At 49.0% G+C, this 41,665-nt stretch carries 59 protein-coding genes and 2 pseudogenes; 43 read left to right on the top strand and 18 right to left on the bottom strand.

Features of this window, described 5'->3' with window-relative positions; translation table 11 throughout:
• The 4 genes and pseudogenes from tuf to bfr form a co-directional block, all read left to right on the top strand.
• Positions 1-279: pseudogene (gene tuf, locus FC814_RS16330) on the top strand (elongation factor Tu); the annotation flags it as partial.
• A gap of 300 nt (positions 280-579) precedes the next feature.
• The gene (chiA, locus tag FC814_RS16325; protein WP_137326190.1) at positions 580-3,261 is read left to right on the top strand and encodes a bifunctional chitinase/lysozyme; all 2,682 of its coding nucleotides are present in this window, start codon (positions 580-582) and stop codon (positions 3,259-3,261) included.
• A gap of 169 nt (positions 3,262-3,430) precedes the next feature.
• A complete protein-coding gene (gene bfd / locus FC814_RS16320; RefSeq protein WP_000289085.1) occupies positions 3,431-3,625 on the top strand; it encodes a bacterioferritin-associated ferredoxin in 195 nt (64 codons plus the stop codon).
• A 72-nt stretch (positions 3,626-3,697) separates the two neighbouring features.
• Positions 3,698-4,174 carry a bacterioferritin gene (gene bfr / locus FC814_RS16315; RefSeq protein ID WP_000675504.1) on the top strand — a complete coding sequence of 159 codons (477 nt, stop codon included), beginning with the start codon at positions 3,698-3,700 and terminating at the stop codon, positions 4,172-4,174.
• 28 nt (positions 4,175-4,202) lie between these two features.
• On the opposite strand, the gene FC814_RS16310 is transcribed toward bfr, so the two are convergent.
• The 12 genes and pseudogenes from FC814_RS16310 to gspC form a co-directional block, all read right to left on the bottom strand.
• On the bottom strand, positions 4,203-4,880 hold the full coding sequence (locus FC814_RS16310) for an A24 family peptidase (RefSeq protein WP_000178153.1): 678 nt from the start codon (positions 4,878-4,880) through the stop codon (positions 4,203-4,205).
• On the bottom strand, positions 4,880-5,341 hold the full coding sequence (locus FC814_RS16305) for a type II secretion system protein M (RefSeq protein ID WP_105280490.1): 462 nt from the start codon (positions 5,339-5,341) through the stop codon (positions 4,880-4,882). Before FC814_RS16305 ends, FC814_RS16310 begins: the two co-directional genes overlap by 1 nt.
• Positions 5,338-6,501 (bottom strand): type II secretion system protein GspL, encoded by a 1,164-nt coding sequence (gene gspL / locus FC814_RS16300; RefSeq protein WP_105280489.1) that lies wholly within the window; start codon positions 6,499-6,501, stop codon positions 5,338-5,340. The genes FC814_RS16305 and gspL overlap by 4 nt, the downstream gene beginning before the upstream one ends.
• A gap of 14 nt (positions 6,502-6,515) precedes the next feature.
• Positions 6,516-7,499 carry a type II secretion system minor pseudopilin GspK gene (gspK, locus tag FC814_RS16295; protein WP_001019676.1) on the bottom strand — a complete coding sequence of 328 codons (984 nt, stop codon included), beginning with the start codon at positions 7,497-7,499 and terminating at the stop codon, positions 6,516-6,518.
• A 1-nt stretch (position 7,500) separates the two neighbouring features.
• On the bottom strand, positions 7,501-8,079 hold the full coding sequence (gspJ, locus tag FC814_RS16290) for a type II secretion system minor pseudopilin GspJ (protein ID WP_137326189.1): 579 nt from the start codon (positions 8,077-8,079) through the stop codon (positions 7,501-7,503).
• Positions 8,072-8,449 carry a type II secretion system minor pseudopilin GspI gene (gene gspI, locus FC814_RS16285; protein ID WP_137326188.1) on the bottom strand — a complete coding sequence of 126 codons (378 nt, stop codon included), beginning with the start codon at positions 8,447-8,449 and terminating at the stop codon, positions 8,072-8,074. The genes gspJ and gspI overlap by 8 nt, the downstream gene beginning before the upstream one ends.
• A complete protein-coding gene (gene gspH, locus FC814_RS16280) occupies positions 8,446-8,955 on the bottom strand; it encodes a type II secretion system minor pseudopilin GspH (protein ID WP_137326187.1) in 510 nt (169 codons plus the stop codon). Before gspH ends, gspI begins: the two co-directional genes overlap by 4 nt.
• A 7-nt stretch (positions 8,956-8,962) precedes the next feature.
• Positions 8,963-9,400 (bottom strand): type II secretion system major pseudopilin GspG, encoded by a 438-nt coding sequence (gene gspG / locus FC814_RS16275; protein ID WP_000543367.1) that lies wholly within the window; start codon positions 9,398-9,400, stop codon positions 8,963-8,965.
• A gap of 9 nt (positions 9,401-9,409) precedes the next feature.
• Positions 9,410-10,609 carry a type II secretion system inner membrane protein GspF gene (gspF, locus tag FC814_RS16270; protein WP_137326186.1) on the bottom strand — a complete coding sequence of 400 codons (1,200 nt, stop codon included), beginning with the start codon at positions 10,607-10,609 and terminating at the stop codon, positions 9,410-9,412.
• Positions 10,606-12,087 (bottom strand): type II secretion system ATPase GspE, encoded by a 1,482-nt coding sequence (gspE, locus tag FC814_RS16265; RefSeq protein ID WP_137326185.1) that lies wholly within the window; start codon positions 12,085-12,087, stop codon positions 10,606-10,608. The genes gspF and gspE overlap by 4 nt, the downstream gene beginning before the upstream one ends.
• A gap of 34 nt (positions 12,088-12,121) precedes the next feature.
• Positions 12,122-14,047: pseudogene (gene gspD, locus FC814_RS16260) on the bottom strand (type II secretion system secretin GspD); the annotation flags it as partial.
• On the bottom strand, positions 14,031-14,846 hold the full coding sequence (gene gspC / locus FC814_RS16255; protein WP_137326184.1) for a type II secretion system protein GspC: 816 nt from the start codon (positions 14,844-14,846) through the stop codon (positions 14,031-14,033). The pseudogene gspD and the gene gspC, both read right to left, overlap by 17 nt.
• A 180-nt stretch (positions 14,847-15,026) precedes the next feature.
• Between gspC and FC814_RS16250 the strand changes: the two genes are divergently transcribed.
• From FC814_RS16250 to arfA, 33 genes are all read left to right on the top strand, one after another.
• Positions 15,027-16,496 (top strand): ExeA family protein, encoded by a 1,470-nt coding sequence (locus FC814_RS16250; RefSeq protein ID WP_137326183.1) that lies wholly within the window; start codon positions 15,027-15,029, stop codon positions 16,494-16,496.
• A 1-nt stretch (position 16,497) separates the two neighbouring features.
• A complete protein-coding gene (locus FC814_RS16245; protein WP_105290749.1) occupies positions 16,498-16,917 on the top strand; it encodes a general secretion pathway protein GspB in 420 nt (139 codons plus the stop codon).
• Positions 16,918-17,154: 237 nt separating this feature from the next.
• Positions 17,155-17,466, top strand: a complete 312-nt coding sequence (gene rpsJ / locus FC814_RS16240) for a 30S ribosomal protein S10 (protein ID WP_001181004.1) — start codon at positions 17,155-17,157, stop codon at positions 17,464-17,466.
• Positions 17,467-17,498: 32 nt separating this feature from the next.
• Entirely contained in the window at positions 17,499-18,128 is a 630-nt protein-coding gene (gene rplC / locus FC814_RS16235; protein ID WP_000579833.1) for a 50S ribosomal protein L3, read from the top strand.
• 10 nt (positions 18,129-18,138) lie between these two features.
• Positions 18,139-18,744: a 50S ribosomal protein L4 gene (gene rplD / locus FC814_RS16230; protein ID WP_000424395.1), complete on the top strand. Its 606-nt coding sequence runs from the start codon at positions 18,139-18,141 to the stop codon at positions 18,742-18,744.
• A complete protein-coding gene (rplW, locus tag FC814_RS16225; RefSeq protein WP_000617544.1) occupies positions 18,741-19,043 on the top strand; it encodes a 50S ribosomal protein L23 in 303 nt (100 codons plus the stop codon). The genes rplD and rplW overlap by 4 nt, the downstream gene beginning before the upstream one ends.
• 17 nt (positions 19,044-19,060) lie before the next feature.
• Complete coding sequence (rplB, locus tag FC814_RS16220; protein ID WP_000301864.1) at positions 19,061-19,882, top strand: 50S ribosomal protein L2; 822 nt, start codon at positions 19,061-19,063, stop codon at positions 19,880-19,882.
• A gap of 16 nt (positions 19,883-19,898) precedes the next feature.
• The gene (gene rpsS, locus FC814_RS16215) at positions 19,899-20,177 is read left to right on the top strand and encodes a 30S ribosomal protein S19 (protein WP_001138117.1); all 279 of its coding nucleotides are present in this window, start codon (positions 19,899-19,901) and stop codon (positions 20,175-20,177) included.
• Between the two features lie 14 nt (positions 20,178-20,191).
• Positions 20,192-20,524, top strand: coding sequence for a 50S ribosomal protein L22 (rplV, locus tag FC814_RS16210; RefSeq protein ID WP_000447529.1), 333 nt, complete (start codon positions 20,192-20,194; stop codon positions 20,522-20,524).
• 17 nt (positions 20,525-20,541) lie between these two features.
• Entirely contained in the window at positions 20,542-21,243 is a 702-nt protein-coding gene (gene rpsC, locus FC814_RS16205; protein ID WP_000529945.1) for a 30S ribosomal protein S3, read from the top strand.
• Between the two features lie 12 nt (positions 21,244-21,255).
• Positions 21,256-21,666, top strand: a complete 411-nt coding sequence (gene rplP / locus FC814_RS16200; protein WP_000941212.1) for a 50S ribosomal protein L16 — start codon at positions 21,256-21,258, stop codon at positions 21,664-21,666.
• A complete protein-coding gene (gene rpmC / locus FC814_RS16195; protein ID WP_000644741.1) occupies positions 21,666-21,857 on the top strand; it encodes a 50S ribosomal protein L29 in 192 nt (63 codons plus the stop codon). The genes rplP and rpmC overlap by 1 nt, the downstream gene beginning before the upstream one ends.
• Complete coding sequence (gene rpsQ, locus FC814_RS16190) at positions 21,857-22,111, top strand: 30S ribosomal protein S17 (protein ID WP_000130100.1); 255 nt, start codon at positions 21,857-21,859, stop codon at positions 22,109-22,111. Before rpmC ends, rpsQ begins: the two co-directional genes overlap by 1 nt.
• 164 nt (positions 22,112-22,275) lie before the next feature.
• Positions 22,276-22,647, top strand: coding sequence for a 50S ribosomal protein L14 (rplN, locus tag FC814_RS16185; protein WP_000613955.1), 372 nt, complete (start codon positions 22,276-22,278; stop codon positions 22,645-22,647).
• A 10-nt stretch (positions 22,648-22,657) separates the two neighbouring features.
• Entirely contained in the window at positions 22,658-22,972 is a 315-nt protein-coding gene (gene rplX, locus FC814_RS16180) for a 50S ribosomal protein L24 (protein WP_000729185.1), read from the top strand.
• Between the two features lie 14 nt (positions 22,973-22,986).
• Positions 22,987-23,526, top strand: a complete 540-nt coding sequence (gene rplE, locus FC814_RS16175) for a 50S ribosomal protein L5 (protein WP_001096200.1) — start codon at positions 22,987-22,989, stop codon at positions 23,524-23,526.
• A 14-nt stretch (positions 23,527-23,540) separates the two neighbouring features.
• The gene (rpsN, locus tag FC814_RS16170; RefSeq protein WP_001118930.1) at positions 23,541-23,846 is read left to right on the top strand and encodes a 30S ribosomal protein S14; all 306 of its coding nucleotides are present in this window, start codon (positions 23,541-23,543) and stop codon (positions 23,844-23,846) included.
• A gap of 33 nt (positions 23,847-23,879) precedes the next feature.
• A complete protein-coding gene (rpsH, locus tag FC814_RS16165) occupies positions 23,880-24,272 on the top strand; it encodes a 30S ribosomal protein S8 (protein WP_000062611.1) in 393 nt (130 codons plus the stop codon).
• Between the two features lie 12 nt (positions 24,273-24,284).
• A complete protein-coding gene (gene rplF, locus FC814_RS16160; RefSeq protein ID WP_000091945.1) occupies positions 24,285-24,818 on the top strand; it encodes a 50S ribosomal protein L6 in 534 nt (177 codons plus the stop codon).
• Positions 24,819-24,827: 9 nt separating this feature from the next.
• Positions 24,828-25,181 (top strand): 50S ribosomal protein L18, encoded by a 354-nt coding sequence (rplR, locus tag FC814_RS16155; RefSeq protein WP_000358960.1) that lies wholly within the window; start codon positions 24,828-24,830, stop codon positions 25,179-25,181.
• Between the two features lie 14 nt (positions 25,182-25,195).
• Positions 25,196-25,699, top strand: a complete 504-nt coding sequence (rpsE, locus tag FC814_RS16150; protein WP_000940122.1) for a 30S ribosomal protein S5 — start codon at positions 25,196-25,198, stop codon at positions 25,697-25,699.
• Between the two features lie 3 nt (positions 25,700-25,702).
• Complete coding sequence (rpmD, locus tag FC814_RS16145) at positions 25,703-25,882, top strand: 50S ribosomal protein L30 (protein WP_001140433.1); 180 nt, start codon at positions 25,703-25,705, stop codon at positions 25,880-25,882.
• A 3-nt stretch (positions 25,883-25,885) separates the two neighbouring features.
• Complete coding sequence (rplO, locus tag FC814_RS16140; protein ID WP_001238917.1) at positions 25,886-26,320, top strand: 50S ribosomal protein L15; 435 nt, start codon at positions 25,886-25,888, stop codon at positions 26,318-26,320.
• 7 nt (positions 26,321-26,327) lie between these two features.
• A complete protein-coding gene (gene secY, locus FC814_RS16135) occupies positions 26,328-27,659 on the top strand; it encodes a preprotein translocase subunit SecY (protein WP_001118861.1) in 1,332 nt (443 codons plus the stop codon).
• 31 nt (positions 27,660-27,690) lie between these two features.
• The gene (gene rpmJ, locus FC814_RS16130; RefSeq protein ID WP_000868187.1) at positions 27,691-27,807 is read left to right on the top strand and encodes a 50S ribosomal protein L36; all 117 of its coding nucleotides are present in this window, start codon (positions 27,691-27,693) and stop codon (positions 27,805-27,807) included.
• A gap of 146 nt (positions 27,808-27,953) precedes the next feature.
• Positions 27,954-28,310: a 30S ribosomal protein S13 gene (rpsM, locus tag FC814_RS16125; RefSeq protein WP_000090775.1), complete on the top strand. Its 357-nt coding sequence runs from the start codon at positions 27,954-27,956 to the stop codon at positions 28,308-28,310.
• 16 nt (positions 28,311-28,326) lie between these two features.
• Positions 28,327-28,716 (top strand): 30S ribosomal protein S11, encoded by a 390-nt coding sequence (gene rpsK / locus FC814_RS16120; protein WP_001029684.1) that lies wholly within the window; start codon positions 28,327-28,329, stop codon positions 28,714-28,716.
• A 33-nt stretch (positions 28,717-28,749) separates the two neighbouring features.
• Positions 28,750-29,370, top strand: coding sequence for a 30S ribosomal protein S4 (rpsD, locus tag FC814_RS16115; protein ID WP_000135224.1), 621 nt, complete (start codon positions 28,750-28,752; stop codon positions 29,368-29,370).
• A 25-nt stretch (positions 29,371-29,395) separates the two neighbouring features.
• Positions 29,396-30,385, top strand: a complete 990-nt coding sequence (gene rpoA, locus FC814_RS16110; RefSeq protein ID WP_001162094.1) for a DNA-directed RNA polymerase subunit alpha — start codon at positions 29,396-29,398, stop codon at positions 30,383-30,385.
• 40 nt (positions 30,386-30,425) lie between these two features.
• A complete protein-coding gene (rplQ, locus tag FC814_RS16105; protein ID WP_001216368.1) occupies positions 30,426-30,809 on the top strand; it encodes a 50S ribosomal protein L17 in 384 nt (127 codons plus the stop codon).
• A gap of 106 nt (positions 30,810-30,915) precedes the next feature.
• Positions 30,916-31,284, top strand: a complete 369-nt coding sequence (locus FC814_RS16100) for a DUF1992 domain-containing protein (protein WP_137326182.1) — start codon at positions 30,916-30,918, stop codon at positions 31,282-31,284.
• A 10-nt stretch (positions 31,285-31,294) separates the two neighbouring features.
• On the top strand, positions 31,295-31,720 hold the full coding sequence (zntR, locus tag FC814_RS16095; protein ID WP_000285598.1) for a Zn(2+)-responsive transcriptional regulator: 426 nt from the start codon (positions 31,295-31,297) through the stop codon (positions 31,718-31,720).
• 55 nt (positions 31,721-31,775) lie between these two features.
• Positions 31,776-31,994 (top strand): alternative ribosome-rescue factor ArfA, encoded by a 219-nt coding sequence (arfA, locus tag FC814_RS16090; protein WP_000092701.1) that lies wholly within the window; start codon positions 31,776-31,778, stop codon positions 31,992-31,994.
• On the opposite strand, the gene mscL is transcribed toward arfA, so the two are convergent.
• From mscL to def, 5 genes are all read right to left on the bottom strand, one after another.
• The gene (gene mscL / locus FC814_RS16085; RefSeq protein WP_000022446.1) at positions 31,991-32,401 is read right to left on the bottom strand and encodes a large-conductance mechanosensitive channel protein MscL; all 411 of its coding nucleotides are present in this window, start codon (positions 32,399-32,401) and stop codon (positions 31,991-31,993) included. The two genes, arfA and mscL, sit on opposite strands and share 4 nt — an antisense overlap.
• 129 nt (positions 32,402-32,530) lie before the next feature.
• Positions 32,531-33,907 (bottom strand): Trk system potassium transporter TrkA, encoded by a 1,377-nt coding sequence (gene trkA, locus FC814_RS16080; protein WP_000691382.1) that lies wholly within the window; start codon positions 33,905-33,907, stop codon positions 32,531-32,533.
• Between the two features lie 21 nt (positions 33,908-33,928).
• Complete coding sequence (rsmB, locus tag FC814_RS16075; protein ID WP_137326181.1) at positions 33,929-35,218, bottom strand: 16S rRNA (cytosine(967)-C(5))-methyltransferase RsmB; 1,290 nt, start codon at positions 35,216-35,218, stop codon at positions 33,929-33,931.
• A gap of 51 nt (positions 35,219-35,269) precedes the next feature.
• Complete coding sequence (gene fmt / locus FC814_RS16070; RefSeq protein WP_000004442.1) at positions 35,270-36,217, bottom strand: methionyl-tRNA formyltransferase; 948 nt, start codon at positions 36,215-36,217, stop codon at positions 35,270-35,272.
• A gap of 14 nt (positions 36,218-36,231) precedes the next feature.
• Positions 36,232-36,741: a peptide deformylase gene (def, locus tag FC814_RS16065; RefSeq protein WP_000114984.1), complete on the bottom strand. Its 510-nt coding sequence runs from the start codon at positions 36,739-36,741 to the stop codon at positions 36,232-36,234.
• Between the two features lie 129 nt (positions 36,742-36,870).
• Between def and dprA the strand changes: the two genes are divergently transcribed.
• Genes dprA through FC814_RS16035 form a run of 6 tightly spaced genes read left to right on the top strand, consistent with a single transcriptional unit; the run spans position 36,871 to position 40,665 of the window.
• A complete protein-coding gene (gene dprA / locus FC814_RS16060; protein ID WP_000228513.1) occupies positions 36,871-37,995 on the top strand; it encodes a DNA-protecting protein DprA in 1,125 nt (374 codons plus the stop codon).
• Positions 37,967-38,440 (top strand): DUF494 family protein Smg, encoded by a 474-nt coding sequence (gene smg, locus FC814_RS16055; protein WP_000460672.1) that lies wholly within the window; start codon positions 37,967-37,969, stop codon positions 38,438-38,440. The genes dprA and smg overlap by 29 nt, the downstream gene beginning before the upstream one ends.
• A gap of 28 nt (positions 38,441-38,468) precedes the next feature.
• Entirely contained in the window at positions 38,469-39,011 is a 543-nt protein-coding gene (locus FC814_RS16050; RefSeq protein WP_010346159.1) for a type I DNA topoisomerase, read from the top strand.
• A 4-nt stretch (positions 39,012-39,015) separates the two neighbouring features.
• Positions 39,016-39,588, top strand: coding sequence for an L-threonylcarbamoyladenylate synthase type 1 TsaC (gene tsaC, locus FC814_RS16045; RefSeq protein WP_010346162.1), 573 nt, complete (start codon positions 39,016-39,018; stop codon positions 39,586-39,588).
• A 4-nt stretch (positions 39,589-39,592) separates the two neighbouring features.
• Positions 39,593-40,411, top strand: a complete 819-nt coding sequence (gene aroE / locus FC814_RS16040) for a shikimate dehydrogenase (protein ID WP_000409177.1) — start codon at positions 39,593-39,595, stop codon at positions 40,409-40,411.
• Positions 40,408-40,665 carry a DUF1488 domain-containing protein gene (locus FC814_RS16035; RefSeq protein WP_001070563.1) on the top strand — a complete coding sequence of 86 codons (258 nt, stop codon included), beginning with the start codon at positions 40,408-40,410 and terminating at the stop codon, positions 40,663-40,665. The genes aroE and FC814_RS16035 overlap by 4 nt, the downstream gene beginning before the upstream one ends.
• Here FC814_RS16035 and FC814_RS16030 read toward each other — a convergent pair.
• The gene (locus FC814_RS16030; RefSeq protein WP_085461310.1) at positions 40,641-41,195 is read right to left on the bottom strand and encodes a gamma carbonic anhydrase family protein; all 555 of its coding nucleotides are present in this window, start codon (positions 41,193-41,195) and stop codon (positions 40,641-40,643) included. The two genes, FC814_RS16035 and FC814_RS16030, sit on opposite strands and share 25 nt — an antisense overlap.
• Positions 41,196-41,665: the final 470 nt, after the last annotated feature.

Here is a 41,665-nt window from a genome sequence, read left to right as displayed (position 1 = left end):
ACCAAGTTCGAATCTGAAGTGTACATTCTGTCCAAAGATGAAGGCGGCCGTCATACTCCGTTCTTCAAAGGCTACCGTCCGCAGTTCTACTTCCGTACTACTGACGTGACTGGTACTATCGAACTGCCGGAAGGCGTAGAGATGGTAATGCCGGGCGACAACATCAAAATGGTTGTTACCCTGATCCACCCGATCGCGATGGACGACGGTCTGCGTTTCGCAATCCGTGAAGGCGGCCGTACCGTTGGCGCGGGCGTTGTAGCTAAAGTTCTGAGCTAATTACTCGTTAATTAGTTTTGAATTGAAAAGGGCGCTTCGGCGCCCTTTTTGCATATGAAAGCTGGGACGCGAATATTCGTAATTTTATCTGTGCTAAATATCTAATTCATAAATATTACTAGATACACATATTTTTAATGCGAATATATTAAATTTAATAAAACTTTATTTATTCAGGCTTTTTTCTGATTTTTATTTCTTTGTTTTATTCTATGTTGAAGCGTTCCATTAAAAAGTAAATAATTTCATTGAAGGACTTAATGTCTTGAAGTATTTTTTAATACGTCAAAAGGGATAATAATGAAATTAAATACATTTACCAAATCAATGATTGGTATGGGGTTGATTTGCTCCTCTTTACCAGCATTTGCTTTGGAAGCATGGAATAACCAACAAGGTGGAAGTAAATATCAGGTTATTTTCGATGGTAAGGTTTATGAAAATGCCTGGTGGGTTTCTTCTACAAATTGCCCCGGTAAAGCGAAAGCAAATGATGCAACTAACCCGTGGCGTTTAAAGCGTACGGCAACGGCTGCTGAAATTAGCCAGTTTGGCAATACGCTTTCCTGCGAAAAGAGCAGTAGCTCATCTTCTTCAACTTCAAATACGCCTGCATCCAATACGCCAACTAATGGTGGTTCAACTACACCAGCACAAGGTACTGTTCCATCAAATTCATCTGTAGTTGCCTGGAATAAACAGCAGGGCGGTCAGACCTGGTATGTCGTCTTTAATGGCGCGGTATATAAAAATGCCTGGTGGGTAGCCTCTTCTAACTGTCCGGGCGATGCGAAAGGCAATGATGCCAGCAACCCATGGCGTTATGTCCGTGCCGCTACGGCAACGGAAATCACGCAAACCAGTAATCCACAGTCCTGTACTTCAGCACCACAGCCTGCACCGGACGTTAAACCGGCTCCTGATGTTCAGCCAGCCCCAGCTGATAAGTCAAACGACAACTATGCTGTCGTAGCCTGGAAAGGTCAGGAAGGTTCTTCTACATGGTACGTTATCTACAACGGCGGCATTTATAAGAACGCCTGGTGGGTAGGCGCGGCAAATTGCCCAGGCGATGCGAAAGAAAACGACGCCAGCAATCCATGGCGCTATGTTTGTGCGGCAACGGCAACAGAAATCACTCAGTATGGCAATCCAGGCTCCTGCTCTGTTAAGCCGGACAATGGTGGTGCTGTGACTCCGGTTGATCCGGCGCCGGTAACACCAGATACTCCGGTTACCCCAACTCCGGATAACAACGAGCCATCAACACCAGCGGATAGCAGTAACGATTACTCATTACAGGCATGGAGTGGTCAGGAAGGTAGCGAAATTTACCATGTTATCTTCAATGGTAATGTCTATCAGAATGCCTGGTGGGTTGGTTCTAAAGATTGCCCGCGTGGCACCAGCGCTGAGAACTCCAATAACCCATGGCGTCTCGTGCGTACAGCTACCGCTGCGGAAATGAGTCAGTACGGTAACCCGACTACCTGTGAAATTGATAACGGCGGCGTTATCGTTGCAGATGGCTTCCAGGCCAGTAAAGCGTACAGTGCGAACAGCATTGTAGATTATAACGATGCGCATTATAAAACGTCAGTGGATCAGGACGCGTGGGGCTTTGTTCCTGGCGGCGATAACCCGTGGAAGAAATACGAATCGGCAAAAGCGTGGTCTGCATCGACAGTCTACGTGAAAGGCGATCGTGTGGTGGTTGATGGTCAGGCATATGAAGCCTTGTTCTGGACACAAAATGATAACCCTGCGCTGGTTGCGAACCAGAACGCCACCGGTAGCAATAGCCGCCCGTGGAAGCCATTGGGTAAAGCACAGAGCTATAGCAGCGACGAGCTGAAAAATGCGCCAGAGTTTAATCCAGCGACGCTTTATGCCAGCGATACGCTGATTCGCTTCAATGGCGTGAACTATATTTCTCAAAGTAAAGTGCAGAAGGTTTCACCATCTGACAGCAACCCGTGGCGTGTCTTTGTTGACTGGACCGGAACCAAAGAGCGCGTAGGTACGCCGAAGAAAGCGTGGCCGAAACACGTATATGCACCGTATGTCGACTTTACGCTGAATACAATCCCGGATCTGGCTGCGCTGGCTAAGAATCATAACGTCAACCACTTCACGCTGGCGTTTGTGGTGAGTAAAGATGCGAACACCTGTCTGCCGACATGGGGTACTGCTTACGGTATGCAGAATTACGCTCAGTACAGCAAAATTAAAGCTCTGCGTGAAGCAGGCGGCGATGTGATGCTGTCTATCGGTGGTGCTAATAACGCTCCGCTGGCGGCTTCCTGTAAGAACGTTGACGATCTGATGCAGCATTATTATGACATCGTTGATAACCTGAATCTCAGAGTCCTGGCCTTCGATATCGAAGGCACCTGGGTTGCGGATCAGGCATCTATTGAACGTCGTAACCTTGCCGTGAAGAAGGTGCAGGATAAATGGAAGTCAGAAGGCAAAGATATTGCTATCTGGTACACCTTGCCAATTCTGCCGACTGGCTTGACGCCGGAAGGAATGAACGTCCTGAGCGATGCCAAAGCGAAAGGTGTTGAGCTGGCGGGTGTGAACGTGATGACCATGGACTACGGTAACGCAATTTGTCAGTCTGCAAATACCGAAGGCCAGAACATCCACGGTAAGTGTGCAACGTCGGCGATTGCCAACCTGCATTCACAATTGAAAGGCCTCCATCCCAACAAGAGCGATGCAGAAATTGACGCCATGATGGGCACCACGCCGATGGTTGGCGTGAACGACGTTCAGGGTGAAGTTTTCTATCTCTCTGATGCTCGTCTGGTCATGCAGGATGCGCAAACTCGCAACCTCGGCATGGTAGGTATCTGGTCAATCGCGCGTGATCTGCCGGGCGGCACTAACCTGTCTCCGGAATTCCACGGTCTGACTAAAGAACAAGCTCCGAAGTACGCATTCAGTGCGATCTTCGCGCCGTTTACTAAGCAGTAAATTTGCTGGCGATACTTTCTGGTATCGCCGCATTTTTTGTCAATGGGCTACATTTTTGTAGCCCATTATTTTTATTCATATTTCTATTTTTTGATTAAAAAAGAGTCTTTTCGTAATTGAAATAAGAACTATTTTCATTTATTTTTGAAGAAAGTATACGGGAGTCTCTATGTACGTTTGTCTTTGTAATGGTATCAGTGATAAAAAAATTCGTCAGGCTGTGCGCCAGTTTTCTCCCCACTCGTTCCAGCAATTAAAAAAATTTATTCCGGTTGGAAACCAGTGCGGTAAATGTGTCAGAGCCGCACGTGAGGTGATGGAGGATGAATTAATGCAGCTGCCGGAGTTTAAGGAGTCCGCATAAAACGGAGTGTGTTTTTTGACTTACTCGTAAGCCGTTCTACGCTTCAAAGAGTGGAAGCGAAGGAGTCAAAAAATGAAAGGTGATACTAAAGTTATAAATTATCTCAACAAACTGTTGGGAAATGAGCTTGTCGCAATCAATCAATACTTTCTCCATGCCCGGATGTTTAAAAACTGGGGGCTCAAACGTCTCAATGATGTGGAGTACCATGAATCCATTGATGAGATGAAACACGCCGATCGTTATATAGAGCGCATTCTTTTTCTGGAAGGTCTTCCAAATTTACAGGATCTGGGAAAACTAAACATTGGTGAAGATGTTGAGGAAATGCTGCGTTCTGATCTGGCACTTGAGCTGGATGGCGCGAAGAATTTACGCGAGGCAATTGGTTATGCCGATAGCGTTCATGATTACGTCAGCCGCGATATGATGATAGAAATTCTGCGTGATGAAGAAGGCCATATTGACTGGCTGGAAACGGAACTTGATTTGATTCAGAAAATGGGCCTGCAAAATTATTTGCAAGCACAGATTCGCGAAGAAGGCTAAGCCATGTCGGGAGGGACATTCCTCCCGGTTAATAAGAGATCCAGACCAGATACGTCAGGTTTATCATACTACCGAGCGCAAGCCACGGGCCGAATGCAATTGTGGTGATGGTCTGACGCTGCCACAGTTGTGATGCGATGGCGTAAAAAATGCCTCCCAGCGAGGCAATAAGTAATATCATTGGTAGCGTTTGCCAACCACACCACGCGCCTGCAGCGGCCAGTAGCTTGAAATCACCGTAACCTAATCCCTCTTTGTGGCATACAAACCACACCCCCCAGAAAACACACCACAGTACCCCATATCCAGCTACCGCGCCGTAAATCGCATCATGTAAATCAACTAATCCAGACTGCGCATTAAATAACAAGCCAAGCCAGAGCAGTGGCAAGGTGAGTTTGTCGGGCAGGAGCTGGGTACGAAAATCAATAACACTGAGCGTGAGTGCGAAGCAGAAGTAGAGAAAGAGTGCGCCAGTCACGATCGGCATGAAAGGTGCCAGGGCGCAGGCGATTGCCGCAACCACGCAAAGTGCCATAGGCAACGTGTCATGCCAGACATATTTTTTTTGCCTGAAATGAACCAAAACCTGGCGAAAAGTTAACGCCGTTTTATCCTCCAAAGGCGAGAGGTGATAGGCCACGGCATTCACCAGGTAACCAGCAATAAAGCCAGCCAGAATGAAGAGCGGCAGTAGCATTGTCATTATTGTTGCCCTCTGAAGGATAAATGCCTGAGGGTGATCTCTTCGTTTCCGGCAAGGGTAAATTGAAGATCCTCAATAACAATACCGTATGTTATCTGTGCCGTAGTCAGCCAGCGGGAGACGTTTTCGAGGGGGAATGTGGCAGGATGAATTGTCAGCGTATCGTCCGGGCCATTCTCTAGCGTAATAGCTAAATTCTCACGCTTTGCTTCCTCAAGAAGGATATTTTTGACCGATTGTCTGAGCGTGGGATGGTCAAGTAATCCATGTGCACTCGCCTGGTCTTGCATCCATTTAATATCCTTTTTAATTTTTTGTATGCGGGATTGATGATCCGCAATGTAGTTATCGATAGGTTTTATTACCGCAAGCCAGCAGAAAACGCAGAGCGAGAGAATCGCCAGCCCCATAATAATTTGTTTTTCCGATGGGGATTTTTCAGCCCACCATAATTTAATCATTTCCCTGTGCTCCTTACTGTCCATACACCACTGACCGGATCTTTTTCTGTTTTTTCCATCGGAAGCCAGGACTGTGTTAACTCACAGAAACGATCAATATTGCCTTCGTTTTTCGAACTTATTTTCAAAATCAGTGATTTTTGCTTCTGACTGTAATTGGCTTCCATTAATTGCAGTTCAGGATGTTCCAGTAAGAGTGTTTGCAAATGATGGAGCAATGGCACCGCTTCAGGATATTGCTGGGCGAGTTGCTGCTTGAAGTAAAAACGAAAGTTGTGCGTTCGTTTGATCTGCGGGAAATATTGTTGCCAGGTTTCCTGCTGTTGTTGCTGAAGCTGGTCTTCAATCCCAAGCGTCTGCCATAGAACGATTCCCCGACTACCAGCAAAAGAGAGAATGGCAAAAATGAGACTGCTTACTGCCAGCCTGGCGAGCCATTTTCCCGATCTGCTGACAGTTTTCTGTTTGCGAAAAACACCATGCAGCATGTCGTAGTGCTGGAGAGAATGATTGGCAGAATAAAAACGTAATGCTGGAGATTCTGCATGTTGGATAAGCGAATCGACCGGCACGATATCTGGAGCCGCTGTGCCAAAACAGATGACATTTTCAGGAGAAAACTGGGTGGCAAGATGCTGTAACCAGCGTTCATCAAGCTCGTTGAAGGCATGTGCAGCACTGCGAATCAGCCAGCTCGTTTGCTGGTTAACCAGAGTCCAGGAGCCTTCTTTCCAGGGAAGGTAACAACCATCTGGCAAAACCCGCGTCACGTTTAATCCGGCAGTGTGTAAACGGTCAAGATAACGACTGAGTTTTTCCGACTGGATACCTATCACTTCCACTCGGTCATTTTGTTTATCAACAACCGTCCAGTGCCAGTTTTGGCTGGCGTCGGGTAACGTCTCCTCCGCCAGCCACTGTAATGTTTGCGCGGTGAGTTTGTATTTGGCGTTGGGCAACGTGAGTGAACGATATAAAAGACCTTCCGGTGGGATCAGAAGATGAACATTTCCTGCACCGGGCTGATCGGCCAGCGACTCCAGCGGAAGATCGTCTGTGAGCGTATGTACTGAAGATACGCTATCTGCGGAGTATGTCATCCACTCCCATTGCTTACGTAGCGTCGAGGAAGAACGTATTACCATCAACGATTCAGGCATCACGATCCTTATGATTAATAGAGTTGCAGCGTACGCCGATAGATTTGGGCGCTCTGCTGTTTACGGTTGAAGAAAATATGGCTCTGCCATCCCTGGGATTGCTCGTCGCTGATACTTTCCGTATTCAGCGTAAAATAGCGGCTATAGGGAAAGAGATGTTCTTTCACCTGAGAAACCAAGGGCTTCACGCCGGAGAAATCCTGCTGTGCCCAGTAGAGAAATGCATCTGTGGTTAACCAGCCTTCCTTTGGTCGCTTTTGTAATAAGACCTGTGCGTCCGCGTCCGTGATATTGTTGAGAAATAATGCTCTTAATAACGGGATATCATTCTCAGTTAACATATTAAGATTAATGTTGAGTTCAGTGGTTGGGAGGACGCAGACATAAGGAATAATTCGCTGGTAGGCGTTCTCGGTTATTCCTTTTATCTGACGGAGTTCACCAGTCAGAAAAAGCATCTGATTGGCGCTATGGCGAGGTGGCATCTGGCTTTGGTAAAAGTTGTCTTCTGCGCCGTGAAAGCGTGGTGAATCATCAGCGTCGATATAGTCGGCGATAGATTGCATGATCTCATCGGTGTTTGCGCGATCGATTCCCGCGTTGATCAGCAAAGCGCCGAAAACCTGCGCGGGGAAATCCGGGATTGCCAGTGGATCGTCGGAGACTTTTGCCAGGGCATTGAGATTGAAACAGTGCTGAGCATCGTGTAGCTGCCACTTCACCGTATTGCCATTGTCCAGCTGTATCTGTTGTGGCTGCGCCCAGTACTGCTGCAACGTGGTCTGTCTGTCGTTATCTTTAACATCCTGAGTGAGGCTGGCAAGAGCGAGTTTCTCCGCCAGTTCAATATCATATTGTCGTTGTAGGTGATGGTTTACCTGGCGAGTTCGCTGAAGCTGGTTGTGAAAACTCAGTGTCATATCCGCAGCCAGAGCGGACATGAGCGCCAGTAACATGAGTACGATGAGCAGCGCGACGCCACGTTGTTCAATATTCATGTTATTCGCCCCTGGCCTGGTTTTGCTGCGGAGACTCTTCTCTTGTTAATAGCTCCGGCAAAGCAAAACGACGCTGTAACGCGCCATACTGCGGGGTATTCAGATGAAGAGTGACGGAGAGGGGAAGCTCCTCGCTTTCCCCGTTGTTACTTTCCAGAAGGAAGCCTTCGACATTTTCCAACATTGCCTGGGCGGGTTGATCCTTCATGCTATCGACAGAGGTACGAACCGCGCGGTAGAGCGTATGATTTCGTAGATACCAGTGAACTGTTTGTAAGGTTTGCGCTTCATTGAGAGGAGTCTGTGGATCGCGACTCTGCGTGGTGAAAATGGCCTCTTCACCCAAAACTATGATTTTGTCCGTTCCCCGATTCCGGCGAATGACAAGTTGCAGGAGATCGTTATCAAGAATGGTGATGGCGCGCTGAAGCTGATTGAACTGCTGGATTTCTTTCTGTGAGCGTTGATGCAACTCGGAAGCTTGCGAAAAAATCATAAACGCCAGCACGCTAAGCATTGAGAAAATCGCCAGCGCCGCCATGACTTCCAGCAATGTGAAACCCTGCTGGCGATTAATCATCTTGCGCCTGCCCGGATTTATTATCGATATTTTGATAACGCGTAAGAGAGGTTGTCTGACCGCTGGGTAATGTAACGGTTATGGTGCGTTCCAGAAGCGTACCATCTTTGCTTGAGTGGATATCGCTGCGCCAGTTCCACTCTTCGCCATTTATTATCTCTTTGCCAGAACTGGACGTGTTTTCCTCGTCGAATGTATCTTGCAACTGAAGTTGGTTATCCGCTATCCACAACGCCAGCGTCTCGTTAAGCATCCGCTCGATGGCATTTCTTTGCCCTTGCATACTGCTCATTAAGGTCAAAGCAACTGTGGTGAAAATGCTCATCGCCAGTAAGACTTCAAGTAATGTCATCCCTGATTGTTTGTTCATGGCCGGGTATCTCTGGCAAGCGTTTGATCCAGTGGCCATGTCCCTGAGCATACCAGTGTCAGGAGTGGCTCACCGGTCTCCTGGTTAGCAATCAATATGGAGAATGGGGTGATTTGCCCATCGGCCAGAATCACCACCTGCGGTTGGCTGCTGTCATCCGATTTAAATGGCTGGGTGTGAATCGCAATTTCATCACTCCAGTGATTTTCGCTATCGTCATCCGCATCCTCTTTGAGCGGGATCCAGAGCCAACTTGACGAATTTCTGGTTGGTGCCATAAGACGCCAGCCTGAATCAGATAAATGGATACCGACCGGCTGCCCGTGAAGCGTGGCGCGGTCGACGGCCAGTTCAAGCGCAGCGGTAAATTGCGCTGCTGTTTCGCGCGCACGGGTGCTGGCGGTATCTTCCCGACCATATGTGAAGAGCACCACGCTTGCCGTGATAGCGACCAGCGCCAGTACCAACATCATCTCCAGCAGGGTAAACCCGCGTTGCTGATTCATCGCTGACTTATTTTTTCTTCTTGCTCAAACCCCAGTTGGTAATGTCGTCCTCGGTTCCCATTTCACCGTCCGGTCCAGCGGAAAGGAGATCGTATGCACCGTGTTCACCAGGATTAACAAGGACATAATCATTGCCCCAGGGATCGGCAGGCAGACGCTTGATATAACCTTCCTTGTTATAGTTTGCGGCCAGCGGTGGCAGCGTCGGCGCTTCGACTAAGGATTCAAGCCCCTGATTTGTGGTTGGATAGCGATGATTGTCGAGTTTGTACATATCCAATGCATTTTCCAGCGCCACGATATCGCTGACGGCTTTTTGTTTATCCGCCTTTTCTTTATTGCCCATCAGGTTGGGAACCACCAGGCTGGCAAGTACACCAATGATGACAATAACCACCATAATTTCCAGTAATGTAAAACCGCGTTGCTTATCCGTTGCGTGCATATATTTTCCTTAATTAATCATTGAGTTAAGTTGAAGAAGAGGTTGGAGTACCGAGACGACGATAAACAGGACGATCAGTGCCATCGTAATAATGAGTGCCGGTTCGAAGAAGATGGAGAGCGTTAAGGCGATTCGGTTTTGTTGCAGCGTCTCCTGGTTATCCGCTGCCCTGACCATTAATGTGCCGAGCTGCCCGCTTTTTTCGCCAGAGGCCACCATGTAGAGCATCATTGGCGGGAAGATAGCCGTTTGCTCCAGCGAAAGATGAATGTTGTTACCCTGGCGAACGTTCTCTGCCGCATTTGCCAGGCGTTGGCGAATTTCGAGGTTGCTGAGGCTTTCGGTGGATAAATTCATCCCATCAAGCAGAGGGACTCCGCTGGATTGTAAAATACTTAAGGTGCGGAGATAGCGTGCACTGTTTATGGCGCAAATCAGTGGACCAATGAGCGCAACACGCAGCAGCATGGCATGAAAACGATGGCGGTTATTGCCGCGTTTTAACCAGAGCCAGAAACCTACAGCGACAATAAACACCGTCGCTAATAATGTCGGGTCGGTACGTTGCAACGTGTCGCTCAGACCTAAAAGAATGCGTGTACTCAGCGGCAGTTGCTGTTTCATATGCACGAACTGTTCGGTAATTTTGGGCACGACAGCAGTGAGGAGAATAATCACGACCACAATCGCCACCGTGGTGAGCATGCAGGGGTAGATCAGCGACTGAATGAGTTTGCTGCGGATTTTCTGCCGGTTTTCATTGTAATCAGCCAGTTTTTCCAACACCGGAGCCAGAAGCCCGCTCTTTTCGCCCGCTTTGACCAGGGTACGGTAGAGCGAATCGAAAAGCGTGGGAAAATGCTGTAATGCATCGGAAAGGGGATGCCCTTCAAGGATGGCGCTACGTACCTGATTTAACACGTCAGTCAGTCGTTTATTACTGCTTTGCTGACCGATTACGGCAAGGCTCTCTTCCAGGGGTAATGCCGCCGCGCTTAAGGTTGCCAACTGCCGGGTGAAAAGCGTCAGTTCACTATGGCTAATCCTCGGGCGACGCGTTTTTACTCCCGAACTTTTTTGGGGGCGAATATCCAGCAGGAAAAGCCCTTCTTCACGCAGCCGCAGCCGCGCCTGACGTTCATCGTTAGCATCAATGATCCCCTGCAATTTTTGACCATCCTGGGTCATGGCGCGATAGCGATAATTCATGCTTCACTCTCCAGCGTGACGCTGGCGACGCGCATCACTTCATCCCAGGAGGTGTCTCCACTTATCACTTTGTGCAGGCCATTTTTGATTAAGGCATTGTGTTGCTGCCGAACCAGTCGCTCCAGAGTTTGTTCATCCACATTTTCATGAACAGCAGCTCGTAATTCCGGTGTAATAACCATCATTTCGTGGATCGCCATGCGCCCCAGATAGCCGGATTGATGGCAGTGAGGACAGCCTACGGGAGTGCCAATCGTAGTAACAGTTAGCTGGTGATGTGTAAACATCTGCGCTTGTTGGGGGGATACTGGAGTGAATTGTCGGCATTGTGGACAAAGACGACGAACCAGCCGTTGCGCGATAATTCCTGCCAGGGAAGACGAAAGTAGAAATGATTCGACGCCCATGTCGCGGAGCCGGGTCACTGCGCCTGATGCGCTGTTAGTGTGGAGTGTTGAGAGCACCAGATGGCCGGTGAGCGAAGCCTGAACAGCAATCTGCGCGGTTTCTGTATCACGAATTTCCCCAATCATCACAACATCCGGATCCTGGCGAAGAATGGCGCGCAAGCCGCGAGCGAAAGACATATCCACTCGGGTATTCACCTGCGTTTGTCCTATGCCTTCCAGTTCATATTCCACGGGATCTTCTACCGTCAGAATATTGCGGCCAGGGGTATTAAGCGCCGAAAGAATGGCGTAGAGCGTGGTGCTTTTACCGGAACCTGTCGGCCCGGTCACCAGGATAATACCGTGCGGAAGCTGAATGAGATTTTCTAAATCCTGCTTATCCGCAGCCGTCATCCCCAGATTGTTCAATGAAAGCTGGAGGCTGTTTTTATCCAGCAGGCGGAGCACGGCGCGTTCACCATAGATGGACGGCAGTGTGGATACGCGGACATCTATGTTACGTCGCCCGATACGCAAACTGATTCTTCCATCCTGCGGAATACGTTTTTCGGCGATATCAAGCCGAGCCATGACCTTTATTCGGGAGATAAGCAACGCTGCCAGTTTTTTGTTTGGCTGTAAAATTGTCCGCAGAACGCCGTCAATGCGAAAACGGATCGACATTGTTTTTTCATAGGTTTCTATGTGGATGTCGGAGGCGGTTTCTTTAATAGCCTCACTTAAAATGGCGTTGATTAAACGGATAACCGGTGCGGCTGAATCTTCATTCAGTAGATCTTCATTCGCAGGCATTTCTTCTGAGAGGGAGAGGAGATCGACGGATTGATCAATATCCTGCGCAATCTGTTGCGACTCACCAGTGTTCTGATGGAATACCGCTTCCAGCCGTGCTTCAAAATCAGCCTGCGACAAGCGGGTCATGGTATGGCACTGACCAACCTGGCGCTGAATATCGAGTAACTGCTCGAATGGCGTACCGGCGAGATAAATAATCTCCCCCTCTGAATAGAGATAACCGACTCTTTGTGCCATTGCCCAACTGGCAGGGTATGGTGAGTGAATTCTCATGTGAATGCCTCACCGCGACGATGACACAGGGGGGGCTGTTGAACGTGTTTTCATCCAGCACCGGTAAATCTTCAGAGCCAACCAATGTTTTTGATTTCGCGTCTATTCGTTGTTGTTGCTCCTGACGGTAGCGGGTGTATTTATCTTTCGACAGTGAGCGATAAACATCATCGTCACGGATAATCGTCGGTCGGATAAATACCATCAGGTTGCGTTTGGCGCGCTCGGTCGAGGTATAGCGGAAGAGTTGCCCCACTAAAGGAATATCGCCAAGTAAAGGAACCTTTGACACTTGCTCTTTAGAAAAATCATCCAGCAATCCGCCCAGGACTACCGTTTCACCGGTTTTGACCAGCACGGCGTTTTGAATAGTTCGGGTATTGAATGTCGGGCCGAGCGTCGAATTAGACGAAGAGTCAACGCTGGAAACCTCCTGCTCTATTTCGAGCAGTACCGCGTCGCCTTCATTGACCTGCGGAGTGACTTTGAGTTTTGTGCCCACCGTTTTGCGTTCGACGGTATTAAAGACGTTATCCCCAGAAGTGGTCTGGGAGCCGGATAGCACCGGCACATCCTGACCAACGTTGAAGGACGCGAGTTTATTATCCAGCGTTACGATGCTCGGGGTGGCGAGGATATCATTTTTATTGTTACTAGCCAGCGCAGTCAGCAATACGCCCCAGTCGCCATTGAAGAAGCCTGCGGCCATGCCATTGTAGGCGCTAAACATATCCCAGGCAGGATTCGCGCTGGTGATCCCGCCATTCTTTTTATAATCAGCCACACCTTGCGCAGCGTTAAATATCGGTAATCCTGTATTGGTAAATTGCTGTGCGCCAACGTTTTTGTTCGCCCATTGCACGCCGAGGTTAAGTCCATTTCCATCCTGAACTTCGACGATGATCGCCTCAACCAGCACCTGTGCACGACGAATATCCAGACGCGCAATTACCGTGGTGAGTTTTTCCTGGACGGATTGGTCAGCGGTAATGACCAACGAGTTGGTCTGTTCATCGGCGGTAATGGCAACATTATCCATCGCAGAAGAAGACGAAGGCTTACGCGCATTTCCTTTTTCATCTTTCAGCTTTTCGGAAACGCCGGTCAATACTTCGACCAGATTTGTGGCTTTAGCATATTTCAGGTAATAGACCCGGGTATTTCCTTCCTCGCTCTCTTCTACATCAAGTGTTTTCAGTAATGAGGTGATGCGCTGACGTGCTTTTTCCGGCCCGCTGATGATAAGAGAGTTGGTTCGCTTATCCGCCACAATCTTCGCGGAAAGGAGGGCAGGCATCTGGCTTTTACCGTGGCTTTCGCTGATTAATTGATTAAGAATCTCGGCGAGATCTTTCGCTGACGCGTATTCCAGATGAATAATTTGCTGCTTCTCTGTGCCGATGACATCAACGCGCTTTATCACTTCAATCAGTTTATTAATGGTGGAGGCACGACCGGTCAGAATGAGAACGTTGGAGGGTTCATAATGCACAACGTTACCGACGCTGCCGCCATCCATCATTTGACGCAGCAGGGGAGCCAGGTCACGAGCAGGAACGTTCTCAAGCGGTACGATTCGGGTGACCAACTCATCACCTATGCCTGGACGATAACTGTCAGCAATCATTCCTGGCGATGTTTTTACATTAGCTGAGCGCACCACTTTCAGAAAACCATTGTCCAGCGTGATGACGGAATAGCCGTAAAGATCAAGAATGCTCAAAAAGAACTGGTAGTACTCTTGCTGACTAAACGTATCATTGCTGCGTACGGAAATGGTTCCTTGAACCGAGGGATCAATCAGAATTGTTTTACCCAGATGCTGGCTTACAATTTCCACGAACTGACGGATATCAGCATTATTGAAATTGGCCCCGTATTGTTCGTTCTCAGTATGCCCGACGGAAGGCATAAGTAGCGCCGCCAACAGGCAACATGTGATTTTATTTAATCCCTTCATCACTCTGTCCATTCATTCCAGTAAGTTCCCTGACGGAAACATTTATCAAGCGGGGTACGCCGTTGCGACGAATTGTAAACTGAGCGCTCTGTTGGGTTAGCAGTAAACTTAATGCCTGGGAAACCTCATCAGGGAGGGTCAGTGAAAGATTGTTGATTCTAAGGGCGACATCGCCAGGTTGCAGTAAGCTGGTAGCAAATGCATCGCGCCCTTTACGCGGATTCAATCGAAGGCCAAATAATTGATCCCCGTCACGAATAGGCGTCGCGATAATAAAATCTGCGAGCACACTTTGAGTATCAGAGTCAGGTTTCTCGATAACGTCCGGTAATCCCGGATGAAGCGTGACTTTTTCGAACTGTCCGTGAGTTTCAAAAACCACGCTGGTTTTATTTATTTTTCGGATGAATGTTGCCGGTGCTGACTCCAGGGCATCGTTCAGGGCATATCGCTTTTGTTCTGCGCCTTCATTAACTAAAACATAAGATGTCTCATCATTAGACGTCAGAATGATACCACTGAGTACGACAGAAAGCTTTGGCGTTTCTTGTTGGGCAGAAATCAGATGTGTGTCTTTTATACCCGCGTTACTGCCATTACGCCATAAACCCGCAAGGTTGAAATCAGATTTAAATGCGCCACCTGGTTGGTTAATGATTTGTGCATTTTTGACCAGGTTTGTGTGGAAATAATTTATATTAAAAATAACCGCCACCACACTTATGGATATCATCAATATATAAATGACTGTGCGTCTATTATGAATTGCCAGATGGAAGGAGAAAGGTAGGGTTGGCACGATATATATTCTAATAAAATAAATTGGGTGGGTTGTATATTGACGTTACTATAAATAGTATTAATGCTGGTTGAATGAATCAAGCGAAATTTATTTATATTCAGTTAACGCATTAATATCAATAAATGCATTCGTTATTTTTATGATTAAGGATAATCGATTATTAATACAGGAAGTATTATGTCTACAAGAAGAGAAGTTATCCTTGCCTGGCTTCGTGAGGAGAATCGATCCTGGCGGATATGCTATCTGTCGGGCGAGGCCGGAAGTGGAAAATCCTGGTTAGCGAAGCAATTGCAAAATGATACCCATCGTCGAGTGATTACTTTAAGCCTTGTCGTGTCCTGGCAAGGTAAAGCTGCATGGGTTGTTATTGACGATAACGCAAATAAAGAAGGAAGCCGCGATCTCGCCTGGAGGCGAGATGAGATGGGCGTGGAATTACTGCGGACGTTCCAGCAAGTGGAAAGCCGTAATCCTCTTATTATTGTTGAAAATGCTCATCTGAATCACCGTTGTGTTCTCGATGATATCCAACGCGCGAGGAGCCTTATTCCCGATTGTCAGTTTTTGCTCGTTGGCAGATCAAATCGAAAAGTTGAACGTTACGTTGAAGCCAGAGGCATTGAAATAATTACGTCAGGAGTACTGACAGAACACGAACTTCGACAAAGTATCCTTGAAGGACACCACATCGACCAGCCCGATGCCCTGTTAACAAGTAAGGTACTGAAGCGGATCGCTGCACTTTGCAGAGGTGATCGCAGAAGGCTGGCGCAGGCAGGCGAAACAATTTGCTTATTACAACAAAGCGAGCAGACCAGCGCATTCACGGCAAAACAATGGCGAACAATTTACCGGGCATTGGGTGATAAGCGGAGCCGGAAAATGTGTTGGGCTGGGGGGATGAGTGGAACCGTAATTGCTCTTGTCGGTGGTTGGCTGATGCTGTCCTCGTTTATATCTCCCTTACCGATTCCTTCGTGGTTGATGCCAGTAGCGCCATCAATAAAAGAAGAGATGACACAGGATATTTTCCGTACAGTGATGCGCGATAGTGATGCGCTAAGCGTGTTATATGGTGTGTGGGGGTACGATGTTCCGGCCGATTCAGCCTGGTGCGACCACGCTATTAGAGCAGGCCTGACTTGTAAAAGTGGTAAGGCGTCACTTCAGGCGTTAATAGATCAGAACCTGCCCTGGATAGCGTCGCTTAATGTCGCAAATAAAAAATTGCCCGTCGTCGTCATTCGGGTCGGCGATGACTCTATAGATGTACTTATAGGGCAGCAGACCTGGACGCTAACGCGTAAATGGTTTGAGACGGTGTGGGCGGGTGATTATCTCCTGCTATTGAAAATGTCTCCGGAAGGTGAAAGCACAATTACGCGCGACAGTAGCGAGGAAGAGATTCTTTGGCTGGAAACAATGTTGAATCGTGCTCTCCATATTTCGACTGAACCCTCGACAGAATGGCGACCGCTGCTGGTAGAAAAAATTAAGCAATTTCAGAAGATTAATCACTTAAAAGCTGACGGCGTTGTTGGCTCTTCAACATTGGTGCATCTCTGGCAGGTGGCAGGGGAGAGCGCGTATCTATATCGGGATGAAGCCAATATTTCCCCGGGCGAAACAGGGAAGGGAAAATAAGATGTTTGAATTCTATTTTGCCGCACATCAGCAGCGAGAAAGTGGTCAGCGAGTAACTGTCCAGCTACAAAAACATGGCAAAACGAAGTATGCCATTTGGGCGCTGGTGACAAGCCTTTGGTTCGCAGGAATGGTGTTGGCTGGGGGGTATGCCCAGCAGTTATGGGCGATATGGATAGTTAAAACGGAAAATTCAGTAGAAGAAGCACCACCTTATAAACAATCAACACAACATTATTTCTTCAAAAAACAGCCATTGCCTATCGTCGTCGAACCTGCCGAGGATGACGCGGACGAAGATGCCACGATAGAAAATGAGGCGTCGTCTTCAGAGGATGAAGGTACAGCTACAGGAGAAAGCGAGGAAAAAGCCGGTTTAAGAGAGCGAGTGAAAAATGCACTCAATGAGTTACAGCAATAATCTGCCCGTTGTTTACTTTACTAGCAATACGCTTGCGTTCGATGGTTAAGTATGTATAATGCGCGGGCTTGTCGTAGTTGACAGCAGGTTCAATCTGAACCTCAGTTAGCCGAATTTGGCTACCTAACAATGCTCCCAATCGGGGAGCTACGTAAGAACGGTTACACTCTCCCATCAATCGTAATGGGTCTGAGGAGTAATCATTTTCGTTTATAAAATAATTGGAGCTCTGGTCTCATGCAGAACCAAAGAATCCGTATCCGCCTGAAAGCGTTTGATCATCGTCTGATCGATCAAGCAACCGCGGAAATCGTCGAGACTGCCAAGCGCACTGGTGCGCAGGTCCGTGGTCCGATCCCGCTGCCGACACGCAAAGAGCGCTTCACTGTTCTGATCTCTCCGCACGTCAACAAAGACGCGCGCGATCAGTACGAAATCCGTACTCACTTGCGTCTGGTTGACATCGTTGAGCCAACCGAGAAAACCGTTGATGCTCTGATGCGTCTGGATCTGGCTGCCGGTGTAGACGTGCAGATCAGCCTGGGTTAATCAGGTCATTGAGCGATTGAGAGGTTGAAACAATGATTGGTTTAGTCGGTAAAAAAGTGGGTATGACCCGTATCTTCACAGAAGACGGCGTTTCTATCCCAGTAACCGTAATCGAAGTTGAAGCAAACCGCGTTACTCAGGTTAAAGACCTGGCTAACGATGGCTACCGTGCTATTCAGGTAACCACCGGTGCTAAAAAAGCTAACCGTGTGACCAAGCCTGAAGCTGGCCACTTCGCTAAAGCTGGCGTAGAAGCTGGCCGTGGTCTGTGGGAATTCCGCCTGGCTGAAGGCGAAGAGTTCACTGTAGGTCAGAGCATTAGCGTTGAACTGTTTGCTGACGTTAAAAAAGTTGACGTAACTGGCACCTCTAAAGGTAAAGGTTTCGCAGGTACCGTTAAGCGCTGGAACTTCCGTACCCAGGACGCTACTCACGGTAACTCCTTGTCTCACCGCGTTCCGGGTTCTATCGGTCAGAACCAGACTCCGGGCAAAGTGTTCAAAGGCAAGAAAATGGCAGGTCAGATGGGTAACGAACGTGTAACCGTTCAGAGCCTTGACGTAGTACGCGTTGACGCTGAGCGCAACCTGCTGCTGGTTAAAGGTGCTGTCCCGGGTGCAACCGGTAGCGACCTGATCGTTAAACCAGCTGTGAAGGCGTAAGGAGATAGCAATGGAATTAGTATTGAAAGACGCGCAGAGCGCGCTGACTGTTTCCGAAACTACCTTCGGTCGTGATTTCAACGAAGCGCTGGTTCACCAGGTTGTTGTTGCTTATGCAGCTGGTGCTCGTCAGGGTACTCGTGCTCAGAAGACTCGTGCTGAAGTAACTGGTTCCGGTAAAAAACCGTGGCGCCAGAAAGGCACCGGCCGTGCGCGTTCTGGTTCTATCAAGAGCCCGATTTGGCGTTCTGGTGGCGTGACCTTCGCTGCTCGTCCGCAGGACCACAGTCAAAAAGTTAACAAGAAGATGTACCGCGGCGCGCTGAAAAGCATCCTGTCCGAACTGGTACGTCAGGATCGTCTGATCGTTGTCGAGAAGTTCTCTGTAGAAGCGCCGAAAACTAAGCTGCTGGCACAGAAACTGAAAGACATGGCTCTGGAAGATGTGCTGATCATCACCGGTGAGCTGGACGAAAACCTGTTCCTGGCTGCGCGCAACCTGCACAAGGTTGACGTACGCGATGCAACTGGTATCGACCCGGTTAGCCTGATCGCCTTCGACAAAGTCGTAATGACTGCTGATGCTGTTAAGCAAGTTGAGGAGATGCTGGCATGATTCGTGAAGAACGTCTGCTGAAGGTGCTGCGTGCACCGCACGTTTCTGAAAAAGCGTCTACTGCGATGGAAAAATCCAACACCATCGTACTCAAAGTTGCTAAAGACGCGACCAAAGCAGAAATCAAAGCTGCTGTGCAGAAACTGTTTGAAGTCGAAGTCGAAGTCGTTAACACCCTGGTAGTTAAAGGGAAAGTTAAACGTCACGGACAGCGTATCGGTCGTCGTAGCGACTGGAAAAAAGCTTACGTCACCCTGAAAGAAGGCCAGAATCTGGACTTCGTTGGCGGCGCTGAGTAAGTCGGAGGAGTAATACAATGGCAGTTGTTAAATGTAAACCGACATCTCCGGGTCGTCGCCACGTTGTTAAAGTGGTTAACCCTGAGCTGCACAAGGGCAAACCTTTTGCTCCGTTGCTGGAAAAAAACAGCAAATCCGGTGGTCGTAACAACAATGGCCGTATCACCACTCGTCATATCGGTGGTGGCCACAAGCAGGCTTACCGTATTGTTGACTTCAAACGCAACAAAGACGGTATCCCGGCAGTTGTTGAACGTCTTGAGTACGATCCGAACCGTTCTGCGAACATCGCGCTGGTTCTGTACAAAGACGGTGAACGCCGTTACATCCTGGCCCCTAAAGGCCTGAAAGCTGGCGACCAGATTCAGTCTGGCGTTGATGCTGCAATCAAACCAGGTAACACCCTGCCGATGCGCAACATCCCGGTTGGTTCTACTGTTCATAACGTAGAAATGAAACCAGGTAAAGGCGGTCAGCTGGCACGTTCCGCTGGTACTTACGTTCAGATCGTTGCTCGTGATGGTGCTTATGTCACCCTGCGTCTGCGTTCTGGTGAAATGCGTAAAGTAGAAGCAGACTGCCGTGCAACTCTGGGCGAAGTTGGCAATGCTGAGCATATGCTGCGCGTTCTGGGTAAAGCAGGTGCTGCACGCTGGCGTGGTGTTCGTCCGACCGTTCGCGGTACCGCGATGAACCCGGTAGACCACCCACATGGTGGTGGTGAAGGTCGTAACTTTGGTAAGCACCCGGTAACTCCGTGGGGCGTTCAGACCAAAGGTAAGAAGACCCGCAGCAACAAGCGTACTGATAAATTTATCGTACGTCGCCGTAGCAAATAATTTTAGAGGATAAGCCATGCCACGTTCTCTCAAGAAAGGTCCTTTTATTGACCTGCACTTGCTGAAGAAGGTAGAGAAAGCGGTGGAAAGCGGAGACAAGAAGCCCCTGCGCACTTGGTCCCGTCGTTCAACGATCTTTCCTAACATGATCGGTTTGACCATCGCTGTCCATAATGGTCGTCAGCACGTTCCGGTATTTGTAACCGACGAAATGGTTGGTCACAAACTGGGTGAATTCGCACCGACTCGTACTTATCGCGGCCATGCTGCTGATAAAAAAGCGAAAAAGAAATAAGGTAGGAGGAAGAGATGGAAACTATCGCTAAACATCGCCATGCTCGTTCTTCTGCTCAGAAGGTTCGCCTTGTTGCTGACCTGATTCGCGGTAAGAAAGTGTCGCAGGCTCTGGATATTCTGACCTACACCAACAAGAAAGCGGCTGTACTGGTTAAGAAAGTTCTGGAATCTGCCATTGCTAACGCTGAACACAACGATGGCGCTGACATTGACGATCTGAAAGTTACGAAAATTTTCGTAGACGAAGGCCCGAGCATGAAGCGCATTATGCCGCGTGCAAAAGGTCGTGCAGATCGCATCCTGAAGCGCACCAGCCACATCACTGTGGTTGTGTCCGATCGCTGAGACTCTGGAGACTAGCAATGGGTCAGAAAGTACATCCTAATGGTATTCGCCTGGGTATTGTAAAACCATGGAACTCTACCTGGTTTGCGAACACCAAAGAATTCGCTGACAACCTGGACAGCGATTTTAAAGTACGTCAGTACCTGACTAAGGAACTGGCTAAAGCGTCCGTATCTCGTATCGTTATCGAGCGTCCGGCTAAGAGCATCCGTGTAACCATTCACACTGCTCGCCCGGGTATCGTTATCGGTAAGAAAGGTGAAGACGTAGAAAAACTGCGTAAGGTCGTAGCGGACATCGCTGGCGTTCCTGCACAGATCAACATCGCCGAAGTTCGTAAGCCTGAACTGGACGCAAAACTGGTTGCTGACAGCATCACTTCTCAGCTGGAACGTCGCGTAATGTTCCGTCGTGCTATGAAGCGTGCTGTACAGAACGCAATGCGTCTGGGCGCTAAAGGTATTAAAGTTGAAGTTAGCGGCCGTCTGGGCGGCGCGGAAATCGCACGTACCGAATGGTACCGCGAAGGTCGCGTACCGCTGCACACTCTGCGTGCTGACATCGACTACAACACCTCTGAAGCGCACACCACTTACGGTGTAATCGGCGTTAAAGTGTGGATCTTCAAAGGCGAGATCCTGGGTGGTATGGCTGCTGTTGAACAACCGGAAAAACCGGCTGCGCAACCTAAAAAGCAGCAGCGTAAAGGCCGTAAATAAGGAGCGTCGCTGATGTTACAACCAAAGCGTACAAAATTCCGTAAAATGCACAAAGGCCGTAACCGCGGTCTGGCGCAGGGTACGGATGTTAGCTTCGGCAGCTTCGGTCTGAAAGCTGTTGGCCGTGGTCGTCTGACTGCCCGTCAGATCGAAGCAGCACGTCGTGCTATGACCCGTGCAGTTAAGCGTCAAGGTAAGATCTGGATCCGTGTGTTCCCGGACAAACCGATCACTGAAAAGCCGCTGGCAGTGCGTATGGGTAAAGGTAAAGGTAACGTGGAGTATTGGGTTGCCTTGATTCAGCCGGGTAAAGTCCTGTATGAAATGGACGGTGTTCCGGAAGAGCTGGCCCGTGAAGCATTCAAGCTGGCAGCAGCGAAACTGCCGATTAAAACCACCTTTGTAACTAAGACGGTGATGTAATGAAAGCAAAAGAGCTGCGTGAGAAGAGCGTTGAAGAGCTGAACACCGAGCTGCTGAACCTGCTGCGTGAGCAGTTCAACCTGCGTATGCAGGCTGCAAGTGGCCAGCTGCAACAGTCTCACCTGTTGAAGCAAGTGCGTCGCGATGTCGCACGCGTTAAGACTTTACTGAACGAGAAGGCGGGTGCGTAATGACCGATAAAATCCGTACTCTGCAAGGTCGCGTTGTTAGCGACAAAATGGAGAAATCCATTGTTGTTGCTATCGAACGTTTTGTGAAACACCCGATCTACGGTAAATTCATCAAGCGTACGACCAAACTGCACGTACATGACGAGAACAACGAATGCGGTATCGGTGACGTGGTTGAAATCCGCGAATGCCGTCCGCTGTCCAAGACTAAATCCTGGACGCTGGTTCGCGTTGTAGAGAAAGCGGTTCTGTAATACAGTACACTCTCTCGATACGAATAAACGGCTCAGAAATGAGCCGTTTATTTTTTCTACCCATATCCTTGAAGCGGTGTTATAATGCCGCGCCCTCGATATGGGGATTTTTAACGACCTGATTTTCGGGTCTCAGTAGTAGTTGACATTAGCGGAGCACTAAAATGATCCAAGAACAGACTATGCTGAACGTCGCCGACAACTCCGGTGCACGTCGCGTAATGTGTATCAAGGTTCTGGGTGGCTCGCACCGTCGCTACGCAGGCGTAGGCGACATCATCAAGATCACCATCAAAGAAGCAATTCCGCGTGGTAAGGTCAAAAAAGGTGATGTGCTGAAGGCGGTAGTGGTGCGCACCAAGAAGGGTGTTCGTCGCCCGGACGGTTCTGTCATTCGCTTCGATGGTAATGCTTGTGTTCTTCTGAACAACAACAGCGAGCAGCCTATCGGTACGCGTATTTTTGGGCCGGTAACTCGTGAGCTTCGTAGTGAGAAGTTCATGAAAATTATCTCTCTGGCACCAGAAGTACTCTAAGGAGCGAATCATGGCAGCGAAAATCCGTCGTGATGACGAAGTTATCGTGTTAACCGGTAAAGATAAAGGTAAACGCGGTAAAGTTAAGAATGTCCTGTCTTCCGGCAAGGTCATTGTTGAAGGTATCAACCTGGTTAAGAAACATCAGAAGCCGGTTCCGGCCCTGAACCAACCGGGTGGCATCGTTGAAAAAGAAGCCGCTATTCAGGTTTCCAACGTAGCAATCTTCAATGCGGCAACCGGCAAGGCTGACCGTGTAGGCTTTAGATTCGAAGACGGTAAAAAAGTCCGTTTCTTCAAGTCTAACAGCGAAACTATCAAGTAATTTGGAGTAGTACGATGGCGAAACTGCATGATTACTACAAAGACGAAGTAGTTAAAAAACTCATGACTGAGTTTAACTACAATTCTGTCATGCAAGTCCCTCGGGTCGAGAAGATCACCCTGAACATGGGTGTTGGTGAAGCGATCGCTGACAAAAAACTGCTGGATAACGCAGCAGCAGACCTGGCAGCAATCTCCGGTCAAAAACCGCTGATCACCAAAGCACGCAAATCTGTTGCAGGCTTCAAAATCCGTCAGGGCTATCCGATCGGCTGTAAAGTAACTCTGCGTGGCGAACGCATGTGGGAGTTCTTTGAGCGCCTGATCACTATTGCTGTACCTCGTATCCGTGACTTCCGTGGCCTGTCCGCTAAGTCTTTCGACGGTCGTGGTAACTACAGCATGGGTGTCCGTGAGCAGATCATCTTCCCAGAAATCGACTACGATAAAGTCGACCGCGTTCGTGGTTTGGATATTACCATTACCACTACTGCGAAATCTGACGAAGAAGGCCGTGCTCTGCTGGCTGCCTTTGACTTCCCGTTCCGCAAGTAAGGTAGGGTTACTAAATGGCTAAGCAATCAATGAAAGCACGCGAAGTAAAACGCGTAGCTTTAGCTGATAAATACTTCGCGAAACGCGCTGAACTGAAAGCGATCATCTCTGATGTGAACGCTTCCGACGAAGATCGTTGGAATGCTGTTCTCAAGCTGCAGACTCTGCCGCGTGATTCCAGCCCGTCTCGTCAGCGTAACCGCTGCCGTCAAACAGGTCGTCCGCATGGTTTCCTGCGGAAGTTCGGGTTGAGCCGTATTAAGGTCCGTGAAGCCGCTATGCGCGGTGAAATCCCGGGTCTGAAAAAGGCTAGCTGGTAATTGTCACCAATTGAATCACGGGAGTAAAGACAGATGAGCATGCAAGATCCGATCGCGGATATGCTGACCCGTATCCGTAACGGTCAGGCCGCGAACAAAGCTGCGGTCACCATGCCTTCCTCCAAGCTGAAAGTGGCAATCGCCAACGTGCTGAAGGAAGAAGGTTTTATTGAAGATTTTAAAGTTGAAGGCGACACCAAGCCTGAACTGGAACTGACTCTTAAGTATTTCCAGGGCAAAGCTGTTGTAGAAAGCATTCAGCGTGTCAGCCGCCCAGGTCTGCGCATCTATAAACGTAAAGATGAGCTGCCGAAAGTTATGGCGGGTCTGGGTATCGCAGTTGTTTCTACCTCTAAAGGTGTTATGACTGATCGTGCAGCACGCCAGGCTGGTCTTGGTGGCGAAATTATCTGCTACGTAGCCTAATCGGAGGAAAAAATGTCTCGTGTTGCTAAAGCACCGGTCGTTGTTCCTGCCGGCGTTGACGTAAAAATCAACGGTCAGGTTATTACGATCAAAGGTAAAAACGGCGAGCTGACTCGTACTCTCAACGATGCTGTTGAAGTTAAACATGCAGATAATACCCTGACCTTCGGTCCGCGTGATGGTTACGCAGACGGTTGGGCTCAGGCTGGTACCGCGCGTGCCCTGCTGAACTCAATGGTTATCGGTGTTACCGAAGGCTTCACTAAGAAGCTGCAGCTGGTTGGTGTAGGTTACCGTGCAGCGGTTAAAGGCAATGTGATTAACCTGTCTCTGGGTTTCTCTCATCCTGTTGACCATCAGCTGCCTGCGGGTATCACTGCTGAATGTCCGACTCAGACTGAAATCGTGCTGAAAGGCGCTGATAAGCAGGTGATCGGCCAGGTTGCAGCGGATCTGCGCGCCTACCGTCGTCCTGAGCCTTACAAAGGCAAGGGTGTTCGTTACGCCGACGAAGTCGTGCGTACCAAAGAGGCTAAGAAGAAGTAAGGTAACACTATGGATAAGAAATCTGCTCGTATCCGTCGTGCGACCCGCGCACGCCGCAAGCTCCAGGAGCTGGGCGCAACTCGCCTGGTGGTACATCGTACCCCGCGTCACATTTACGCACAGGTAATTGCACCGAACGGTTCTGAAGTTCTGGTAGCTGCTTCTACTGTAGAAAAAGCTATCGCTGAACAACTGAAGTACACCGGTAACAAAGACGCGGCTGCAGCTGTGGGTAAAGCTGTCGCTGAACGCGCTCTGGAAAAAGGCATCAAAGATGTATCCTTTGACCGTTCCGGGTTCCAATATCATGGTCGTGTCCAGGCACTGGCAGATGCTGCCCGTGAAGCTGGCCTTCAGTTCTAAGGTAGAGGTGTAAGATGGCTCACATCGAAAAACAAGCTGGCGAACTGCAGGAAAAGCTGATCGCGGTAAACCGCGTATCTAAAACCGTTAAAGGTGGTCGTATTTTCTCCTTCACAGCTCTGACTGTAGTTGGCGATGGTAACGGTCGCGTTGGTTTTGGTTACGGTAAAGCGCGTGAAGTTCCAGCAGCGATCCAGAAAGCGATGGAAAAAGCCCGTCGCAATATGATTAATGTCGCGCTGAATAACGGCACTCTGCAACACCCTGTTAAAGGTGTTCACACGGGTTCTCGCGTATTCATGCAGCCGGCTTCCGAAGGTACCGGTATCATCGCCGGTGGTGCAATGCGCGCCGTTCTGGAAGTCGCTGGGGTTCATAACGTTCTGGCTAAAGCATATGGTTCCACCAACCCGATCAACGTGGTTCGTGCAACTATTGACGGCCTGGAAAATATGAGTTCTCCAGAAATGGTCGCTGCCAAGCGTGGTAAATCCGTTGAAGAAATTCTGGGGAAATAAACCATGGCAAAGACTATTAAAATTACTCAAACCCGCAGTGCAATCGGTCGTCTGCCGAAACACAAGGCAACGCTGCTTGGCCTGGGTCTGCGTCGTATTGGTCACACCGTAGAGCGCGAGGATACTCCTGCTATTCGCGGTATGATCAACGCGGTTTCCTTCATGGTTAAAGTTGAGGAGTAAGAGATGCGTTTAAATACTCTGTCTCCGGCCGAAGGCTCCAAAAAGGCGGGTAAACGCCTGGGTCGTGGTATCGGTTCTGGCCTCGGTAAAACCGGTGGTCGTGGTCACAAAGGTCAGAAGTCTCGTTCTGGCGGTGGCGTACGTCGCGGTTTCGAAGGTGGTCAGATGCCTCTGTACCGTCGTTTGCCGAAATTCGGCTTCACTTCTCGTAAAGCAGCGATTACAGCCGAAGTTCGTCTGTCTGACCTGGCTAAAGTAGAAGGCGGTGTTGTAGACCTGAACACGCTGAAAGCGGCTAACATTATCGGTATCCAGATCGAGTTCGCGAAAGTGATCCTGGCTGGCGAAGTAACTACTCCGGTAACTGTTCGTGGCCTGCGTGTTACTAAAGGCGCTCGTGCTGCTATCGAAGCTGCTGGCGGTAAAATCGAGGAATAAGTAGCAGATGGCTAAACAACCGGGATTAGATTTTCAAAGTGCCAAAGGTGGCTTAGGCGAGCTGAAACGCAGACTGCTGTTTGTTATCGGTGCGCTGATTGTGTTCCGTATTGGCTCTTTTATTCCGATCCCTGGTATTGATGCCGCTGTACTTGCCAAACTGCTTGAGCAACAGCGAGGCACCATCATTGAAATGTTTAACATGTTCTCTGGTGGTGCTCTCAGCCGTGCTTCTATCTTTGCTCTGGGGATCATGCCGTATATTTCGGCGTCGATCATTATCCAGCTGCTGACGGTGGTTCACCCAACGCTGGCAGAAATTAAGAAAGAAGGGGAGTCTGGTCGTCGTAAGATCAGCCAGTACACCCGTTACGGTACTCTGGTGCTGGCAATATTCCAGTCGATCGGTATTGCTACCGGTCTGCCGAATATGCCTGGTATGCAAGGCCTGGTTATTAACCCGGGCTTTGCATTCTACTTCACCGCTGTTGTAAGTCTGGTCACAGGAACAATGTTCCTGATGTGGTTGGGCGAACAGATCACTGAACGAGGTATCGGCAACGGTATTTCAATCATTATCTTCGCCGGTATTGTTGCGGGACTCCCGCCAGCCATTGCCCATACTATCGAGCAAGCGCGTCAAGGCGACCTGCACTTCCTCGTGTTGCTGTTGGTTGCAGTATTAGTATTTGCAGTGACGTTCTTTGTTGTTTTTGTTGAGCGTGGTCAACGCCGCATTGTGGTAAACTACGCAAAACGTCAACAAGGTCGTCGTGTCTATGCTGCACAGAGCACACATTTACCGCTGAAAGTGAATATGGCGGGGGTAATCCCGGCAATCTTCGCTTCCAGTATTATTCTGTTCCCGGCGACCATCGCGTCATGGTTCGGGGGCGGTACTGGTTGGAACTGGCTGACAACAATTTCGCTGTATTTGCAGCCTGGGCAACCGCTTTATGTGTTACTCTATGCGTCTGCAATCATCTTCTTCTGTTTCTTCTACACGGCGTTGGTTTTCAACCCGCGTGAAACAGCAGATAACCTGAAGAAGTCCGGTGCATTTGTACCAGGAATTCGTCCGGGAGAGCAAACGGCGAAGTATATCGATAAAGTAATGACCCGCCTGACCCTGGTTGGTGCGCTGTACATTACCTTTATCTGCCTGATCCCGGAGTTCATGCGTGATGCAATGAAAGTACCGTTCTACTTCGGTGGGACCTCACTGCTTATCGTTGTTGTCGTGATTATGGACTTTATGGCTCAAGTGCAAACTCTGATGATGTCTAGTCAGTATGAGTCTGCATTGAAGAAGGCGAACCTGAAAGGCTACGGCCGATAATTGGTCGCCCGAGAAGTTACGGAGAGTAAAAATGAAAGTTCGTGCTTCCGTCAAGAAATTATGCCGTAACTGCAAAATCGTTAAGCGTGATGGTGTCATCCGTGTGATTTGCAGTGCCGAGCCGAAGCATAAACAGCGCCAAGGCTGATTTATTCGCATATTTTTCTTGCAAAGTTGGGTTGAGCTGGCTAGATTAGCCAGCCAATCTTTTGTATGTCTGTGCGTTTCCATTTGAGTATCCTGAAAACGGGCTTTTCAGCATGGAACGTACATATTAAATAGTAGGAGTGCATAGTGGCCCGTATAGCAGGCATTAACATTCCTGATCATAAGCATGCCGTAATCGCATTAACTTCGATTTATGGCGTCGGCAAGACCCGTTCCAAAGCCATCCTGGCTGCAGCGGGTATCGCTGAAGATGTTAAGATCAGTGAGCTGTCTGAAGGACAAATCGACACGCTGCGTGACGAAGTTGCCAAATTTGTCGTTGAAGGTGATCTGCGCCGTGAAATCAGCATGAGCATCAAGCGCCTGATGGATCTTGGTTGCTATCGCGGTTTGCGTCATCGTCGTGGTCTCCCGGTTCGCGGTCAGCGTACCAAGACCAACGCACGTACCCGTAAGGGTCCGCGCAAACCGATCAAGAAATAATCGGGGTGATTGAATAATGGCAAAGGCACCAATTCGTGCACGTAAACGTGTAAGAAAACAAGTCTCTGACGGCGTGGCTCATATCCATGCTTCTTTCAACAACACCATCGTGACTATCACTGATCGTCAGGGTAACGCGTTGGGTTGGGCAACTGCCGGTGGTTCCGGTTTCCGTGGTTCTCGCAAATCCACTCCGTTTGCAGCTCAGGTTGCAGCAGAGCGTTGCGCTGACGCCGTGAAAGAATACGGCATCAAGAATCTGGAAGTTATGGTTAAAGGTCCGGGTCCAGGCCGCGAATCTACTATTCGTGCTCTGAACGCCGCAGGTTTCCGCATCACTAACATTACTGATGTGACTCCGATCCCTCATAACGGTTGTCGTCCGCCGAAAAAACGTCGCGTATAACGCTTCGTTTTCCAGGTTTGTTGGAGAAAGAAAATGGCAAGATATTTGGGTCCTAAGCTCAAGCTGAGCCGTCGTGAGGGCACCGACTTATTCCTTAAGTCTGGCGTTCGCGCGATCGATACCAAGTGTAAAATTGAACAAGCTCCTGGCCAGCACGGTGCGCGTAAACCGCGTCTGTCTGACTATGGTGTGCAGTTGCGTGAAAAGCAAAAAGTTCGCCGTATCTATGGTGTGCTGGAGCGTCAGTTCCGTAACTACTATAAAGAAGCAGCACGTCTGAAAGGCAACACCGGTGAAAACCTGTTGGCTCTGCTGGAAGGTCGTCTGGACAACGTTGTATACCGTATGGGCTTCGGTGCCACTCGTGCAGAAGCACGTCAGCTGGTTAGCCATAAAGCAATTATGGTAAACGGTCGTGTTGTTAACATCGCTTCTTATCAGGTTAGTCCGAATGACGTTGTAAGCATTCGTGAGAAAGCGAAGAAGCAGTCTCGCGTGAAAGCCGCTCTGGAGCTGGCTGAGCAGCGTGAAAAGCCAACCTGGCTGGAAGTTGATGCTGGCAAGATGGAAGGTACGTTTAAGCGTAAGCCGGAGCGTTCTGATCTGTCTGCGGACATTAACGAACACCTGATCGTCGAGCTTTACTCCAAGTAAAGCTTAGTACCAAAGAGAGGACACAATGCAGGGTTCTGTGACAGAGTTTCTAAAACCGCGCCTGGTTGATATCGAGCAAGTGAGTTCGACGCACGCCAAGGTGACCCTTGAGCCTTTAGAGCGTGGCTTTGGCCATACTCTGGGTAACGCACTGCGCCGTATTCTGCTCTCATCGATGCCGGGTTGCGCGGTGACCGAGGTTGAGATTGATGGTGTACTACATGAGTACAGCACCAAAGAAGGCGTTCAGGAAGATATCCTGGAAATCCTGCTCAACCTGAAAGGGCTGGCGGTGAGAGTTCAGGGCAAAGATGAAGTTATTCTTACCTTGAATAAATCTGGCATTGGCCCTGTGACTGCAGCCGATATCACCCACGACGGTGATGTCGAAATCGTCAAGCCGCAGCACGTGATCTGCCACCTGACCGATGAGAACGCGTCTATTAGCATGCGTATCAAAGTTCAGCGCGGTCGTGGTTATGTGCCGGCTTCTACCCGAATTCATTCGGAAGAAGATGAGCGCCCAATCGGCCGTCTGCTGGTCGACGCATGCTACAGCCCTGTAGAGCGTATTGCCTACAATGTTGAAGCAGCGCGTGTAGAACAGCGTACCGACCTGGACAAGCTGGTCATCGAAATGGAAACCAACGGCACAATCGATCCTGAAGAGGCGATTCGTCGTGCGGCAACCATTCTGGCTGAACAACTGGAAGCTTTCGTTGACTTACGTGATGTACGTCAGCCGGAAGTGAAAGAAGAGAAACCAGAGTTCGATCCGATCCTGCTGCGCCCTGTTGACGATCTGGAATTGACTGTCCGCTCTGCTAACTGCCTTAAAGCAGAAGCTATCCACTATATCGGTGATCTGGTACAGCGTACCGAGGTTGAGCTCCTTAAAACGCCTAACCTTGGTAAAAAATCTCTTACTGAGATTAAAGACGTGCTGGCTTCCCGTGGACTGTCTCTGGGTATGCGCCTGGAAAACTGGCCACCGGCAAGCATCGCTGACGAGTAACCGGATCACAGGTTAAGGTTTTACTGAGAAGGATAAGGTCATGCGCCATCGTAAGAGTGGTCGTCAACTGAACCGCAACAGCAGCCATCGCCAGGCTATGTTCCGTAATATGGCAGGTTCACTGGTTCGTCATGAAATCATCAAGACGACTCTGCCTAAAGCGAAAGAGCTGCGCCGCGTAGTTGAGCCGCTGATTACTCTTGCCAAGACTGATAGCGTTGCTAATCGTCGTCTGGCATTCGCCCGTACTCGTGATAACGAGATCGTGGCAAAACTGTTTAACGAACTGGGCCCGCGTTTCGCGAGCCGTGCCGGTGGTTACACTCGTATTCTGAAGTGTGGTTTCCGTGCAGGCGACAACGCGCCGATGGCTTACATCGAGCTGGTTGATCGTTCAGAGAAAGCAGAAGCTGCTGCAGAGTAATCTGAAGCAACGTAAAAAAACCCGCCCCGGCGGGTTTTTTTATACCCGCAGTATCCCCACTTATCTACAATAGCTGTACTCTTTTTGTTCATCCCCTGGAGTATTTATGTGGTTACTTGACCAGTGGGCAGAGCGCCATATATCAGAAGCGCAAGCGAAAGGTGAGTTTGATAACCTGCCCGGTAGCGGCGAGCCATTGATACTTGATGATGATTCCCACGTGCCACCGGAATTACGTGCGGGGTATCGCTTGTTGAAGAATGCAGGTTGCTTACCGCCAGAACTTGAGCAACGAAAGGAGGCAATTCAACTTCTGGATATCCTCAAAGGTATTCATCATGACGATCCGCAATATCATGAAGTTAGTCGTCGGTTGTTATTACTGGAGTTAAAGCTGCGACAAGCAGGATTGAGCACCGAGTTTTTACGTGGTGAGTATGCTGAAAAATTGTTGAATAAAATCAATGAGAACTAATGGAGTAAATATGTATCGTATTGGTGAGCTGGCAAAAATGGCGGAAGTGACGCCTGACACGATTCGTTATTACGAAAAGCAACAAATGATGGATCATGAAGTGCGTACCGAAGGTGGTTTTCGTCTTTATACTGAAAGCGATCTCCAACGTTTGAAGTTTATTCGTCACGCCAGACAGCTCGGTTTCAGCCTTGAGTCGATCCGAGAATTACTGTCGATCCGTATCGATCCTGAGCACCATACCTGTCAGGAATCAAAAGGCATTGTGCAGGAAAGATTACAGGAAGTGGAAGCGCGGATAGCCGAGTTGCAGAGTATGCAACGTTCACTGCAACGGCTTAATGATGCCTGTTGTGGGACAGCCCATAGCAGCGTTTATTGTTCGATTCTTGAAGCTCTTGAACAAGGGGCGAGTGGCGTTAAGAGTGGCTGTTGATTTATTGCCCTGGCGGGATTACACTCGCGCCGTTAAACAACCAACTGGAGTTTTTATGAGCCGATATCAGCATACTAAAGGGCAGATAAAGGATAATGCGATAGAAGCATTACTGCATGACCCCCTGTTCAGACAACGCGTAGAGAAAAATAAAAAAGGGAAAGGCAGCTATATGCGAAAAGGAAAACATGGCAATCGGGGGAACTGGGAGGCCAGTGGCAAGAAAGTGAATCGCTTTTTTACCACTGGCCTTCTGCTTTCTGGCGCTTGTTAAGAGCGGTTATTCTGCTCTTTCAGCAAATCACGAATTTCTGTCAGTAATACTTCTTCTTTAGTTGGTGCTGGAGCCGCCGCCGGTTCTTCTTTTTTCCGATTCAGTTTGTTGATTAGCTTAATCGCCATAAAGATGGCAAAGGCAACAATCAGAAAATCAAATACGTTTTGAATGAAGACGCCGTAATGCATAACAACAGCGGGTACATCCCCCTGCGCATCGCGTAATGTGACAGCAAACTGTTTAAAGTCGATCCCGCCAATTAATAAACCCAGCGGCGGCATGATGATATCAGCAACCAGTGAAGAGACGATCTTACCGAATGCGGCGCCGATAATGACACCTACAGCCAAATCCACTACATTCCCGCGCATCGCAAATTCGCGAAATTCTTTAATAATGCTCATGTTATTCTCCCTATGAAACTGACATTTATAAGTCTAACAAATGTTAAGCCATTTTCCTGCCAGGAATGAATTTAATTAATCCTTGATAATCAAAGGGAAATAATAAGGCGTCATTAGACGCCTTATTAATTACAAAAAGAAAGGGCTTGGCTGGAAGAGTCTTTCGACGTCGGTAATAAACTTTTTATCTGTAAGAAACATAATCACGTGATCGCCTTGCTCAATACGTAAATTATCATTAGCAATCATCACGTCGTTTCCGCGTACCACCGCACCGATGATTGTCCCCGGTGGCAGTTTAATTTCATCAATAACCCGACCAACAACACGAGAAGTGCTCTCATCACCGTGAGCAACAGCTTCAATAGCTTCAGCCACACCTCGACGGAGTGAGGAAACACCAACAATATCAGCTTTTCGCACATGACTAAGCAACGCAGATATAGTTGCTTGTTGCGGTGAAATCGCAATATCGATCACGCTTCCTTGAACCAGATCCACATAAGCGCGACGTTGGATCAACACCATCACCTTTTTTGCCCCCATACGTTTGGCAAGCATGGCGGACATGATATTGGCTTCGTCATCGTTGGTGACGGCAATAAACAGATCAACTTGATCAATATGTTCTTCAGCCAGCAGTTCCTGATCCGACGCATCGCCAAAAAAGACGATCGTATTCTGCAACTTTTCCGCCAGTTCGGCAGCGCGCTGCTGATTACGTTCGATGAGTTTGACGCTGTAATCTTTTTCCAGACGACGCGCCAGTCCAGCGCCGATATTGCCGCCGCCTACCAGCATAATCCGCTTATACGGTTTTTCCAGACGTTGTAATTCGCTCATCACCGCGCGGATATGCTGTGAAGCAGCAATAAAGAACACTTCATCACCAGCTTCAACGATGGTCGAACCTTGCGGACGAATGGGGCGATCGTGGCGGAAAATTGCTGCCACACGAGTATCGATATGTGGCATATGTTCGCGCATGGTCGAAAGTGCATTACCAATCAGCGGGCCACCATAATAGGCTTTAACCACAGCCAGACTGACTTTACCCTCAGCGAAGTTCACCACCTGCAATGCGCCGGGATACTCAATCAGTCGGTAAATATTATCGATAACCAACTGCTCTGGCGCGATCAGATGATCAATCGGTACGGCATCAGAATGGAATAGCTTATCAGCATCTCGAACGTAGTCCGGCGAGCGGATACGAGCGATGCGATTAGGGGTGTTGAAAAGTGAGTAGGCTACCTGGCAGGCAACCATATTAGTTTCATCTGAACTAGTTACAGCAACCAGCATATCGGCGTCGTCGGCACCTGCCTCTCGCAATACGCGTGGATGAGAGCCATGCCCCTGCACAACACGCAGATCAAATTTATCCTGCAAGGTCCGCAGACGCTCACCATTAGTATCGACAACGGTAATATCGTTGTTCTCGCCAACCAGGTTTTCCGCCAGCGTGCCGCCAACCTGACCGGCACCCAGAATGATAATTTTCATCAGTCGCGACCCGTTATCTCATCACTTTTTGATTAGCTTAGCGTAAAAGAAGCCGTCACCGTCTTCGGCGCCTGGAAGATTTTGCTTACCAGGTTGCTCAGGTGTTCCTGTTTCGCAAAGTACGGCATCATCAGTACGTTGCAAAAAGGCTTTAATCTGCTGGCTATTCTCTTCCGGCAACACCGAACAGGTAGCATAAACCAGGGTTCCACCGGATTTTAAATGTGGCCAGATGGCGTCAAGGATTTCAGACTGCAACTGAGCGAGTTCCGGGATATCGCGATCGCGACGCAACCATTTAATATCCGGATGGCGACGAATCACACCGGTTGCCGAACAAGGCGCATCTAATAAAATGCGATCAAACTGTTGCTCGCCACACCATTGGGAAGGGTAACGGCCATCACCTTGTTTCACGATTGCCTTCATACCAAGGCGTTTTAAATTGTCGTAAACGCGAGAGAGCCGTTGCTCATCAATATCGACCGCCAGCACTTGCGCTTCTGGTGCCACTTCAAGGATATGCGTTGTTTTACCGCCGGGGGCGGCACAAAGATCCAGAATGTATTCACCATTTTGTGGAGCAAGCCAGGTCATGCAACCTTGTGCTGATGCATCCTGAACGGTAACCCATCCTTCTTCAAAACCGGGTAGCGCATGAACAGGTGCGGGTGTTTCCAGGCGTACAGCATCCGGGTAATCCGCATGTGGGAAGCCTTGCATACCAGCCTCTTCCAGAAGTGCAATCCAGTTATCGCGGGAATTATGCATACGATTAACGCGCAGCCACATTGGCGGACGCTGGTTATTGGCTTTGACGATGGATTGCCACTGCTCTGGATACGCTTTTTGCAGACGCTTCAGCAACCAGGAAGGATGTAGATAACGTGCATCACTGGCATTAAACTCGGCTAATAACTCTTCTTGCTGACGCTGGAACTGGCGTAACACGCCGTTAATCAGCCCCTTAAGTTGCGGGCGCTTAATTGCGACAGCACCTTCAACCGTTTCAGCCAGCGCAGCATGAGGTGGAATGCGGGTATAAAGCAGTTGATACAAACCAACCATAATCAGGTAATGCACAGTACGCTGTTTGCCAGTCATCGGACGGGCCATTAACTTATTAATCAGCCAGTCTAGCTGTGAGAGCGTACGCAATACGCCAAAGCACAACTCTTGAAGAAGGGCTTTGTCTTTATCGGAAACTTTTTGCTGTAGCGGTGGCAGAATGTTGCTTAATGATTGCCCTTGTTCGACGACTTGTTCAACGGCCTGGGCCGCCATGCTACGTAAATTACGTTGTTTTTTCATAAGTATAAAAATAAAAATGCCCGGCAAGACCGGGCTTAGAAGAGTGGACTATCAGGCCAGACGGTTGCCCGGAACAAACCATTCCCGACGAGAATTCAGGAGGTCTTGCGCGCTCATCGCTTTCTTACCCGCAGGTTGTAACGAGAGCAGGTTCAGGATGCCATCACCAGTTGCAACCTGGATGCCTTGTTTGTTGGCTTCAAGGATCGTTCCTGGCGCAGCCTTTGTTGGCGTATCAATGACCGACGCTTTCCAGACCTTAACCGGCTGTCCTTCAATTTCCAGCCAGCTCATCGGCCATGGATTGAAAGCGCGAATGCAGCGTTCAAGCTGTGCTGCCGAAAGTGACCAGTCAATACGTGCTTCTTCTTTACTTAGCTTTTCAGCGTAAGTGACAAGAGTTTCGTCCTGAACTTCTGGTTTCGCCGTCCCGTCTGCCAGTTGTTTCAACGTGGTGATAAGCCCTTGTGGGCCAAGCTCTGCCAGCTTGTCGTACAGCGTACCACTGGTATCTTCTGCAGTGATCGGGCAGGAGAGTTTATAAAGCATATCGCCAGTGTCCAAACCGACATCCATTTGCATAATGGTCACGCCGGTTTCTGCATCTCCCGCCCATAACGAACGTTGGATTGGCGCGGCACCGCGCCAGCGAGGCAGCAGTGAACCATGAACATTGATACAGCCGAGACGTGGCATCTCCAGCACAGCTTTAGGCAGAATCAGCCCATAGGCGACGACAACCATAACATCAGCTTGCAGGTCAGCGACCAGTTGCTGGTTTTCTTGTGGACGCAAAGAAACAGGCTGAAAAACGGGTAAGCCTTTTTCTTCAGCCAGCATTTTGACCGGACTTGGCATCAGCTTTTTGCCGCGCCCTGCTGGTCGGTCGGGTTGGGTAAACACGCCAACAACGTTATGTCCAGAAGACAACAGCGCGTCAAGATGACGCGCTGCAAAGTCAGGTGTACCCGCAAAAATAATACGTAGTGATTCTGACACGTTAGTTCTTATCCTTAAGCCCGGGCTTTCAGACGATCCAGTTTTTCAACTTTCTGACGAATACGTTGTTGTTTCAGCGGTGACAGATAATCCATAAACAGTTTGCCAACCAGGTGATCCATCTCATGTTGAATACAGATGGCTAACAGGCCGTCTGCTTCCAGTTCAAATGGTTTACCGTCGCGGTCCAGGGCGCGAATTTTAACTTTCTCAGCGCGTGGCACTAAAGCACGTTGTTCAGGGATCGACAGGCAACCTTCTTCAATGCCTGTTTCGCCGCTTTTTTCTAAAAGCTCCGGATTGATTAGCACCAGCCGTTCGTCACGGTTTTCCGAAACATCAATAACAATGATACGTTGATGGATATCAACCTGGGTTGCAGCCAGGCCAATACCTTCTTCTGCGTACATCGTCTCGAACATATCATCGACGATACGCTGAATTTCTGCATTCACTTCTTCTACCGGTTTAGCAACTTTGCGAAGCCGCTCGTCCGGAATATGTAACACTTGCAAAACTGACATAAATCTCCAGAGATGTGTTCAGGAGTTAGAAAGATTATTTCTTCTATTCTAGACAAATCCCCCTCTGATTGACAGCATCACTGACCAATCGCAAAGATTGCTAAGGCTGCTTATGGCAGGGAGATAAGGATGGTCGATACAGAAATTTGGCTGCGTCTGATGGGCATCAGCAGCTTGTACGGTGATGATATGGTTCGTATCGCTCACTGGCTGGCAAAACAGTCGTATATTGATGCGGTTGTATTGCAGCAAACAGGGCTTACATTGCGGCAGGCACAACGCTTTCTTTCATTTCCGCAAAAGAGTATTGAAAGCTCACTTTGTTGGCTTGAACAACCCAATCATCATTTAATCCCTGCGGATAGCGAATTTTATCCTCCTCAACTTCTCGCAACGGTTGATTATCCCGGTGCTCTGTTTGTTGCCGGGGGGCTTCCCGCATTGCGATCATTTCAGCTTGCCGTCGTGGGAAGTCGTGCTCATTCATGGTATGGCGAGCGATGGGGACGATTATTTTGCGAATCGCTGGCGACACGTGGCGTAACGATTACCAGTGGGCTGGCGCGTGGAATCGACGGTGTGGCACATAAAGCGGCGGTACAGGTAAATGGCGTTAGTATTGCGGTCTTGGGAAATGGACTCAATACCATCCATCCGCGTCGCCATGCTCAACTCGCCGCTAGTCTGCTTGAACAGGGAGGCGCTATCGTTTCCGAATTTCCGCTGGATGTTCCGCCACTGTCTTACAATTTCCCGCGAAGAAATCGCATTATCAGTGGTCTAAGTAAAGGTGTACTGGTGGTAGAAGCTGCTTTACGTAGTGGTTCTTTGGTGACAGCACGTTGTGCGCTTGAACAGGGGCGAGAAGTTTTTGCCTTGCCCGGTCCATTAGGGAGTCCGGGAAGCGAAGGGCCTCACTGGTTAATAAAACAAGGTGCGACTCTTGTGACGGAACCGGAAGAAATCCTGGAAAATTTGCAATACGGATTGCACTGGTTGCCAGATGCCCCTGAAAATTCATTTTATTCACCGGATCAGGAAGACGTGGCATTGCCATTTCCTGAGCTCCTGGCTAACGTAGGAGATGAGGTAACACCTGTTGACGTCGTCGCTGAACGTGCCGGCCAACCTGTGCCAGAGGTAGTTACTCAACTACTCGAACTGGAGTTAGCAGGGTGGATCGCAGCAGTACCCGGCGGCTATGTCCGATTGAGGAGGGCATGCCATGTTCGACGTACTAATGTATTTGTTTGAAACCTATATTCACACAGAAGCTGAGTTGCGTGTGGATCAAGACAAACTTGAACAGGATCTTACCGATGCAGGATTTGATCGAGAAGATATCTACAATGCCCTGCTTTGGCTGGAAAAGCTTGCGGATTATCAGGAAGGACTGGCAGAGCCAATGCAACTGGCCTCTGATCCACTCTCCATGCGTATTTATACCCCGGAAGAGTGTGAAAGACTGGATGCCAGCTGTCGTGGTTTTCTGCTTTTCCTTGAGCAAATTCAGGTGCTTAACCTTGAAACCCGTGAAATGGTGATAGAGCGAGTGCTCGCGCTGGATACCGCAGAGTTCGACCTGGAAGATCTAAAATGGGTGATCCTGATGGTGTTGTTCAATATTCCGGGTTGCGAAAATGCGTACCAGCAAATGGAAGAATTACTCTTTGAAGTGAATGAAGGTATGCTGCATTAATCATTTCTTTAATTCAGCATAAGTTGTTATGGCGAAATCAGCACTGTTCACGGTGCGTAATAATGAGTCCTGCCCAAAGTGCGGGGCTGATCTGGTTATTCGATCCGGGAAACACGGTCCGTTTCTTGGGTGCTCACAGTATCCGGCGTGTGACTACGTCCGTCCTCTGAAATCTTCAGCGGATGGGCATATCGTCAAAGTTCTGGAGGGGCAAGTTTGCCCTGCATGTAGCGCAAATCTGGTATTACGCCAGGGACGCTTTGGTATGTTTATTGGCTGCAGTAACTACCCAGAATGCGAACATACTGAACTTATCGATAAACCGGACGAAACGGCAATTACATGTCCCCAATGTCGGACGGGTCATCTGGTCCAGCGCCGCTCCCGTTATGGCAAAACATTCCACTCCTGTGATCGCTACCCGGAGTGTCAATTTGCTATTAACTTCAAACCCATAGCCGGAGAGTGTCCTGAGTGTCACTATCCGCTACTCATCGAAAAGAAAACCGCGCAGGGTGTTAAACATTTCTGTGCCAGTAAACAATGTGGAAAGCCGGTTTCGGCGGAATAATAACGTGAATAATAACCTGCAAGGAGACGCTATCGCGGCTGCGGTAGATGTCCTCAATGAAGAACGTGTCATCGCCTATCCAACGGAAGCTGTTTTCGGTGTCGGGTGCGATCCTGATAGCGAAACTGCAGTGATGCGACTGTTGGAGTTAAAACAGCGTCCGGTTGATAAGGGGCTGATTTTAATCGCAGCAAATTACGAGCAGCTCAAACCTTATATCGATGACAGCATGCTGACGGACGCGCAGCGTGAAACCATTTTTTCCCGCTGGCCAGGTCCTGTCACCTTTGTCTTTCCCGCGCCTGCGACAACACCGCGCTGGTTGACGGGGCGCTTTGATTCGCTTGCTGTACGAGTCACCGACCATCCGTTGGTGATTGCTTTGTGCCAGGCTTATGGTAAACCGCTGGTTTCTACTAGTGCCAACTTGAGTGGATTGCCACCTTGCCGGACAGTAGACGAAGTTCGCGCACAATTTGGCGCGGCGTTCCCGGTTGTGCCTGGTGAAACGGGGGGGCGTTTAAATCCTTCAGAAATCCGCGATGCCCTGACGGGTGAACTGTTTCGACAGGGGTAACATAATGGAAATCTATGCTGTTTTTGGTAATCCGATAGCCCACAGCAAATCGCCATTCATTCATCAGCAATTTGCTCAGCAACTGAATATTGAACATCCCTATGGGCGCGTGTTGGCACCCATCAATGATTTCATCAACACACTGAACGCTTTCTTTAGTGCTGGTGGTAAAGGTGCGAATGTGACGGTGCCTTTTAAAGAAGAGGCTTTTGCCAGAGCGGATGAACTCACTGAACGGGCAGCGTTGGCTGGTGCTGTTAATACCCTCAAGCAGTTAGAAGATGGGCGCCTGCTGGGTGACAATACCGATGGCGTAGGTTTGTTAAGCGATCTGGAACGTCTCTCTTTTATCCGCCCCGGGTTACGTATCCTGCTCATTGGCGCTGGCGGGGCATCTCGCGGTGTACTACTGCCACTTCTTTCCCTGGACTGTGCGGTGACAATCACTAATCGGACGGTTTCCCGCGCGGAAGAGTTGGCTAAATTGTTTGCGCATACTGGCAGTATTCAGGCGTTGGGTATGGACGAACTGGAAAGTCATGAGTTCGATCTCATTATTAATGCAACATCCAGTGGCATCAGTGGTGATATTCCCGCGATCCCAGCATCGCTCATCCATCCAGGTATTTGTTGTTATGACATGTTCTATCAGAAAGGAAAAACACCTTTTCTGGCATGGTGTGAGCAGCGAGGCTCAAAGCATAATGCTGATGGTTTAGGGATGCTGGTGGCACAGGCGGCTCATGCCTTCCTTCTTTGGCATGGCGTTCTGCCTGATGTAGAACCGGTCATCAAACAATTGCAACAGGAGCTGTCGGTGTGAATCAGGCCATCCAGTTTCCAGACAGGGAAGAGTGGGACGAGAATAAAAAATGTGTATGTTTTCCCGCTCTCGTGAATGGCATGCAACTGACATGTGCGATCTCTGGCGAGAGCCTGGCGTATCGCTTTACTGGAGATACGCCAGAACAGTGGTTAGCGAGTTTTCGTCAGCATCGCTGGGACCTGGAAGAAGAAGCGGAAAACTTAATTCAGGAACAAAGTGAAGATGATCAAGGCTGGGTCTGGTTACCCTGATCCAGATATTCGTCTTTCCATTTGACGTAATTATTCGCGGAATAGCGTAACCCAGCCTTCTCTTCATCACTTAACGGGCGGATCTGTTTGACGGGGCTACCGAGATACAGATATCCGCTCTCCAGCCGTTTATTTTGTGGGACCAGGCTACCCGCACCAATCATCACATCATCTTCTACTATTGCGCCATCAAGTAAAATTGAGCCCATCCCAACCAAAACTCGATTGCCAATGGTGCAGCCGTGGAGCATCACTTTATGTCCAACCGTAACGTCTTCGCCGACGATTAACGGATTGCCTTGTGGATTAGCCGTTGATTTATGGGTCACGTGTAAGACGCTGCCATCCTGGATATTGGTTCGGGCGCCGATCTGAACATAATTAACATCACCACGAATTACAACAAGTGGCCAGATCCCCACATCATCGGCCAACCGAACATCACCAATAATCACACTGCTACTGTCAATCATGACTCGCTGACCGATTTGTGGAAAAAGATCCCGGTATGGGCGTAGAGTGTCTGACATACTTACCTCAACGAAAAATGATTTATCTATGACTTTGGGTGCTTTATTAGCCTTGCGCAAGTGTTTTGCTATGTAAAAATGCGCCATTTTGCATGTGAATGCAGCAAAGAGGCTGAAAAAAGAACAAACAGAAAAAAAGATCAAAAAAGTACTTGTGCAAAAAATTGGGATCCCTATAATGCGCCTCCGTTGAGACGACAACGTGAAACACTTCACAAGATGGTCGTAACAACGAAGAGAAAAATCCTGAAATTCAGGGTTGACTCTGAAAGAGGAAAGCGTAATATACGCCACCTCGCGACAGTGAGCTGAAAGCCGCGTCGCAACTGCTCTTTAACAATTTATCAGACAATCTGTGTGGGCACTCGAAGATGCGGATTCTTAACGTCCTCGGACGATAAATGAATACCAAGTCTCAAGAGTGAACACGTAATTCATTACGAAGTTTAATTCTTTGAGCATCAAACTTT

The organism is Escherichia sp. MR (genome assembly GCF_005280595.1).
Lineage (GTDB): Bacteria > Pseudomonadota > Gammaproteobacteria > Enterobacterales > Enterobacteriaceae > Escherichia > Escherichia ruysiae.
The sequence above is the reverse complement of the archived record's forward strand: the minus strand, read 5'-3'. Positions and strand labels throughout refer to the sequence as shown.

What these genes read in the sequence shown, in the direction of transcription:
- FC814_RS16310 (WP_000178153.1), bottom strand. Translation starts at nt 4,880, where the DNA reads ATGACAATGCTACTGCCGCTCTTCATTCTGGCTGGCTTTATTGCTGGT.
- rsmB (WP_137326181.1), bottom strand. Translation starts at nt 35,218, where the DNA reads ATGAAAAAACAACGTAATTTACGTAGCATGGCGGCCCAGGCCGTTGAA.
- rplE (WP_001096200.1), top strand. Translation starts at nt 22,987, where the DNA reads ATGGCGAAACTGCATGATTACTACAAAGACGAAGTAGTTAAAAAACTC.
- rpmD (WP_001140433.1), top strand. Translation starts at nt 25,703, where the DNA reads ATGGCAAAGACTATTAAAATTACTCAAACCCGCAGTGCAATCGGTCGT.
- FC814_RS16050 (WP_010346159.1), top strand. Translation starts at nt 38,469, where the DNA reads ATGGCGAAATCAGCACTGTTCACGGTGCGTAATAATGAGTCCTGCCCA.
- gspE (WP_137326185.1), bottom strand. Translation starts at nt 12,087, where the DNA reads ATGAGAATTCACTCACCATACCCTGCCAGTTGGGCAATGGCACAAAGA.
- trkA (WP_000691382.1), bottom strand. Translation starts at nt 33,907, where the DNA reads ATGAAAATTATCATTCTGGGTGCCGGTCAGGTTGGCGGCACGCTGGCG.
- rplP (WP_000941212.1), top strand. Translation starts at nt 21,256, where the DNA reads ATGTTACAACCAAAGCGTACAAAATTCCGTAAAATGCACAAAGGCCGT.
- rplN (WP_000613955.1), top strand. Translation starts at nt 22,276, where the DNA reads ATGATCCAAGAACAGACTATGCTGAACGTCGCCGACAACTCCGGTGCA.
- rpsQ (WP_000130100.1), top strand. Translation starts at nt 21,857, where the DNA reads ATGACCGATAAAATCCGTACTCTGCAAGGTCGCGTTGTTAGCGACAAA.
- rplO (WP_001238917.1), top strand. Translation starts at nt 25,886, where the DNA reads ATGCGTTTAAATACTCTGTCTCCGGCCGAAGGCTCCAAAAAGGCGGGT.
- gspK (WP_001019676.1), bottom strand. Translation starts at nt 7,499, where the DNA reads ATGAATATTGAACAACGTGGCGTCGCGCTGCTCATCGTACTCATGTTA.
- rplB (WP_000301864.1), top strand. Translation starts at nt 19,061, where the DNA reads ATGGCAGTTGTTAAATGTAAACCGACATCTCCGGGTCGTCGCCACGTT.
- rpsH (WP_000062611.1), top strand. Translation starts at nt 23,880, where the DNA reads ATGAGCATGCAAGATCCGATCGCGGATATGCTGACCCGTATCCGTAAC.
- rpmC (WP_000644741.1), top strand. Translation starts at nt 21,666, where the DNA reads ATGAAAGCAAAAGAGCTGCGTGAGAAGAGCGTTGAAGAGCTGAACACC.
- rpsJ (WP_001181004.1), top strand. Translation starts at nt 17,155, where the DNA reads ATGCAGAACCAAAGAATCCGTATCCGCCTGAAAGCGTTTGATCATCGT.
- rpsN (WP_001118930.1), top strand. Translation starts at nt 23,541, where the DNA reads ATGGCTAAGCAATCAATGAAAGCACGCGAAGTAAAACGCGTAGCTTTA.
- gspL (WP_105280489.1), bottom strand. Translation starts at nt 6,501, where the DNA reads ATGCCTGAATCGTTGATGGTAATACGTTCTTCCTCGACGCTACGTAAG.
- FC814_RS16250 (WP_137326183.1), top strand. Translation starts at nt 15,027, where the DNA reads ATGTCTACAAGAAGAGAAGTTATCCTTGCCTGGCTTCGTGAGGAGAAT.
- dprA (WP_000228513.1), top strand. Translation starts at nt 36,871, where the DNA reads ATGGTCGATACAGAAATTTGGCTGCGTCTGATGGGCATCAGCAGCTTG.
- gspJ (WP_137326189.1), bottom strand. Translation starts at nt 8,079, where the DNA reads ATGATTAATCGCCAGCAGGGTTTCACATTGCTGGAAGTCATGGCGGCG.
- rplQ (WP_001216368.1), top strand. Translation starts at nt 30,426, where the DNA reads ATGCGCCATCGTAAGAGTGGTCGTCAACTGAACCGCAACAGCAGCCAT.
- arfA (WP_000092701.1), top strand. Translation starts at nt 31,776, where the DNA reads ATGAGCCGATATCAGCATACTAAAGGGCAGATAAAGGATAATGCGATA.
- mscL (WP_000022446.1), bottom strand. Translation starts at nt 32,401, where the DNA reads ATGAGCATTATTAAAGAATTTCGCGAATTTGCGATGCGCGGGAATGTA.
- smg (WP_000460672.1), top strand. Translation starts at nt 37,967, where the DNA reads ATGTTCGACGTACTAATGTATTTGTTTGAAACCTATATTCACACAGAA.
- aroE (WP_000409177.1), top strand. Translation starts at nt 39,593, where the DNA reads ATGGAAATCTATGCTGTTTTTGGTAATCCGATAGCCCACAGCAAATCG.
- chiA (WP_137326190.1), top strand. Translation starts at nt 580, where the DNA reads ATGAAATTAAATACATTTACCAAATCAATGATTGGTATGGGGTTGATT.
- rpsK (WP_001029684.1), top strand. Translation starts at nt 28,327, where the DNA reads ATGGCAAAGGCACCAATTCGTGCACGTAAACGTGTAAGAAAACAAGTC.
- secY (WP_001118861.1), top strand. Translation starts at nt 26,328, where the DNA reads ATGGCTAAACAACCGGGATTAGATTTTCAAAGTGCCAAAGGTGGCTTA.
- rplW (WP_000617544.1), top strand. Translation starts at nt 18,741, where the DNA reads ATGATTCGTGAAGAACGTCTGCTGAAGGTGCTGCGTGCACCGCACGTT.
- rpsD (WP_000135224.1), top strand. Translation starts at nt 28,750, where the DNA reads ATGGCAAGATATTTGGGTCCTAAGCTCAAGCTGAGCCGTCGTGAGGGC.
- FC814_RS16030 (WP_085461310.1), bottom strand. Translation starts at nt 41,195, where the DNA reads ATGTCAGACACTCTACGCCCATACCGGGATCTTTTTCCACAAATCGGT.
- rpsE (WP_000940122.1), top strand. Translation starts at nt 25,196, where the DNA reads ATGGCTCACATCGAAAAACAAGCTGGCGAACTGCAGGAAAAGCTGATC.
- rpsC (WP_000529945.1), top strand. Translation starts at nt 20,542, where the DNA reads ATGGGTCAGAAAGTACATCCTAATGGTATTCGCCTGGGTATTGTAAAA.
- FC814_RS16100 (WP_137326182.1), top strand. Translation starts at nt 30,916, where the DNA reads ATGTGGTTACTTGACCAGTGGGCAGAGCGCCATATATCAGAAGCGCAA.
- gspI (WP_137326188.1), bottom strand. Translation starts at nt 8,449, where the DNA reads ATGAACAAACAATCAGGGATGACATTACTTGAAGTCTTACTGGCGATG.
- gspG (WP_000543367.1), bottom strand. Translation starts at nt 9,400, where the DNA reads ATGCACGCAACGGATAAGCAACGCGGTTTTACATTACTGGAAATTATG.
- rplV (WP_000447529.1), top strand. Translation starts at nt 20,192, where the DNA reads ATGGAAACTATCGCTAAACATCGCCATGCTCGTTCTTCTGCTCAGAAG.
- rplC (WP_000579833.1), top strand. Translation starts at nt 17,499, where the DNA reads ATGATTGGTTTAGTCGGTAAAAAAGTGGGTATGACCCGTATCTTCACA.
- bfd (WP_000289085.1), top strand. Translation starts at nt 3,431, where the DNA reads ATGTACGTTTGTCTTTGTAATGGTATCAGTGATAAAAAAATTCGTCAG.
- gspH (WP_137326187.1), bottom strand. Translation starts at nt 8,955, where the DNA reads ATGAATCAGCAACGCGGGTTTACCCTGCTGGAGATGATGTTGGTACTG.
- zntR (WP_000285598.1), top strand. Translation starts at nt 31,295, where the DNA reads ATGTATCGTATTGGTGAGCTGGCAAAAATGGCGGAAGTGACGCCTGAC.
- rpsS (WP_001138117.1), top strand. Translation starts at nt 19,899, where the DNA reads ATGCCACGTTCTCTCAAGAAAGGTCCTTTTATTGACCTGCACTTGCTG.
- bfr (WP_000675504.1), top strand. Translation starts at nt 3,698, where the DNA reads ATGAAAGGTGATACTAAAGTTATAAATTATCTCAACAAACTGTTGGGA.
- rpmJ (WP_000868187.1), top strand. Translation starts at nt 27,691, where the DNA reads ATGAAAGTTCGTGCTTCCGTCAAGAAATTATGCCGTAACTGCAAAATC.
- FC814_RS16245 (WP_105290749.1), top strand. Translation starts at nt 16,498, where the DNA reads ATGTTTGAATTCTATTTTGCCGCACATCAGCAGCGAGAAAGTGGTCAG.
- rplF (WP_000091945.1), top strand. Translation starts at nt 24,285, where the DNA reads ATGTCTCGTGTTGCTAAAGCACCGGTCGTTGTTCCTGCCGGCGTTGAC.
- def (WP_000114984.1), bottom strand. Translation starts at nt 36,741, where the DNA reads ATGTCAGTTTTGCAAGTGTTACATATTCCGGACGAGCGGCTTCGCAAA.
- rplD (WP_000424395.1), top strand. Translation starts at nt 18,139, where the DNA reads ATGGAATTAGTATTGAAAGACGCGCAGAGCGCGCTGACTGTTTCCGAA.
- rpoA (WP_001162094.1), top strand. Translation starts at nt 29,396, where the DNA reads ATGCAGGGTTCTGTGACAGAGTTTCTAAAACCGCGCCTGGTTGATATC.
- FC814_RS16305 (WP_105280490.1), bottom strand. Translation starts at nt 5,341, where the DNA reads ATGATTAAATTATGGTGGGCTGAAAAATCCCCATCGGAAAAACAAATT.
- rplR (WP_000358960.1), top strand. Translation starts at nt 24,828, where the DNA reads ATGGATAAGAAATCTGCTCGTATCCGTCGTGCGACCCGCGCACGCCGC.
- rplX (WP_000729185.1), top strand. Translation starts at nt 22,658, where the DNA reads ATGGCAGCGAAAATCCGTCGTGATGACGAAGTTATCGTGTTAACCGGT.
- gspF (WP_137326186.1), bottom strand. Translation starts at nt 10,609, where the DNA reads ATGAATTATCGCTATCGCGCCATGACCCAGGATGGTCAAAAATTGCAG.